The sequence below is a fragment of the Leisingera sp. S2M4 genome, from assembly GCF_055398055.1.
On the sequence record NZ_AP040861.1, the window covers coordinates 1,213,240 to 1,267,525 of the forward strand.

Genomic DNA, 54,286 nt, shown 5'->3' on the forward strand with positions numbered 1-54,286 from the left:
CGACCATGGCACGGTCGAGACGACGGCGCGGGCGGAAAAGCCCGGGCGTATCCACGAACACGATCTGCGCATCCCCTTCCATCGCCACGCCGCGAATGCGGGCGCGAGTGGTCTGCACCTTGTGGGTCACGATCGAGACCTTGGCCCCGACCATACGGTTCAGAAGGGTCGATTTGCCCGCGTTGGGCTCTCCGATCAGGGCAACGAATCCGGCGCGTGTGGTCATGGGTACTGATCCTGTTTGCAGAGCGGATCCCCTACAGGATTTCACCCACAGGGGCCAGAGGTGTTTTCCCCCACGGGGTGCTGCCTACAATCACACAAACTTGCCCCATGTCAAAGACCTGTGGCAGACCCACCGGCACAAGGGCAGCGCCAAGCAACGCCAGCCAGCCAGGTCGCCCATCCTGTCCCAAGCCCAAAGAGGTCCCCCGATGAAGCGCCGCGAATTTCTACTGGGCAGTGCCGCCAGCGCCGGGCTGGTCGGCGCCGCGACCTGGATCAATGCGGCCCCTTCGCAAAAGCGTGAACTGACCATTCAGCCTGCCAGTTTCAGGCTGCGCACCCGGCGCACCATGGATATGGTGAGCCTGTCACCGGATGCACCGCCGCCCGTGCTGCTGGGCCGCCAGGATAAACCCATGCAACTGCGGGTCATCAACGGCACGCAAGATTACACCGCAATGCACTGGCACGGTTTGCGAATTCCGAATGCGATGGATGGGGTGCCCTACCTGACCCAGATGCCAATCGCGGGGGGCGAAAGCTTCGACTATGAATTCACACCGCCCGACGCCGGGACCTATTGGTACCACCCGCATTGCATGACCATGGCGCAGATGGCACACGGGCTGACCGGTGTCATGGTGATAGCCGAAGCCGAGGACCCGGGCTTCGATGCCGATCAGGTGGTGAACTTGCGGGATTTCCGGCTGGATGAAAACGACGCCTTTCTCCCCTACTCCACGGCCCGGGGCGCGGCCCGGAGTGGCACCTTTGGCAATGTGATCACCGCCAACTGGCGGCAGGCCCCTGTTTACGACCAGCCAACAGGCGGGCTGGTCCGGTTGAGGCTGGTCAACAGCGATACCACACGGATCTACAAGCTTTACCTCAGCACCGACACCGCACGAATCATGGCCTGGGATGGGCACCCGGTAGAGGTGCCGGTCGCCCTACCCTCAGCCCAGGCGCCGCTGTTGCTAGGCCCGGGGCAGCGCGTTGACCTGGCCGTGAAGATGCCCGCGCATGAAGGCCAGACGGTAGAGCTGCTGGCCGACCTGCCCGGCCAGCCGGGGCGGGTGATGACCCAGTTGCGCGCGGTCGGGCGTGATCTGGCACGAGATCTGCGCGATCTGAAGCCACTGCCCGCCAATCCTGTTTCACGTCCGGATCTGGCCAAGGCGGAGGTGCATGACTTCGTCTTTGGCTGGACGCCAGAAGGCCGCGCGCCGGATGACGGCTATTGCGGCTCTCTGGGCTATAGCTTCTGGTCGATCAACCGCACCCCCTGGGCCGGAGATGCAGCCCGCAATACCGGCCCGCTTGCCACTTTGGAGCGGGGCAAGAGCTATATCCTGCGGCTTCGCAACGAGTCGCCCAATCTGCATCCCATCCACCTGCACGGGCTGGCCTTCGTGCCGATCCGGTCGAACCGGCGGCAGCTGCCGCCGCTGATGACAGACACGATTCTCCTGCTGAAGGACGAGGTGGTCGAAATCGCGCTGGTCGCCGACAACCCCGGAGACTGGGCCTTTCACTGCCACGTGATCGAGCATCAGAAAACCGGTCTTGCCGGTTTCCTGCGGGTCACCTGAACCAGATTAGTCGAGCTTGCCCAACAGTGCCTTGGCCGCCGCCTGTTCAGCCTGACGCTTGGACCCTGCGGTGGCCTGGGCCTCGTTGCCGTCCTGCAACCGCGCCGCAATGGTGAACACCGGAGCATGATCCGGCCCGCTGCGCGCCACCTCGACATAGGCCGGAGGTTTCTGACCGCGTGCCTGCGCCCATTCCTGCAGGGATGTCTTGGCATCCCGCGCATCCGTGTCGACTTGATGAATCCGCTCGCCCCACAGGCGCAGGATCAGCTCGGCCGCCGCGTCGAACCCGGCATCCTTGTAGACGGCGGCAATCACCGCCTCCATTGCGTCTCCCAACAGCGCCTGCTTGCGCCGCCCGCCGGACATCATTTCCGACCGGCCCAGCTTCAACACCGCGCCGAGGTCGATTTCGCGGGCCACATCGGCACAGGCCTCCTTGCGCACCAGCGCATTGAAACGCGGCGCCAGCTGGCCTTCGGTTGCGGTCTTGTCATGCTCCAGCAGCGCAGTTGCCATCACCAGCCCCAGCACCCGGTCGCCCAGGAACTCCAGTCGCTGGTTGTCCTTGCGGGTGGACGAGGAGACAGACGCATGGGTTACGGCGCGCTGCAGAAGCTCAGGCCGTTTGAAGCGGTAGCCGATCCGCTCCTCGAACGCGCGCAGGTCCTTTGAGAGTTTCACTGGATCCCCTTAAAGAAACGATCGCTGCGCCAGGTCCAGAAGAACAGCATGGAACGCCCGGCCGAGGAGAACATGATCCGATCTGCCCGACCGATCAGGTTTTCAAACGGGACGAAACCAACCCCGCCCGCGGATTGCGGCAGGCGGCTGTCCGAGGAGTTGTCGCGGTTGTCCCCCATGAAGAAGTAATGACCTTCAGGCACTTGGTAGACACCAGTGTGGTCCATCCCCTGGTTGGTGATGTTCAGCACGACGTGTTTGCTGCCCCCCGGCAGGGTTTCGATCTGGCGCGATTTCTTGCAGATGGCGCCCTGCCCCACGGGCGCGTTTTCACACCGCGGCAAGGAGCCTTGCGGCCCCTGGCGCTCCATCACCTCCTCGAACTCGCCCGCGTCTTCCAGCTGAACGGCCGAACCATTGATGAACAGCACGCCATTTTTCATCTGGATCTTGTCCCCGGGCAGGCCGACCAATCGCTTGATGAAATCATTGCCGTTCACCGGGTGGCGAAACACCACCACGTCGCCGCGCTCAGGCTGATCGCCCAGCAGTCGCGTGTTGTCGCCGTCCAGGAAGCCGCAGATATCCTTGGCGTCGATGTTCAGCCCGACCGCGGGAATACGCACGCTGGGGCATGAGGCGTAGGAATACCCGTAGGCCATCTTGTTGACGAAGAGGAAGTCCCCGATCAGCAGGGTTTCCTTCATCGACCCGGAGGGGATCCAGAACGGTTGGAAAAACAGGGTGCGGAAAATACCGGCGATCAGCAGCGCGTAGACGACGGTTTTCACCGTCTCGATAATCGAACTGCTGGCCTTTGTCTTTGCCGTCATCAGGCTCTCCGGGTTGATACAGGGTCCGGGGCTACATGATCCCCCGGCGGGGGCAAGTCAAGTTCTGCCGGGAGAATCGGCGCTTTCGACCAGCGGACGGGCTTCGATCACCACGAAGGCCTGGGCCCAAGGATGATCGTCGGTCAGGGTGACATGAATCACCGCCTCATGGCCCGGGGGCGTCATCTCGCGCAGGCGCTCGGCGGCCCAGCCGGTTACATGCATGACAGGCTGGCCGGTGCGCAGGTTCGACACCGCCATGTCCTTCCACGAGATCCCCATGCGCAGGCCGGTTCCCAGCGCCTTGGAGCAAGCTTCCTTGGCGGCCCAACGTTTGGCGTAGGTGCCCGCCACATCGCGCCGACGCTCGGCCTTGCGCTGCTCGACCTCGGTGAACAGGCGGTTGCGGAAGCGATCTCCGAAGCGGTCCAGCGTACGCTGGATCCGCTCGATGTTGGCAAGATCGGTTCCGACGCCCAGAATCATCCGTACCTCCAGTCGGCCATCACGTCACAGAGCGCCCCGGCCATGTCAGGCCCGCGCGTCATCCATCAGGCGGCGCATCTCCTGCACCGCCGGGGTGAGCCCGCGGAAAATCGCCTCGCCGATCAGGAAGTGGCCAATGTTCAACTCGCGCACCTCGGGGAAAGCGGCAATCGGAGCGACGGTGTCATAGGTGAGGCCATGTCCCGCATGGACCTCCAGCCCCAGGGAATGGGCATAGGCGGACATGTCGCGCAGGGCCTCCAGCTCACGGTCGCGCGCCTCGAAGTTGCCTTCGGCGTGATAGTCGCAATAGGCGCCCGTGTGCAGCTCGATCACCTCGGCACCGATACGGTGGGCCGCCTCGATCTGCTTCTTGTCCGCGGCGATGAAGATCGACACCCGGCAGCCCGCATCCCGCAGCGGCGCAATGAAATGGGCCAGGCGGTTTTCCTCGCGCGCCACTTCCAGACCGCCCTCTGTGGTCCGCTCCTCGCGCTTTTCGGGCACGATACAGACCGCATGCGGCTTGTGCCGCAGCGCGATCTTCTGCATCTCGTCGGTGGCCGCCATCTCGAAATTCAAGGGAACGCTCAGCGCTTCCATCAGCCCATCGATGTCGGCATCCGTGATGTGGCGGCGGTCTTCGCGCAGGTGCGCGGTGATGCCGTCGGCGCCCGCCTCCTCGGCCAGTTTCGCCGCGCGGATCGGATCCGGATAGGCGCCACCACGGGCGTTACGCACGGTGGCGACATGGTCGATGTTCACGCCCAGGCGCAATTGGTTCTGTGTCATGAGAAATCTCTCATCCGTCTAAGTCACAACATTTGCGCAGAGACTAGACGCCCCACCGGCAAGAGCAAGGGCGCAGGCGATAATGGTACAATCCGGCGCGCGCTTCAGCGCTTGGCAGGCAACTCCGCGCGCTGCTTGATGGCGTCGAACTTGGCCTTGATCTTGGCCCTGCGGCGCTGCTGGTAGACCCGGATCACCGGCAGGCTGAGATAGTAGCAGACCGTGGCGCAAATGATGCCGGGGATGATGCCGCCGATCATGTAGGGATAAAACACCTCGTTGTAGAAGAGATGCAACCCCTTCCAGTCGGCGGGTTGATCCATGAACAGCGCAAAGAGGTTGTCTTTCAAGTCACCGCCAGCCGCGAGGAATTTGCCCACAAGAGACTTGTCGACGTCTTCATCGAACTCGGTCCCCAGCAACCAATGACCGGTCTGAAGCGAGGCGACCCCGATCGGAACATAGGTCAGCGGATTGCCGAAAAACGTGCCGCTGAGCGCTGCAAGGATGTTGCCGTTGCACATCCGCGCGATCAGCGCCGCGATCACGAAGTGTATGCCGTAAAAGGGGGTGAACGTGGTAAAGACACCTGCCCAGATACCGCGGGCGATGCGCTCGGGAGAATCGGGCAGACGCCGCACCCTGTGTTTGACATACAGGAACGCCCGGCCCCAGCCGCCGCGCGGCCAGAGAAAATCCGCCAGCGCCCGCAGGGGCGAACGTCTGTCCCGGCGCCTGAATACCAAAGTTGCGCGTCCTTCCCGGTTTCCGGCTCAGAGGGTCAGCGGCTGGTCACGGGATCAGGCGCTCTTCCGGCTTGTCCCGGAACCGCGCCACCGCGGCAACATCGCTTTCCGCCTCGAGCGTCAGCATCAGCGAGTGCAACTGTTCCACATCCCGCAGTTCCACATTGACCATAAGCCGGTAAAAGTCTGGTTTCCTGTCAACAAATTCCAGATCCGAGATATTGGCCTTTTTCTCGCCGATCAATGTGCAAATGCGCCCCAGCACGCCCGCGTCATTGCCGATGGTCAGCTCCAGCGTCACCCCGTAGACGGCAGGGTGCGTACCGCTGTGCCAATGCACGTCCATCCAGCGCTCGGGCTGGTCCTCAAATTCGCTCAGCCGGTCGCAGTCAGCAGCATGCACCACCACGCCGCGGCCACGGTAGGTGATGCCGATGATGCGTTCGCCCGGCAAAGGCTGGCAACAGGTGGCACGCTCGAAGCTCTGCCCCGGCTCCAGCCCGATCACCGCGCGGCGCGGCGAGATTTCGTCGCCGTCGCCGGTGGTCAGCTCAGGGTACACCGACTGCACCACATCATGGGCCGTGATGACGGCTGCCCCCAGGCGGGCCAGCAATTCGTCGACACTGCCGACACGCAGCGCGCGGGCCGCAGTCTCCAGCGCCTTGTCGGTGGCTTTCTTGCCGACATGTTCAAAGGCCGACCGTGCCAGCTCATGGCCCAGTTTCACAAAGCGCGCCCTGTCAGCCTCGCGCAGGGCCCTGCGGATGGCGGTGCGGGCCTTGCCGGTGGTGGCGATTTCCAACCAGCTGGCCTGCGGCATCTGCCCTTCGGCGGTGATCACGTCGACCGACTGGCCGTTGCGCAGCCGGGTCCACAGCGGCACCCGGATGCCGTCCACCTTGGCACCGACACAGGCATGGCCGATGCGTGTGTGGATCGCATAGGCGAAGTCGATCGGCGTCGCCCCCTTGGGCAGCTTGATCACGTCCCCCTTGGGCGTAAAGCAGAACACCTGGTCGGAATACATCTCGAGCTTAACAGCCTCGAGAAACTCGTCATGATCATCCTCAGCGTCGAACTGTTCGGTCAGCGAGGCGATCCATTTGGCCGGGTCCACTGCAAAAGGGTTCTCCGAGCGCACGCCGTCGCGGTAGGACCAATGCGCCGCAACACCCGTCTCCGCCACGTCGTGCATCTGACGGGTGCGGATCTGCACCTCGACCCGTTTGCCATCGCGGCCCGACACCGTCGTATGGATAGAGCGGTAGCCGTTGGACTTGGGCTGGCTGATATAGTCCTTGAAGCGCCCCGGCACGGCCCGCCAGCGCTGGTGGATGGCCCCCAGCGCGCGATAGGCATCTTCCTCGGAGGTGGTGATCACGCGGAAGCCGTAAATATCCGACAGCCGGGAAAACCCCTGATCCTTGGCCTGCATCTTGCGCCAGATCGAATAGGGTTTCTTGGCGCGACCAAACACCTCGGCCTCGATCCCGGCCTTCTCCAGCTCCAGCCGCATGTCGCCGGTGATCCGGTGAATCACATCGCCGGTTTCGCGCTGCAGGGTGACGAAGCGGCGGATGATCGACTGGCGGCCTTCGGGGTTCAGCACCCGGAACGCCAGATCTTCCAGCTCCTCGCGCATCCACTGCATGCCCATGCGGCCTGCCAGTGGCGCGTAGATATCCATCGTCTCGCGCGCCTTCTGGGCCTGCTTCTCGGGCCGCATCGCCTTGATGGTGCGCATGTTGTGCAGGCGGTCGGCGAGCTTGACCAGGATCACCCGCAGATCCTTGGACATTGCCATGAACAGCTTGCGGAAGTTCTCCGCCTGCTTGGTTTCACGGCTGCTGAGTTGCAGGTTGGTCAGCTTGGTGACGCCATCGACCAGCATCGCCACCTCGTCGCCGAAACGGCGCGCGACTTCCTCGTAGGAAGCCTTGGTGTCCTCGATGGTGTCGTGCAGAAGCGCGGTGATGATGGTGGCATCATCCAACCGCTGCTCGGTCAGGATCGCGGCGACCGCGACCGGATGCGTGAAGTAGGGCTCGCCCGAGTGGCGGTACTGCCCGGCATGCATCTCCTCGCCGAACTTGTAGGCTTCGGCGATCCGATCCACATTGGTCTTCGGGTTGTAGTTGCGGACCAGTTCAAGCAGGTCGTCGGAAGAAATCATGTCTGGTCCGCAGCCTCAAGTATGCGAGCGCGTGCCTCAGCCCTGGCCCTGGGCCTCCATCAGCGCACGCAGCAGTTTCTCTTCCGACATGTCATCGTCGGCGGGCTTGTCATTGTCGGCACCCATCAGCAGCGCCATGGAATCATCTTCCGGCTCATCGACCTCGATCTGGGTCTGGTTGCTCTCGATCAGGCGCTCGCGCAGTTCGTCTGCACTCTGGGTCTCTTCCGCGATCTCGCGCAGGGACACGACCGGGTTCTTGTCGTTGTCGCGTTCAACGGTGATCGGGGCACCTGCCGAAATCTCGCGAGCGCGATGCGCTGCCAGCATCACCAGCTCAAAGCGGTTGGGTACCTTGTCGACGCAATCTTCAACCGTCACGCGGGCCATCAGCGACTCTCCATCTCAATCCGGGTCCAGAGGGCAGACATTTACGCCCAAAGCTTTCTCTTGACAAGGGCGGAAAACGCCGCAGTGGGTTGCTAGAGCGGTTGCACTTCGGCCAGCGCATGCTGGGGCAGCTCCGCCAGCAACTGCATCACGGTCTTGCCCAGCACCGGGTGGCACCACTGCGGCGCGATATCCGCGAGCGGAACCAGCACGAAGGCACGATCCTGAATGCGCGGATGCGGCAGGATCAACTGCCCCGGCGCCTCCTGCATCTGCTGCTCCAGAGGCAACCCTTGCCAGCGGGCGAATCCGTCCGCGTCCGGCAGCACCACGCCGCCGCAGTCAATCAGATCGAGGTCCAGCGTGCGCATCCCCCAGCGCTGCTCGCGCACACGGGCAAACTGCGCTTCGACCTCGTGCAGTCTCTGCAACAACGCCTCAGGATCCATGGAACTTTCGACGACAAGCGCCGCGTTCACATAATCGGGACCAGCCCCGGCCGGAAAGCACGGCGTGCGGAAGAAACGGGAGACACTCCGCACCCGAATACCCTCGCCGTTCAACATGCTGACCGCCCGCGAGAGGGTGATCTGCGGTGCCTCTCCGTCGTTCGGCAGATTGCCGCCCAAAGCAAGGAGCGATTTGTTACGATTCTCCGCCACTTTTGACCCTATTTCAGAATGCCCCTATACTTGCGGGACATGACAAATAACTTACATTAAGTCTACCTGTTTCGGCAATTTCACTCACCCACTCACACGCGCCCGAAACGGTCACACTGGAAGGAATTTTTTATGTTTTACAAGGACGAACGGCTTGCGCTGTTCATAGACGGTTCGAATCTGTACGCCGCGGCCAAGGCGCTCGGATTCGATATCGACTATAAGCTGTTGCGGCAGGAATTCATGCGCCGCGGAAAACTGCTGCGGGCCTTTTATTACACCGCCTTGCTCGAAAACGACGAGTATTCCCCGATCCGCCCCCTGGTGGATTGGCTGCACTACAACGGGTTTACCATGGTCACCAAGCCGGCCAAGGAATACACCGACAGCCTCGGACGGCGCAAGGTCAAGGGCAACATGGACATTGAGCTCACCGTTGACGCGATGGAGCTGGCACCGCGGGTGGATCATATCGTGCTGTTCTCCGGCGACGGGGACTTCCGCCCGTTGATCGCGAGCCTGCAGCGGCAGGGTGTGCGGGTTTCCGTGGTCTCGACGATCCGCAGCCAACCGCCGATGATCTCTGACGACCTGCGCCGCCAAGCCGACAATTTCATCGAGCTGGAAGAACTGCGCGACGTGATCGGCCGCCCGCCGCGGGAACAAAGCGAGCCTCGCCCGGCCAGCGCAATCCACGGCTGATTGCCCGACACGCAAAACGCCCTGTTTCGCCGCCAGATGGGGAGGCGGCGACGCGGGGGCATTTGCTATGGGATCACGATCGGGAGCGACGACAGATCGTCGCCCCCTTCCTTTCCGCGACCGGCCGCCGGTCGACCACTGGACCTTGCCCGCGGAAGCGCTTACCTCTGGGCGGCAAGGAGACGCCCATGACCAAGCCACCCCTGACCCTTTACCTCGCTGCGCCGCGCGGTTTCTGCGCCGGTGTCGACCGTGCCATCAAGATTGTCGAAATGGCGATCGAGAAATGGGGCGCCCCCGTCTACGTGCGCCACGAGATCGTGCACAACAAATACGTGGTGGATTCCTTGCGCGACAAAGGCGCCATTTTTGTCGAGGAACTGGATGAATGCCCCGATGACCGCCCGGTGATCTTTTCCGCCCATGGGGTGCCGAAATCGGTGCCGGCCGCGGCCGAAGCGCGCAAGATGGTCTATGTGGACGCCACCTGCCCGCTGGTCTCCAAGGTTCATATCGAAGCCCAGCGCCATGCTGAGGCGGGCCTGCAGATGATCATGATCGGCCACAAGGGCCACCCAGAAACCATCGGCACCATGGGCCAGCTGCCCGAAGGTGAGGTGCTTCTGGTCGAAACGGTCGAGGACGTGGCCACCGTTGAGGTGCGCGATCCCGATCAGCTGGCCTATGTCACCCAAACGACCCTGTCGGTCGATGACACCAACGATATCGTTGCCGCGCTGGAAGCCCGGTTTCCGAATATCATCGGCCCGCACAAGGAAGACATCTGCTATGCCACCACCAACCGTCAGCAAGCGGTGAAATCGGTGGCGCCGAAATCCGATGCGCTGCTGGTGGTGGGCGCGCCGAACTCGTCCAACTCGCGCCGACTGGTCGAGGTTGGCGCCAAGAACGGCTGCGCCTACGCCCAACTGGTGCAGCGCGCCGAAAACATTGACTGGCGCGCTCTGGACGGGATCCGCTCCATCGCCATCACCGCTGGCGCCTCGGCACCGGAACTGCTGGTGAACGAGGTCATCGACGCCTTCCGTGCCCGTTACGATGTGACGGTCGAAGTGGTCGAAACCGCGGTGGAAACTGTTGAGTTCAAGGTGCCACGCGTGCTGCGGATGCCCGCCTGAACCGCACGGCGGGCAAGTACAGGCAGCGACGCTTCATGCAGAATTCGCCGGGCGGATTTGCACTTGCCACGCTCGGCACCCAAGGTTAAGCCCGCCCTCCGGCGCGCAATGAGACCAAAGAATTCGAGGTACGACTGGTGCAATTGATCGAACAGGCAGGATGTCAGCAGGGTAGCCCTTGCCGCTTTACAGGCGCAGTCTTTGCCAGCACTGCCACCTTGCAGATCGTGGTGACCGCCCATGGCTGAGCTCTTTGCCTACACCGATGGCGCCTGCTCCGGCAATCCCGGCCCCGGCGGCTGGGGCGTGCTGCTGCGTGCCATGGATGGTGACACCATCGTCAAGGAAAAGGAACTCAGCGGCGGCGAGCCGGAGACCACCAACAACAGAATGGAACTGCTGGCAGCCATCAACGCGCTGGAAAGCCTTGCACGGCCGTCCACGATCACGGTGGTGACGGACTCCGCCTATGTGAAAAACGGTGTCACGGGCTGGATCCACGGCTGGAAGAGAAACGGCTGGAAGACCTCGGCCAAGAAGCCGGTGAAGAACGTCGAGCTGTGGCAGCGACTCGACGAGGCCCAGCGCCGCCACAAGGTGACCTGGGAATGGGTGAAGGGCCACGCTGGCCACCCCGAAAACGAACGCGCCGATGAGCTGGCCCGCGCTGGCATGGCTCCGTTCAAGAAAAAGAAGCCCGCATGAGCTTTCTGACCCTGCTGGATTACGCCTCGGTGCTGGTTTTTGCTCTGACCGGCGCCCTGGTCGCCAGCCGGGCACAGCTGGATATCGTCGGCTTTGCCTTCGTGGCCTGCCTCACCGCGGTGGGTGGTGGCACCGTGCGCGATTTGCTCCTCAATCGCGATCCGGTCTTCTGGGTGGGCGATCCCAATTACATCCTGCTGGCAACGGCGGCGGCGGTGGCGGTGTTTTTCACCGCGCATCTGGTGGAAAGCCGCATGCGCTGGGTGATCTGGCTGGACAGTTTCGCACTGGCCGTCGCCGTTCCCGCCGGCACCGGGGCCGCGATTGCGCTCGGCAAGGAGCCGGTGATCGTGGTGCTGATGGGCATGGCGACCGGATCTCTTGGCGGGCTGATGCGCGATGTTGTCTGCAACGAGGTTCCCCTGGTCCTGAAACAGGGCGAATTATACATCACCTGCGCCATGGCCGGGGCCTCCTCCGCGGTTCTGGGGATCTGGCTGGGGCTGGAGCTGCGCCACGCGCTTCTGATCTGCGCCGCCGTCTGCTGGAGCCTGCGGGCGGGATCAATCCTGTTCGGCTGGCACTTGCCCGTCTACAAAAGCCGCCCCCCGCGCAGCTGACATCGACAAACGCCCCCAAGCACCTGTCAGCTTAATCGGTGTTCTGCCCCGTCTCCAACCGCTGAAGAAAGGCTTGCCCCTCAGCACTGAGCCGCGCCTTGCGCCCGCGGCGGCGATGCCAGACCTGTGCCGCATCGTGATACTCGCGCAACTTCGCATCCCGTAGCAGCTCCGCCTTGATGGCCAGGGCCGGAGCGAAACCGTCGGCCAGACGACGATCTTCCACTTCGTTGCGATCAAACCTGTGCCAGTAGTCGTGCTCGATCGTGGCCGAGACATGATTGGCGCGACCGCGCGCCCTCTTGAGCAAAAATCCGTCGCGGGAACGGAGTGCATAGTGGTTGAGCTGGGCGACCTCATAGCCGTATTCGCCACCGGCATAGAGCCCCTCCGCAACACCTTCCTCTGTCAGACGGGTGCCATCGGCCAGTTGCCAGTTCACCTGGCCCGCGGGGACGGCGAGAAACGGGCGGTGCACTCCCATGCGCTCAAATTTGCCATTGTTGCGAAACGCGGTCTTGAACGCCCGATAGTCCTCGGCACCGCCGTGGGCCGGTTCAGCGCGGACAAACGCCTGCGGCACCGGGCCGTGATTAACCTCTTGCACACCGGCGTTCCCGAACACCCGCCAGACAAAGGACACGGCGTCGGCTCCGGCAGCTTGCCGTGTGGCCAGCAGCTCCGGCAGGCTGTCGGCACCGTTGTTGATCTGCAGATACTCATCCACATCGATGACCAGCACCCAGTCGGCGGCTGCAACTTTCGGTTCGTACTCCGCCCACATCAGCGCGCTCTTGTGCGGCCCCCGGCGCATCACCCGGTTGAAGCGGTGTTCGACCACTCCGAGGCGGTGCAGACAGCGCAAGATGTGATCGGTCGGGTCCGAGCAGTCATTGGTGAAAACCAGGAAATCCTCGACCCCAAGTGCCTTGTAGTGACAGATCCAATCCAGGATATAGGCGCCCTCGTCCTTCATCGTGGTCACGACCACCACTTTGGGCGCATCTGTCTGGCGAAGGCCTGCTGGCATCTCCAACGTTCCCGTCCTTCCCTTTTCCCTGCCTGCGCAACCGCCTGAAGCGCCGCCGCCCGGGCGGAGGCCGCCGCAGGTGGAGGACAAGCTACCTCATCTGATATCGCTGCCACAGCCAGATAACGGCCAACGCGCCGAGGAAAGCCCCGAAAACACCCGCCAGCACACCGAGCACCGCAAGGACCAGCCGGAGAAGCAGTCCCCCCAGCACCGCGCCAACCATGCCAAGGCAGATCGCCTTCACCATGCTCGTTTGCAGATGCATCATGCGGTGGGCCGCAAAGCCGACCAACGCCCCGATAATCAACAGACCCAGTATCGGCATTGCCCCTCTCGCGGTCGATCCTAGAGGCGGCTCCCCTTTGGAACGGGGAAGCCGCGCAGAAACACATCTGGATCCTGCGCGCTTTTGCCTGCCCGTTGCAAGCGCAGCAGCTGTACCGCGCCCTCGCCGCAGGCCACGGTCAGCGCATCATCCAGCACCTCACCCGGGGTGCCCTGCGCCTGCGCCAGTCGTGATGCCAGCAGTTTCACCCGCTGGCCGCCAATCTCGCACCAGGCACCGGGAAAGGGCGACAGTCCGCGGATCTTGCGGTCGACCTCCGCCGCCGGACGGGACCAGTCGATCTGCGCCTCGCCCTTGTCGATCTTGGCAGCGTAAGTGACGCCGACCTCGGGCTGCACCTCAGATGTCAGCTCCGGCAGGCGCTCCAGCGCCTGGACAATCAGAGCAGCGCCCATCTGCGACAGCCGGTCGTGCAGCTGGGCGGTGGTTTCCTGCTCCTTGATTGCCGTGGTCTCGCGCAGCAGCACCGGGCCAGTGTCCAGCCCCGCCTCCATCTGCATGATGCAGATGCCGGTTTCCGCGTCGCCAGCCATGATCGCCCGGTGGATCGGCGCGGCCCCGCGCCAGCGCGGCAGCAGGCTTGCATGGATGTTCAGACACCCCTTTGCAGGCGCATCCAGCACTGCCTGCGGCAGGATCAGCCCATAGGCCACCACGACTGCCACATCCGCCTGCAGCGCTGCGAAGTCGGCCTGCTCCTGCGCGCCCTTGAGCGACATCGGATGGCGCACCTCCAGCCCCAGCTCGGCAGCGCGGGCGTGCACGGGTGTAGGCCGGTCCTTCTTGCCGCGACCCGCCGGACGCGGCGGCTGGCAGTAAACGGCGGCAATATCATGTCCTGCATCCACCAGCGCATCCAGCACCGGCACCGAAAACTCGGGTGTTCCCATGAAGATAACGCGCATATCGTGCTCCTGCTTCCGTCAATGTCCCGCTGTTGAGCACAAAGAGCTGCGCCGCCCCAAGGGGCGGGTCGGCGCGGCCCGGGCTGCCGGGCGGCTCAGAATATCAGCCGTTCAGTTTCTTTGCCTTGCGGATCAGCATATCGCGCTTCACCTTGCTCAGCCGGTCGAAATACAGCTTGCCGTTCAGATGATCGATCTGGTGCTGCACCGAGGTCGCCTCGATGCCGACGAAATCGCGCTGCTCGGTCTCGCCTTGAGCGTTCAGGAACTGCACGGTGACCGCGCGGGGCCGTTTGATCTTGGCCGACACGCCCGGCAGGTTGGGGCTGGCTTCTTCATGCTCGCGCAGCTCGACCGAAGCATGCAGCACCTCGGGGTTGGCCAGCCGCACAGCGCGGCCGCGCTCGGAGGAGCCGTCGACCACCGCCAGCCGCAGCATCACGCCGATCTGCGGCGCCGCCAGACCGACGCCGGGCATGGCCTCCATCGTGTCGATCATGTCGTCCCAGATGGCGCGGATCTCGTCGGTGATCTCCGTCACCTCCTCGGCGCGGGTGCGCAGGCGCTTGTCAGGCCAGGGCAGGCAGGTGCGAACGGTCATCTGTGGCTCATCCTTCAGGCGCGAGCGCGTTCGCGCTTCAGCTTCTGCATCTTGCGGGTGATCATCTGGCGCTTCAGCGGCTTCAGATAATCGATGAACAGCTTGCCGTTCAGATGGTCGATCTCATGCTGCACACAGGTGGCCCAGAGCCCGTCAAAGGTCTCGCGCTGCGCATTGCCGTCGCGGTCCATCCATTCGACCTCGACCACCTTGGGGCGGGTCACCTCGGCATACTGGTCCGGAATCGACAGGCAGCCTTCCTCGTAGACGTTGGTTTCATCCGACGACGACAGGATCTGGGGGTTGAACATCACCAGGGGACGCGGGTCGCCATCCTCTTCCTTGACGCAATCCAGCACGATCAGCCGTTGCAGGATGCCAATCTGCGGCGCCGCCAGGCCAATGCCGGGCGCGGCGTACATGGTTTCCAGCATGTCATCCGCCAGCGCGCGCAGATCGTCGCTGAGATCGGGCACAGGCACGCAGACCTTTTTCAGGCGGGGATCGGGGTGGATCAGGATCGGTCGTTTCATGAGCTTCATGTAAGCGATCGCCTGCAGCATCGCAACGCCCCTTGCGCGCAGCGCGATAGCCGCTAGCCTCGCTGCAAAAGAAACGGGAGTATTTTCACATGAGCTTTGATGACCTCATCGACCGCCACGGCACCCATTGCTCGAAATGGGACATGATGGAGCCGGTCTATGGCGTGCCCGCCAGCGACGGGCTGGCCATGTGGGTCGCCGACACCGACTTCCGCGCGCCACCGCCGGTGCTTGCCAAGGTTCAGGAGATGGTGGACCACGGCATCTTTGGCTATGTGAACGCAGATACCCCCTACAAGGACGCAATCCGCTGGTGGATGCGCACACGCCACGACTGGGCGGTCGAGGCAGATGCGATCTTTACCACCACCGGACTGGTCAACGGCGTCGGCATGTGCCTTGACACCTTCACCCAGCCGGGGGACGGCATCGTGGTGTTCAGCCCGGTCTACCATGCCTTTGCCAAGGTGATCCGCGCGGCCGGGCGCGAGCTGGTGGAATGCCCGCTGGTCAACAACGACGGCCTCTACGAGATGGATTTTGACGCCTATGACGCGCAGATGACCGGCAAGGAAAAGATGGTGATCCTGTGCTCACCGCACAATCCGGGCGGCCGGGTCTGGACCCGCGCGGAGCTGCAGGCGGTGGCCGATTTTGCCAAGCGCCACGACCTGCTGCTGCTGTCGGACGAGATCCACCATGATCTTGTGTACTCCGGCCATACCCATGTGCCGATGCAGGTGGCAGTGCCGGACATCACCGACCGGCTGCTGATGCTGACGGCCCCGTCCAAGACCTTCAACATCGCCGGGCTGCACACCGGGCAGGTCATCATTCCCGACCCGGAGCTGCGCGGCCGTTTCGCCAAGCGCATGCAGGCGCTGTCGCTGGCGCCCAACTCCATCGGCCAGTTCACCACCGCCGCCGCCTATTCCCCCGAGGGGGCCGAATGGGTCGACGGGCTGCTGGCCTATCTCGAGGGCAACCGCCGGGTGTTCGACGAAGCCATCGCCGCCATTCCGGGGCTGCGGTCAATGCCGCTGCAAGCGACCTATCTTGCCTGGGTCGATTTCTCCGGCACCGGGATGTCGCGGGCGGAGTTCACCAACCGGGTCGAGCAGCAGGCCCGGATCGCGGTCAACCACGGCACCACCTTCGGCACCGGCGGCGAAAACTTCCTGCGCTTCAACCTCGGCACCCAGCGCGCCCGGGTGGAGGACGCCTGCCAGCGTCTGGCGCAGGCCTTCTCGGATCTGCAGTAGCCATGCGGCGGCTGCTGGCGCTGGCGCTTCTGGCGACCCTGGCCTGGGTCGCCTGGCAGGCGCTGGCGCCGCGCCCGCTGCCGCCGCCGGTGGCGGCAGTGGAGCAGATCGATCGCATCCTGATCGAAAAATCCGCCCGTCGGCTGACCGCCAGCCGTGGCGGCGAAACCGTGCTGGAATTCCCCATCGCGCTTGGCTTTCAGCCCATCGGCAACAAACAGCAGGAAGGCGACGGTAAAACGCCCGAGGGCCTTTTCCGTATCGACCGGCGCAACCCGGCCAGCGCCTATCACCTGTCACTTGGCATCGATTATCCCAGGGCTGAGGACCGTGCCCGCGCCCGCGCCGCCGGTGTCAGCCCCGGCGGCGACATCTTCATCCATGGACAGCCAAACGCAGTGGGCAGCCTGATCACCCTGCCCGGCGACTGGACGGCGGGCTGCATCGCGGTCAGCAACGAGCAGATGGAGATCCTGTGGCGGCTGGCAGCGATCGGAACCGAAGTGGAAATCCGCCCCTGAACGCCCCCGCCGACACGCTGCGGATCAGATCTTGCCCAGCGACTGGTCCAACGGGATCAGCCCCGCAGGCGCATCGGGTGACTTGTAGAAATCGAGAGGCGCAGTGTCGGATGCGGGCGTAGAACGCTTGAACTCATAGCGCATCTCGCCGCCCTCCTCTTCGCCAGCGATGATCAGGCACTGCGACAGGTGGCGCGCGCCCTCGTAGATGTCGACCAGTCCGCGCAGCTGGGGCGCGGTTTCGGCATCCACCGAGAAGCCGGTCTTCCACAGCCGCAGCACCGGAACCAGATCCTCACCCGCCATGACCCGCAGGCGGCTTTTCTTGCGCAAACCGCGCAGACGGGCGGAGTCCAGTGCTTCCTGCACGGCCTTGGGTACATAGGTGTTCATCTCTGGCAACCTTCCATTTGCGGGCGGATCTTCACATCCCTCTTTGCAACGGTGCGTCTCAAAGAAATAAAATCAAGTGAACATTTGTGGAAATTTGACGCCACCTCCGAGTTGTTGCCGCTGTGCGGTGATGCAGAGCGCGCGTGCGCGGCACAGGATATTCACCCTGCACGTGCGCCCCTATGTTGCAGTGGTACAGGAATGAAGGAGCGCGACATGGGGCTTTTGATCGACGGCGAATGGCACGACCAGTGGTATGACACGAAATCCACGGGCGGCGCGTTCCAACGCAGCGAATCGCAATTCCGCAACTGGATCACCGCTGATGGCAGTGCCGGCCCCACCGGCGACAGCGGCTTTGCTGCCGAAAGCGGGCGCTATCACCTCTATGTCTCCTTTGCCTGCCCGTGGGCGCATCGCACGCTGATTTTCCGCAAGCTGAAGGGCCTGGAGGAGCACATTTCCGTATCCGCGGTGCATCCCGACATGCTCGGCGAAGGCTGGACCTTTGCAACGGACGATCACGGCGCCACCGGAGATGACCTTTTTGGTTTCACGCATCTGCACCAGATCTATACCCGTGCCGACCCGCAATATTCCGGCCGCGTGACAGTGCCGGTGCTGTGGGACAAGGCCCGCAACACCATCGTGTCGAACGAAAGCGCCGAAATCATCCGCATGTTCAACTCCGCCTTCGACGGCATCACCGGCAACCAGGAAGACTTCTGGCCGGAAGCCCTGCGCGAGCCGATCGAGGCGGTAAACAGCCGCATCTACTCTACCATCAACAACGGCGTCTACAAATGCGGGTTTGCAACATCGCAAGAGGCCTACGACGCCGCAGTCGGGCCGCTGTTCGACAGTCTGGACTGGCTCGAGGATCTGTTGTCGCAACACCGCTACCTGCTGGGAGACCAGCTGACCGAGGCCGATTGGCGCCTGTTCACGACCTTGCTGCGGTTCGACCCCGTCTATCACGGTCATTTCAAATGCAATCGCCGGATGCTGAAGGATTATCCCAACCTCTGGGCCTATACCCGCGAACTGTATCAATGGCCGGGCGTTGCGCAGACGGTGAACATGCCGCATATCACCCGCCACTACTATTACAGCCACGATACGATCAATCCGCATCGCATTGTGCCCGTCGGCCCGGACATCGACTGGACCGAACCGCACCGCCGCGGCTGAGTCGAGCGCTGCGACAGGTCGGTCGGCTCCGGCAGGGGGGATGAGGGACAGCGTTGCTTTCCGGCGGGTCGTGTTTCATACCGGGACAAACGCACGCAGATTCGCATCTCAGAAAAACGGTCGCGATGTCCCAGATCCCAACAGACCAGCCTGCGCTCCAGCGCGACCACGGTGGCAACCTCAGCGCGGCCATCGCCGAGTTCGGCGGCAGCCGCGAGGAGTGGATCGACCTGTCGACGGGGATCAACCCGGTCCCCTACCCCTTGCCTTCCTTCTCGGCTGCCGACTGGGCCGCGCTACCTGATGCCGACGCGCTGGCGGATCTGGATAGCGCCGCGCGGAGTTTCTGGCAGGTTCCCGACGGTGCCGCGGTTCTGGCGGCTCCGGGCGCGTCGGCACTGATCGCCACCCTGCCCGCCGTGGCAGACCCCCGCTGGGTCGAGATCACCACCCCCACCTACAACGAACATGCCGCGGCATTCGAGGCACACGGTTGGGAGGTCCGCCCGAGTGGTCCCACAGAGGCGCGCGTGGTGGTGCATCCAAACAACCCAGATGGCCGTCTGTGGCAAGCGGAAGCGCTGACCGCCCCCCTGACCATCATCGATGAGAGTTTCTGCGACATCTGCCCCGAGCACAGCCTGATCCACCTGGCCGCGCGGCCGGGCACCATTGTCCTGAAAAGCTTTGGCAAATTCTGGGGGCTGGCCGGGTTGCGCCTGGGCTTTGCCATTGGTGACCCTGCCCTGATCGCGCGCCTGTCGACGTGGCAAGGCCCCTGGGCGGTGTCCGGTCCAGCCTTGCGCACCGGCGCGGCGGCCCTTCGCGACACGGCCTGGGCAGAGGCCACCCGCCAAAGGCTTGCCCGGGATGCGGCGCGGCTGGACAGGCTGGCGACGGACCGTGGCGCCGTATTGGCCGGCGGCACCGACCTGTTCCGCCTGTATCACGTGGATGATGCGGCTGCCTGGCAGCGGCGACTGGCCCGAGCGCACATCTGGAGTCGGATCTTTCCCTATTCCGACACCTACTTGCGACTTGGTCTGCCCCCCGAAGAGGGATGGGACCGACTGGCAGCCGCGCTGTGAGTAGCGCCGCCATCCTTGCCGGCGCGCTGCTGCTCGACGCCATCTTTGGTGAGCCGGACTGGCTATGGAAACACCTGCCGCACCCCGCCGTGCTGATGGGCAAACTGGTCGGCCACCTGGACCGAAAGCTCAACCAAGGGTCAAGCCGCCGTGCCAAGGGCGTGCTCGCCGTCTCGGCCTTGGTGCTCTGCGGCCTGGCGAGCGGTGCAGTATTGTCTCTGTTCGGGCCGGTGGTGGAGTGCCTGATCGCCGCCATCCTGATCGCGCAACGCTCACTCTGTGCGCATGTGAATGCGGTAGCGCAGGGGCTGCGCAGCAGCCTCGACGATGGGCGTCGGGCCGTGGCGATGATCGTCAGCCGCGACACCGGCACGATGACCGCACCGCAAGTGGCGCGCTCTGCCATCGAAAGCGGTGCTGAAAATCTCTCGGATGGGGTGATCGCACCTGCCTTATGGTTCCTGCTGGCGGGTTTGCCGGGGCTGATCATCTACAAGATGGTCAACACTGCAGACAGCATGATCGGCTACCGCAACCTGCGTTATCGCGACTTCGGCTGGGCGGCGGCGCGGCTCGATGATCTGCTGAACTTGCTGCCCGCGCGCATCACCGCTCTGCTGATCGCCCTCGCTGGCGGCCAATTGCGGCAGTGGCGCGCGATCGCAGCCGACGCCCGGCAGCACCGCTCCCCCAATGCCGGCTGGCCCGAGGCGGCGATGGCGCGGGCCCTGAACTGCGCCTTGGCCGGGCCGCGGTCCTATGACGGGGAAATGCGCGACTTTCCCTGGGTTCACGCGGCCGGTGCCCGCAGCGCCAGCGCCGAAACCATCACCCGTTCGGTCCACCTGTTGTGGTACAGCTGGGCCCTGGCACTGGGGCTGACGGTTGCCTTTGCGCTGGTTTTCTAGCAAACAAGACCGGGTTCACGCGAAGAAGAACAAGGAGCGTCGAAACCATGCGCCTACTGCCTCTTGCCCTGGCGGCCTGCCTCTTTCCCTCTCTGGCAGCCGCGCAATGCGGCGGCGGTTTTCAACAGTTCGTGTCCCAATTGAAAGACGAGGCTGTCCAAGCCGGGTATGACACCAGCACGGTGAACGCATTCTTTGCAGGCACCCGGCAGGACGAGCGTGTGTTGCGGGCCGACCGGGCCCAAGGGGTGTTTCAGAAGCCCTTCATCGAATTTTCCCGGCGACTGATCTCGCAGGACCGCCTCCGGCGCGGGCTGCAAATGTCGCAGACCCATGACAGCACCTTCCAGCGCATCGAACGCACCTACGGTATCAACCGTGGCGTATTGCTGGCGTTCTGGGCTTTCGAGACCGACTATGGTGGCTATCAGGGCGACTTCAACACCCGCGATGCGTTGGTCACCCTGGCCCATGACTGCCGCCGTCCCGAATTGTTCCGTCCCCAGGTCTTTGCCGCACTGGAACTGTACCAGAAGGGGGACTTTGATCCCAAGCGAACCACCGGTGCCTGGGCGGGGGAGATCGGTATGGTCCAGATGCTGCCGAGCGACATTCTCGAACACGGCGTCGATGCCGATGGGGATGGCAAGGTCAGCCTGAAGACATCGCCCGCCGACGCGCTGATGTCCGGGGCGCGGATGTTGTCGCATCTGGGTTGGCAGCCGAACCAGCCCTGGCTGCAAGAGGTGACGATCCCCGCGGATCTGGACCTGTCAGACAGCGGCACGGGCCGCAAGCGCAGCGTGGCCGAATGGCGCGCTCTGGGCGTGACCGCTCGGCAAGGCGCGCTCGCCGATCCGGACCTGCCCGCCTCGTTGCTGCTGCCGCAGGGGCACAAGGGTCCGGCCTTCCTCGCCTATCCGAATTTCGACGTCTATTTCGAATGGAACCAGAGTTTCACCTACGTGCTGACCGCCGCCTATTTTGCCAATCGTCTCGAGGGCGCGGCGATTTATGATGCAGGCCAGCCCGACGAAGGTCTGAATGACACAGAGATGAAGCAGCTGCAGGAAAAGCTGCAGGCACGGGGTCATGACGTTGGGGCCGTGGATGGCATCCTGGGCGCGCGAACACGCGCTGCCGTGCAAAAGGAACAGCAGCGCCTGGGCCTGCCCGCCGACGCCTGGCCGACAGCCGATTTGCTGCAACGGCTCTGAGGTCTTTTCTCTTCACCGGTTGCAAGCCCCGTCACCGCATTCAGTAATCCGCCTCAGCCGACGAAACGACATGAAAAAGGAGGCATGATCCTGATCATGCCTCCTTCGGGTTCTTTGCCAACGCCGCGGCATCCGTTACCCTCTGGAGACGAGGCGCGCAGCGGCACGGCGGGTGCTTGGGCTTACCAGCCGATGAATTCCTCGAAATCCTGCATGGCACGCGTCCAGATGCTGACCGCCAGCGCAAAGTCGTCCGGGCTCATACCGTCTTCCGCGAGCAGCACATCCATTTCGATACGCGCCGCCCCTTCTTCCGAGACATAACCGCGAACAAAGCGGTTTTCGCTGTTCCACTGGTTGATCTTGGCGAGCCGGACGCTGCCGTCGGTCTGATAGCCCGAGAAAAACTGGACAGCATCACAATTGATGTTGTTGTCACAGCCGTAATAGTAGACCGAAAAATCGTTACCGTAGTATTCAACCTTCAGGTTCGGATCCCCGACGCTGTCGGTAGTTACCTCGACGGTGGCGCCCTCATCTCGGAAGAACGCGGCAACACTTTCGCCGGTCTTTGCGACGATATTCTCGGCGGCCGCGGCCACGGGCATCATCAGCACCACACCGGCGGCAATCGATTTGAGCATATTCATTTCCAACTCCAACAAATTCTTGCGTGATAAAATACAGACCTCGCAATGGCCGCCTGCTCAGGCGACCATTGCCTCGGCCTTTTTCAGATCAACCGAGACCAGCTGGCTCACGCCTTTTTCCTGCATGGTCACACCGAACAGCCGGTCCATCCGCGCCATGGTCACGGCATGGTGGGTGATGATCAGGAACCGCGTATCGGTCTGACGGCACATTTCGTCCAGAAGGTCACAGAAGCGGGTCACGTTGGCGTCATCCAGTGGCGCGTCGACCTCGTCCAGCACACAGATCGGAGCCGGGTTGGAGAGGAACACCGCAAAGATCAACGCCATCGCCGTAAGCGTCTGTTCCCCGCCAGACAGCAACGACAGCGTCGACAGCTTCTTGCCCGGCGGCTGACACATGATTTCCAGCCCCGCATCCAGCGGGTCATCGCTTTCCACCATCACCAGGTTGGCCTCACCACCCCCAAAGAGGTGGGTAAACAGCATGGCAAAGCTGTTGTTCACCTGCTCAAAGGCAGTCAGCAGACGCTCGCGGCCCTCGCGGTTGAGGCTGGCAATGCCGTCACGCAGGGTCTTGACGGCGCCTTCCAGATCCAGCTTTTCAGCGACCAGCGTGTCGTGCTCTTCCTGCACGCTGCGCGCGTCTTCTTCGGCCCGAAGGTTGACGGCACCCAAAGCGTCACGCTGGCGCTTGTATCTGTCGACGTCACTTTCCAGCTGTTCCGACGGCGGCATCTCATCCGGCGAAACACCCAGCTTCTCCAGCAGGGCCTGTGGCGTGATCTGCTGGGCCTCGATAATACGGCCCGCGGCCTGGGTGACCGCGGCCAGGGCCGCGTCGCTTCGCGCCTCAGAGCGCGCCCGCGCCTCACGCGCCTCCGAGGCCAAGCGCTCGCATTCCCGTTCCTTGTGAACCGCCTCACGCAGCTCCGCCTCGGCCGCAATCAGCGCCTCGGTGGCCGCGGATTTGCGCGCCTCGGCTTCGGCAATCGCCTCGTTCAATTCTTCACGTTTCTCGGCGATCTCGGCCGGAACGGCATTGGCTTCCTCAAGCTCTTCCTGCGATGCTTCGCGCCGTTCGACCAGCTCCTGAATCCGGGCCTCTGCACTCTCAAGCCGGTGACGCCAACCAGACAATTCCTTGGTGACTTCCTGTGCACGCTTGGTTCGGGCCTCGCCCTCGCGACGCAGTTCGTCATGGCTGGAGCGATGCGTCAGCATGGTGATGCGCGCGGCCTCCACCGATTGCTTGATGTCCTCGACGGCGGCTCTTGCCTGCTCCAGATCGCCCAGATCGCGAAGTGCTTTTTCGGCCTCTTTCAACTGCAGGCCCGCGTTCAACGCGTCTTCTTCATGGCGCGCCAAAGCGATGCCAAGCGTCTCGAGTTTGCCTGCGGCCAGATTGCGGTCCGCCTCGGCCCGGCTGAGCGCGCGGGCAGCATCGGCCATGCGCTGATCCGCGGCGCGACGCGCCTGGCGGGCGTCCTGATCGGCACGCGTCACCTGTTCCAGCTGTTGCAACAGGTTTTCATGGGCCGCGCGCGCGCCATCCGCAGTGGCGCTGACACGTTCCATCTCCTGTTTCAGCGCTTCCAGCTTGTTCAGCTGCTCCAGCCGCAAAGCCGCGGCACTGGGCGCGTCTTCTGCCCAAGCGCGGTACCCATCCCAACGCCACAGGTCGCCTTCCACGGTGACCAGACGCTGGCCAGGTTTCAGCTGCGCCTGCAAGCCTGCTGCGGCATCGCCGTCCACCAGACCAATCTGCGCCACGCGCCGCGACAGGGCCGCCGGTCCGGAAACGAACATCGCCAAAGGCTGGACCCCCTCGGGCAGCGGGGCATCTTGGTCATAGTCAGGGAGGGTCAGCCAGCCGGTCGGACCATCTGCCCCGGCGAGGGGCGCGCGCAGGTCGTCCGCCAGCGCAGCCCCCAGAGCCTTTTCATAGCCCGGCGCGACTGTCAGCTCGTCCAGCACCTGGCCACCCTCGGCGGTGTCACGCTCGACCAGCTTGGCCAACGTGGTGACCTCGGCCCGAAGCGCGCCCAGCTGACCTTCGGCTTCCGAGCGTTGCGCGCGGGCTTCCGCCTCGCGCCCCTGGGTCTCGGTACGGGCCTCGTCCGCGGCCGCCAGAGCCTCTTCGGCCATTTCGGCGGCCTCGCGCGCCTCTTCCTCGGCGGTCAAGGCGGTGTCAAAACGCTCTGCCGCCAGGTCCAGCGCTTCACGCGCTTCTGCCTGCGCCTCTCGGGCCTGAGCCGCCTCGCCTTCCGAACGGGCCAGCGCACGCTGGCAATCCTCGACAGCGCGGCGGGCCGATTGGTGACGGGCGGCAAGACGGGCGACATCCTCTGTCACCTGCGCAAGATGATCCTCGCGCGCTTGCAGAACGGACGCGGCATCCCGCGCAAGGTCAGCGGCTTCGGCCAGCTTGGCGTCATGGCCATCGCCTGCCTTGGAGAGCTCACGCTGTTCCCATTCCAGCCGCTCAATGGTTTCCCCGGCGTCCTTGTTCAGCCCGGTCTCACGCTCGATATCGTTGCCAAGCTGCACGATCCGGTTGCTCAGCCGCTCTATGGTCTGCCGAGCCTGCGCTTCCTGGTCGCCCAGCGAATCCCGCTGAACCACCAAGCGCTGCAGAACGGCAGCGGCGATCGCTTCTTCTTCGCGCAGCGGAGGCAGCTTTTCCTCGAACGTCGCACGCTGGGCCGCCGCGGCGCGCACCAGCGCCTCAGCCTTGGACGCCTGCTCGACGCGCACACGCAGCTCGTCCTCTGCCGCCAGCCGGGCCTCGTCCGCCTCGCGCCAGCGACGGTACAGCAACATGCCCTCGCTCAGCCGCAAATTCTCGCCGATTTCCCGGTAGCGCTGCGCCTGACGCGCCTGACGCGCCAGCTGGCTCAACTGACCTGCAAGCTGCTCGATGACGTCATCGACACGCAGCAGATTGGCCTCGGTGTTCTTCAGTTTCAGCTCCGCCTCGTGGCGACGCTGGTAGAGACCGGAAATCCCGGCAGCTTCCTCCAGGATGCGGCGGCGGGCCTTGGGTTTGGCGTTGATCAATTCGGCGATCTGCCCCTGCCGCACCAGTGCAGGCGAATGCGCCCCGGTGGAGGCGTCGGCAAACAGCATCTGCACATCGCGCGCCCGCACGTCCTTGCCGTTCGACTTGTAGGCGCTGCCTACGTCCCGGGTAATCCGGCGCACGATCTCGAGGATATCGCTGTCATTGAAGCCCGAAGGCGCCAACCGTTCGGAGTTGTCGATCTGAAGGCTGACCTCGGCAAAGTTGCGGGCGGGACGAGAGGACGTGCCGGCAAAGATCACGTCTTCCATACCGCCGCCGCGCATCGCCTTGGCGCGGGTCTCACCCATCACCCAGCGCAACGCTTCCAGCAGGTTGGATTTGCCGCACCCGTTCGGCCCCACAACCCCGGTCAACCCATCCGCGATAACCAGTTCGGTGGGATCCACAAAGCTTTTGAAGCCATTCAGCCTGAGTTTGGAAAACCGCAAAGCTGCCCCTTCATGATTCCGTATCGAGAAATTTCATCGGGTCTTATCCTGTGAGTCAACGGTCCGCACCCCCAAATCGGGGCAGATTCCCCGCAAACTCCACCATATCTTGTGGATAACCCCGGCTTTCCGGCGATCTCTTGCCACCCGGACGCCTCACGCGGCATACCCCCGGCAGGCATTCGCCTGACGCGGGCACCAACTGTTCCATTTGTCTCGCATCGGCAATATCCGACCAGTCGATGACGTCGAACCGCGTTAGCGTGATCCGCAGCCGAAATCCTGTCACACGGTCCACCAAGCCTACCCCTGTGACGTCCATCGCGGTCGGCTCACCTTGCGAATGCTGCCGCAGCGTGGTCATATGAGTTGACCAATATGTCAGAGACCCGAAATGCCGTTTCAGAAAGTCCAGCCCGAAAAACTGTCAGCCTCAGTGGTGCGCCAGATCGAATTGTTGATCCTGCGCGGCATCCTGTCCCCGGGTGAACGGCTTCCAGCCGAACGGGAACTGGCCGAACGGCTGGGCGTTTCCCGCCCGTCCCTGCGCGACGCGCTTGGGGAGTTGCAGGCGCGCGGCCTGCTGACCTCGCGCGCCGGTGCGGGGGTGTTTGTGGCCGATGTTCTCGGCTCTGCCTTCTCACCGGCGTTGGTCCAATTGTTTGCCAGCCACGATGAAGCGGTGTTCGACTACCTCTCGTTTCGGCGCGACCTTGAAGGCCTGGCGGCGGAACGTGCGGCACGCTTCGGGTCCGATGACGACCTGCGGGTCATTCAGGCGATCTTTGAGAAAATGGAAGCCGCCGGCAACCCGGCAATCTCCGAAGAAGCCGCGCGGCTGGATGCGCAATTCCACTCCGCCATCATGGATGCCAGCCATAACGTCATCATGCTGCACATGATGCGCTCCATGTTCGATCTGCTGCGCGAAGGTGTGTTCTACAACCGGCGGATCATGTTCCAGCAACACACGACCTATGATGCCCTGCTGGAGCAGCATCGTGCCATCAACGCGGCCCTGCAGGCCCGCGCCCCGCAGGCGGCCCGCGCCGCGGTGGAAACGCATCTGGATTACGTGAAACAGGCGCTGACCGACCACCAACGCGCGGAACGCAACGCCGAGATCGCGCGCCAGCGGCTGGAGCACGAAACCGCCAAATCCTGAGCGGGAAAAGCAAAAACCCGGCCGCCTGGGCCGGGTTCTTTTGGTTTCAAGCGTTGTGCAAGCTTAGTGCAGCTTGGCGTCCACGTCAGCAATTGCAGCGTCGATCAGCTTGTTGGCTTCGGCGGCAGTCATCTGCTTCGAGATCACCTCATCCGCAGCCGCGACGGCAATGGTGATCGCCTGGTCACGCACTTCTTTCACGGCCGAAGCTTCTGCCGAAGCGATCTGCTCCTCTGCGGAGGCCAGACGGCGCGCGATCGAAACTTCCAGATCGGCCTTGGCCTGCTCGGCCGCGCGGGCGGCTTCTTCGCGGGCTGCGGTCACGATCTGTTCGGCCTGAGCCTGGACTTCCTGCTGCTTGCGCTCGTAGGACGCCAGAATTGTCTGGGCCTCTTCGCGCAGGGCGCGTGCCTCGTCCAGTTCCTTCTGGATGCCTTCGGCACGGTTGTCCAGTTGCTTGCCCAACATGCTGGGAACCTTGGCTGCCAGCAGGATGCCGACAAACAGCAGGAACGCCAGCAGGACGACAAAGTCGGTGTTGCCCAGCGTAAAGAACGGACCGGACGCGGCCAGCGCCGGGCTGACGGCACCAAAGGTCAGGGCAAGAGCGAGAGTGTAGCGCATGTCCTTATCCCTTCGTCCGTTCGGCAACCGCGGCTGCGATTGCGTCTGCATCTGCGGTACCACCCAGCGCGGTCACCAGCGCCTCCGCGGTATCAGTTGCAACGACCTTCACGCTTTCCAGCGCACCGGCCTTGATTTCAGCGATGGCCTTCTCCGATTCCGCCGCCTTGGCAGCGATCTGAGCGTCGGCCTTGGCGATGGCCTCATCCAGGTCAGCCTGGATTTCGGCGCGGGTTTCGGCGGCAATGCGCTGTGCCTCGGCGCGTGCGTCAGCCAGGGCCTGGTTGTAGGCTGCTTCAGCCTCGCTTGCCTTGGCCTTCAGCTCTTCGGCCGCGGCGATGTCATTGGTGATCGTGCCTTGGCGTTCGGCCAGCACCGCACCAATGCGGGGCAGCGCGACGCGCGACAGGATCAGGTAGATAGCGACCAGAGCGGCCACCAACCAAAAGATCTGGTTGAAGTGAACGGCCAGATCCGGCGTCAGCTGAGGCATGCCCGATGCGCCGCCATGCGCCGCGTCGGCAGCGCCGTGTGCTACATCCTGCGTGTTAGATGCCATGTCGTCCTCCTTGGGAACTTGCCGTTACACCGGGCGGTGCGGGGTTCCGCACCGCCCGGCCGTAAGGAAAAAGGTTCCTAAGGTTCTTAGACAGCGAACATCAGCAGCAGAGCAACCAGGAACGAGAAGATGCCCAGTGCTTCTGCGAATGCGATGCCGATGAACAGAGTTGCGGTCTGGGAAGCAGCCGCGGAGGGGTTGCGCAGTGCGCCTGCCAGGAAGTTGGCAGCAACGTTACCAACACCCAGTGCCGCGATGCCGGTACCCATGCCTGCCAGGCCTGCGCCGATGTATGCGAGATCGCCTTCCATTGTGATATCTCCTTACGATTGGAAGTTGACTGTAGAGGTTCGGACCTTGCAGCCGCCCTTAGTGGGACGGGTGCAGCGCGTCTTTCAGGTAGACACAGGTCAGAATGGTGAACACGTAAGCCTGGATGAAGGCCACGAGAACTTCGAGTGCGTAGACCGCGCTGATGGCGAAGATCGGCAGGAACGCCCCGGCACCCAGGGCACCGGCGAAACCTGCGAACACCTTCAGAACCGCGTGGCCTGCCATCACGTTGCCTGCCAGACGAATGCAGTGGCTGACCGGACGCACGAAGTAGGAAATCACCTCGATGATCGCCAGGATCGGGCGCAGCGCCAGCGGTGCCGAGCTGACCCAGAACAGGCCGAGGAACTTGGGGCCGTTCAGCACGAAGCCGGTCACGGTCACGGTGATGAACACCAGCAGCGCCAGCACCGCGGTCACGGTGAAATGCGAGGTGGTGGTGAAGGACATCGGGATCAGGCCCAAGAAGTTGGCCATCACGATGAACATGAACAGGGTCATGATGTAGGGGAAGAACTTGACGCCGTCCTTGCCGGTCACGTCTTCCACCATCTTGTAGATGAAGCCATAGGCCAGTTCGGCCACCGACTGCGCACGCGACGGCACGATGGCACGGCGGGACGAGCCCAGAACCAGCAGAGCGAACACCGCGGCCACGGCCAGCGCCATCCACAGGGTCACGTTGGTCGGGGTGTACCAGGCCACGTGGTCACCACCGAACAGCGGCTTGATCTGGAACTGATCCATCGGATGGATCGCCAGTTTCGATTCCGCGGGCGCGAAAACCAGGCCCGAGATCAGCACCAGCGCGAGCGCTGCGTAAAAGAAAATTTTGCCCATCAGTCCGCTTCTCCTGTCGCCGGCTGCCGATCCCGTTGGATCAGTCCCGGTCCTGCGCATTCTTGTCGGCCTCATCGGCCAGTTTCTTCTCTTGGATCTCCTGCGCGCTGCGGAGCATTGTCTTCACCCCGGCCGCAAGCCCCAGAAATACAAACAGCACCATAAATACGGGCAGGGTGCCAAACAGCAGGTCCAACCCGTAACCGATGCCAAAACCGATCCCGAGACCGGCCACCAGTTCAATCACCATCCGCCAGGCCAGATTGGCCATCGAATAATGTTCATCCACGCGCGGCTTGGGCTCCTGGGCCTTACGCGCCGCCGCCAGTTTCTCCTCCAGCTGCGCCAAGCGCTGCTTTTGGTCGTCATCTGTCACGGGCGCCATCCTCACGCGAATTCTGACTGGGTTGCTAAGGCCAAGGGGCCGAGGAGTCAATTACAAGGATTGAAGATTCAAAAATCATACAGGATATTGTTTTTGCGCAATTTTTCGCCAAACCCCAAGCGACGCGGCGCTCAGCCGCATGCGCCGAACGCCGCAAAGGCCACACCGCAGCATATTCAACCAAAAGGTTGATCTTAGGCCGAGGGCCGGAACAGCAACCGCCAGCGCACGATCCGACCATCGATCAGCAACAGCCCGAGAAGGATCGCAACCATGCCCCACAGATGCTCCGCAAGAAGCGTCTCCCCCAGGACGGTCGTCCCCAGGAACAGCGCCGACACCGGGGCAATCAGGGTTGGCAGGGTGATGTTCGTGGGCCCCACCTTGGGCAATACCCAGTAGAAGGCGATGAAGGCGGCCGAAGTCAGCACGAAGCCCAGCACCAGAAGCGAGGCCCATGTCTCGGGGCGGGTGATCTGCGGTGTGCCTTCCGACCAGAGCGCCAGCGGCGCGATCACGACGGTGGCCCCGGTCAGCGCAATCGCCACCAGAACCACGGGCTGCATGTCCCGAAAGCCCCTCGCGATGTTCACCGAAAACGCGTAGCACAGCGGCGCGCACAGCGTGATCAATACCGCCCACAGAGCCGAGCTCTGCCCCCCGCCCAACATCGGCAGCGAGAGCAGCACGATCCCGAGAAAGCCGCACAGCACCCCAAGCGACTTGGTGAACGTCGCCCGCTCACCGCCGGGCCAGAAATGCGACACCACCACCGCCAGCGCCGGGGTGGTCGCATTGACGATCCCCGCAACACCGCTGGCGATATGCTGCTGGCCCAGCGCGTAGAAGGCAAACGGCCCGGCATAGCTCAGCGCGCCGAAGCCCAGAAGGGACAGCCAGCGTCGCGGGTCCCGTGTCACCGGCTTGTGCGCCGCCAGCACGTAGATCCAGCACCCCAGCGCACCAAAGCCCACCCGTCCCATGGAAACGGACAACGGCCCCAGTTCACGCAGAAGGATCGCGTTGAACATGAAGGACATACCCCAGCCGATGCCGAGGATGAAAATCACCAGCCAGTACTTCAATGCCATGGCCGTAGCCTCCCCCATGCCCAGAGAGCGCCACAATGGCGCTTCGGCAAAGATTGTCAAACCCCGATGTCGACAGTAGGAAGATCTGTATGAGCGCCACCCTTGACACCGTCTTTGCGGCCTTGGCCGACCCCACCCGCCGCGCGATCCTCACGATGCTGCTGGAGGACGACATGGCCGTGACCGATGTGGCCGAGCCTTTCGAGATGTCGCTGGCGGCAATTTCCAAGCATCTTTCGATCCTGACCCGCGCAGGATTGATCGCGCAGGAAAAACGCGGTCGGGTCAAATGGTGCAAGCTGCAACCCGATGCCATGCGCGAGGCCTCTGTCTGGATGCAGGGGTTCGGACAGTTCGAACCCATTCACCTCGACGCCTTTGAACGCTTTCTCGAGCGAGAGCTTGGCGAGGGGGATCTCGGCTGACAGGCAGCTCGCCGCTCAGGCCTTGGCGGCGCGTTTGCCGGGTTTGGCGTCCCCTTCCAGCAGCATCACCAGCGCCGCGATGGATGCCGCCACCCCGATCAGCACCATTCCCGAAGGCACCCCACGGCCCAGCGCGATCTCCCACAGAATGACCCAGGTCGGGGTCAGGTAGGTGTAGGCCATCACCTTGGCCGAGGGCAGCCGCATTGCCGCATATTGCAGCAGAACGAAGGTCGCCGAGCTGGCGCAGATCGCCAGGTACAACAGCCCAAGCCAGACGATACCGGGCAGGCTCAGCCAATCGGTTGCCAGAATGTCTCGCCAGCCAAAAGCCACAAGCAACAGCGCCCCGGCGATCAGCATGCCAAAGGTGAACACCACCGCGGGCTCGCCCCGGTTCAGCTTGCGTACCATTGGCGTGTAGATCGCATGCAGCACGCAGCCCCAGAAATAGATCATTTCGCCTTCGCCGATCTCGAAGGCCGCCAGCTGCGCCAGATCCCCGCGCACGATCACCCACACCGCGCCAGCCGCGCCGATGGCCAGCGCCAGCGCCATCCAGCGCGAGGTCACTTGCCGCAACAGAAGCCAGCCGAACACCGCACTCATCACCGGCACGAGGGTGAACACCGCGGCCGCACTCACCGGTGCCGCGGTTTGCAGCCCGTAGAACATCAGGACAAAGTAGCCGCCGAACAGCCCACCCAATACGACATAGCGCCAGGGGGCCCGGAAATGCGCCCGACGCAGCCCCTTTGTCGCCAGCGCCGCAGCGCCGATCACCACCGCCGCGATGGCAAAGCGCGCAGCATTCAGCGCCGAGGGTGCGATTTCATTCGCGACCATCACCCCGAGGGAGAACGACCCTGCAACCAGGGCCGAGAAGGTCAGCATTGCCAGATGCCCGCGCAGCGCTTCGCTCACAACTGCCACCCCTTCGCCTGCTCCTTGAGGAACTTCAGAAATGCCTGCACCTTGGTCGTCCGGTGCAGATCGACATGGGTCACCAACCACAAGGCTCCTTCCCACTCCGGCTGCGGGGCCATCATCTCGACCAGGTCAGGCTGCTGCCGCCCCTCCCAGGCGGGCATGAACCCGATCCCGGCGCCCGCATGCACGGCCTGCTGCATCGTGAAACCATTGGTGCAACGGAACGAAATCGCCTCTGCCGGCGCATGGGTCCGCAGCCAGCGCGAAAACGGTGCACGGCTGTTTTCGTCGTCATGCCCCACAAAGCGGTGGTTGGCCAGATCATCAACCCCTTTCAGCATCCCGTATTTCTCGACGTAGCTTTTCGAGGCATAGAGGCCGATCTGCTGCTTCATGAAAGGTTGGACGACATTGTCAGGCTGATCGGGGGCATTGCCCGCGCGCACCGCGACATGGGCCTCGCCGTATTCCAGCCGAAACAGGCGATCACCGGTCAGATAGCGGATGATCAGGTCCGGGTGCATCTCCTGAAACTCCTGCAAGGCGGGCACCATCATCGGCGCAAAAGACGCCAGGGACGTCACCACCAATTCGCCCGAAACATCGTCCCCCTGCCCTTTCAGCCGACCGACAAGCTGGTTGAACTGGTCATCCGTGGCCTGGGCCACGCGCAGCAGATCCTGCCCCGCCTCGGTGGGCGTGTACCCCCTGGCATGGCGCTGGAACAGCTTGACCCCCAACCGCGCTTCGATGGCGTCGATATGGCGGATCACGGTCGCATGGTGCACGCCCAGCACCTCGGCTGCGCCGCTGACCGTGCCCATGCGCGCCACCTGATATGCGGTGCGAACCTCATCCCAATTGTCCATGGCGGCCTCCTTGCCGATCCGCGCACTATGCGCACATACGCACAAATGCTGTGACTTTCTCGGCGTTGCGTTCACAAATGCAATACCCCAGTTTCTGGTCAGCAACAAGCACAGGAACTCTGAAATGACCCGCACCGTTCTGCATATCGACTCCTCGGCCCGCACCGAAGGTTCGGTCACCCGCGACCTCTCCGCTCAGATCGTGGGCCGCCTTGGCGCGGCCGATATCATCCATCGCGACCTTGCCACGCCGCTGCCCCTGCTGGATGGCGCCTGGGTTGGCGCCAACTTCACCCCTGCCGACCAGCGCAGCGAGGAGCAAAAGCAGCTGCTTTCGCTGTCGGACACGTTGATCGAGGAATTGAAACAAGCCGATACCATCGTGGTCGGTGCCCCGATCTACAACTTCTCCGTCCCCTCCACCCTGAAAGCCTGGATTGATCTCGTGGCGCGTGTCGGTGTCACTTTCCGCTACACCGAAACTGGCCCGGTCGGCCTGCTGGAGGGCAAGCGCGCCATCATCGCCGTGGCGTCCGGCGGCACGCAAGCGGGTTCAGACATCGACTTCGCAACCACCTACCTGCGGCACGTGTTGGGCTTCATCGGTATTACCGAGGTTGAGATTGTCGCAGCAGACGCCATGTCGATCGACGCCGAGGGCGCCCTTGCGAAGGCGCAAGACCAGATCAAGGCACTGGCAGCCTGACGCCTGACCACGTTCATGAACAGTCGCCAGCCTATGCCGGGCTGGCGACACGGTCATACTTGCCGGGCTAGACGTATTTGACGTCAACGCCGATCTTTTCAAAAAATGCCAGCAGCGCGTCCCGCGCCATCACCACGGTCCGGTCGTTCACCAGTGGGTGCATGCAGATCACGTCGGCGTCTTGGGCCTGCGCGTCGAGAAAGAAGGTGACCCCCTTCTGCACGCCGTTAATCATGGCCAACGGGCTGACAGCGCCGGGGCGGATGCCGAGGTTCTCCAGCAGCCTTTCGGTGGAGCCGAATGACAAGCCGCCCACCCCGAGCTCCGCGCCCAGCGCCTTGAGATCAATGGCACGATCCTGCTCCAGGGAAACCAGGTAATTGCGCTTCTTGCGATCACGCAGATACAGGTTCTTCAGCCGCAGGGCACGCTCCCCCGGCGCCAGGAACTGATCCTCGACGGCCTTGGCGTCCTCGACCGTGCGCAGCGGCACATGGGTATGCAGCCGGTAGCCGATACCCCATCCGTCCAGCTGCGCCAAAAGCGCGTCAGAGGTAACAGGCAAGCTGTCCTGATAGGCAGATGAGGCGTCCATGTTGTTGCTCCGCAAGCCGTTTCCGAGTTACGGCGCAGATCACAGAAATCACTTGCGAAATGCAAGTCATAACCGCGCCACCTGCCATGCCCCCTGATCACAGGGGGAAGAACCCGATTTAGGCGTCCGCGAAGTCGGCCCGCCGTGCCTCCTCGTAGTGGTCAAAATCCGTGCTGAACCAGCCGGTGCCGCGCGTTGCGCTGGCCAATGTATTGCACAGCTCGTCTTGTGCAGCCATCGGCAGCAAGGTTTCAAACACATCCCAGCCAACGGCCCCATCCTCGGCCTCGAAGCCGAGGATCTGGCCTTTCATTCCGCTGACCACGGGCACCAATCCACCGGTGAAGACCGAGGGCACATGGATCTGCACCCGCATGATCGGTTGCAGCAGCGTCAGCCCCGCCTCGGCCAAGGCCTCCTTGACCGCGTGATTGCCTGCCGTTCGGAAAGCATAGTCGGAGCTGTCCACGGAATGATGCTTGCCATCCTTCAATGTCACGCAGACATCAACCACCGGGTAGCCGTTCGGCCCCCGCGCCAAGGCTTCGCGCGCGCCCGCCTCGACCGACGGGATGTAGTTCTTGGGCACCGCGCCACCCTTCACCGTTTCCTCGAACACGAAACCGCTGCCGCGCGGCAAGGGTCTCACCTCGATCACCACATCGGCAAATTGGCCCGCACCACCGGATTGCTTGCGGTGGCGGTGGTGGATCTGAACCGAGCGGTTGATGGTTTCGCGCAGGGCCGGCGGCACCGGTGTTTCCTCGACCTCGACCCCGAACTCCTGCTGGAGCATCTGTTTCACCCGGCGCAGGTGCAGCGGCCCCTGCAGGTGCAGCAGCGCGTGGCCGCTGGCCTCATCCTGGGAGACCTGCAGCGCAGGGTCGACTTCGGCCAGCCGCTCCAGCGCCCCCGACAATCGGGCATCGTCGCGCTCATGCACGGGGGTAATCACCCTCCGGAAGGTCGAGGGTCGCGGCTGCGCCCATGCGGGCAGCGGCGCCGCGCCCTCGGCAGCATAGGCGAACCCGAGATTCAGATGATCCGACTTCACCGCCTGGCCGACATCGCCTGCCCCCAGCCGTCCACCCTGTCCGCCGATGCTGCTGAGGCTGCCCAGCGTCGCACCGCCGACCGGGCGACCATTGCCGACATCAGCGCCCATCGCGCGCACCAGCACCATCTTGCCCAGGTGCTTCACCAGATCCGCCATGCAGCCCACCGCCAGCACATTCCCCGAAGGCGACAACCGTTCCAGTGCCGCGCCCACGTCCGGGGCCTCGTGCCGCAGCGACTTCATCAGCCGCAGGATGCCATTGCGATGCTCGGCCGACCCCAGCAGCGCCGGGAACAGGTCATTGTGCTGCAGCACCCTGGTGGCCACGTCATAGACTTCCTCGGCCATCACCTGCTGATCCTCGATCAGCTCCTCCAGCAGGGTGTCGTCGAAATCCGCCAGCGCTTCCAGCAACTCGGCCCGCGCTTCCTGCTCGCGGGCGTACATCGTGACCGGCAGCTCGATCAGTGCCGAAGGCTCGCCCTCACGGTATTGCCAGGCGCGCTCCGAGATCAGATCCACAGCGCCCACAACCTGCCCCTCTTCGCGGATCGGCACCTGCCGCAGGATGATGTTGTGGCTGCAATAGGCCTGAAGTGCAGCGACGATATCTGCCACCCGGTCCGCTGCCTGGTCCATCCGGTTGACAAAAATAAAGGCGGGGATCCCCGCCTCCTCCAGCTTGCGCAAATACGGCGCGCTGAGGACCGCAGCCCCGGCATCGGCCGGAACGCAGAGCACCGCCGCATCGCTGGCCGCCAGCGCTGGCCCTGCATGTGCCAGGTTGTCGGCGCCGCCCGCGATGTCGATGGCGGCCCAGTCCTCGCCCATGAATGAAAAAGGCTGCAAGGCCGCGACACCTTCGACCTCGTGTCGCTTCCCCGCGCCCCCGTCCAATTCGGCAAGTGCCGTGGACAGCGTTGTCTTGCCGGATTGCGACGGTCCTAAGATAGTGAAAACGCGCATGTTCCCAGATCCTCCCTTGGCTGATACAGCTGCCCGTCAAAGGGGACCGGCCCCCTGAAACCGCCGGGACCAGCTAACTGCGCCTGTGCCAAAAGACCTGCCTCGATGCGCTGCCTGCCGATGCCGGGCACCAAAAGGGCAGCAGTCTGATGTTGGCCAGCTGCCCCTGCCCCTGTCAAGCGCGCAGAGGGCGTAGCGGCCAGAACCCGCAGCCGACGACTGGTGCCCCGCACGCATAGCCGCCCGCCATCGCGGCCTGCGTCCCCCGACAAAGGTTGACTCCGCCACCGGTTTCGGCGTAACGCCTGCAGCAACACCCGGAAGATCTGAGTCTTCCGGTCCCTGCCCATGTCAGGGATCGCCCTCCACCAGCGTGTTACGCCCGTGGGGGCATTTGCGCATGGACCGCTTGTCCCCTACATACGGGGGCGCCACAGTTTAAACCGGCATCAGGAGGCCGCAGGCATGTTTGAAAATCTATCCGAACGCCTTTCCGGCGTCTTTGACCGGCTCACCAAACAGGGTGCCCTCAACGAAGAGGACGTGAAATCCGCCCTGCGTGAGGTCCGCGTCGCACTGCTGGAAGCCGACGTCTCGCTGCCGGTTGCCCGTGACTTCATCAAGAAAGTGCAGGATCAGGCCACCGGCCAGGCGGTCACCAAGTCGGTGACCCCGGGCCAGCAGGTGGTGAAGATCGTGCATGACGCGCTGGTCGACGTACTGCGCGGCGACGAAGATCCCGGCAAGCTCAAGGTCGACAACCCGCCTGCGCCCGTGCTGATGGTCGGCCTGCAGGGCTCCGGTAAGACCACCACCACCGGTAAGCTGGCGAAACGGCTGAAGGAGAAAGAGGGCAAGAAGGTCCTGATGGCCTCGCTCGACGTCTACCGCCCGGCGGCGATGGACCAGCTGGCGGTGCTCGGCGCGCAGATCGGCGTCGACACCCTGCCGATCGTGCCCGGCCAGAAACCCGTCGACATCGCCAAGCGCGCCAAACAGCAGGCGACGCTCGGCGGCTATGACGTCTACATGCTGGATACCGCCGGCCGCCTGCACATCGACGAGACGCTGATGCAGGAGGTCGAGGACGTCCGCAACGTGGTCTCACCGCGTGAAACGCTCTTGGTCGTCGACGGCCTGACCGGCCAGGTCGCCGTTGAGGTGGCCGAGGAATTCAACGCCAAGATCGGCATCTCCGGCGTGGTGCTGACCCGGATGGACGGCGATGGCCGCGGCGGTGCCGCGCTGTCGATGCGCGCCGTCACCGGCAAGCCGATCCGCTTTGTCGGCCTTGGCGAGAAGATGGACGCGCTGGAGACCTTCGAGGCCGACCGCATCGCGGGCCGTATCCTCGGCATGGGCGACATCGTGGCGCTGGTCGAAAAGGCCCAGGAAACCATCGAGGCCGAACAGGCCGAGAAGATGATGAAGCGCATGATGAAGGGTCAGTTCAACATGAACGACCTGAAGATGCAGCTTGAACAGATGCTCCAGATGGGCGGCATGGAAGGCATGATGGCGATGATGCCCGGCATGGGCAAAATGGCCAAGCAGGTGCAGGACGCAGGCATGGACGACAAGGTGCTGAAGCGCCAGATCGCCATGATCCAGTCGATGACCAAGAAGGAACGCGCCAATCCCGCCATCCTGCAGGCCAGCCGCAAGAAACGCATCGCAGCCGGCTCCGGCGTGCAGGTTTCGGATCTCAACAAGCTTCTGAAGATGCACCGGCAGATGGCCGATGTGATGAAGAAGATGGGCAAGATGGGCAAAGGCAAGATGCTGAAACAGGCCATGAAAGGCATGTTCGGCAAGGGCGGCATGCCGGATATGGGCGGCATGGACCCCAGCCAGATGGACCCCAAGGCACTGGAAGCCGCAGCCAAGGCCATGGGCGGCGGCAAGGGCCTCCCCGGCGGGCTGCCCGGACTGGGCGGCGGCTTGGGCCTGCCCGGCGGCCTCAGCGGATTTGGCAAGAAGAAATAAGCTCGCATGACCGCTTCCTGCCTCCCAATTGCCTCCCTCGCACACTCCCAGCGCGCTTTGCAGCCGTCGGGTGTCGCGGCGGCGCGCGCGCTGACCCGCGCGGGCATCGGGGATGACAAGTGGCAGGGGCGGCCGGGCGCTTGTGGCCCGGCACTTCGGCGCGCCGGGGATCGGCGGGGGGCAAATGGCCGCAAAGGCTTTGTTCAAATTTGCGCCAAAAATACGGCCTCGCAGGCCGTGTCGGCGCCACATTTAACCGAAAATTACGCAGTCTCGAAAATACTCCCTCACCGGATGGGTGAAAATCATGCCGGGCGGCCTTCCGCCCGGTCAGAGGGGTATGGAATGATTGGATTGCACAAACCGTTCCCACGACTGTTGTCCAAGCGGCTGATGCTCATGTCTCCGGCCGATCCGGACTTTGATGCCAACGCGGCCTTCCTGGATGCCGATGCACCAAAGTTCATCGATGCCGCATCGGATCCGGATTCCCTGTGGTGGTCAATCGCGACCATCATCGGTCACTGGCATCTGCACGGCTACGGGCTGTTTGCAGTCATCGAACGCAACACTGGCCAGACTGTCGGTCTGGTTGGTCCCTGGTTCCCTAAGGGCTGGCCGGAGCCGGAATTGTCCTGGCACCTGATGGAACCCGGCCGCGGCAAGGGCTATGCCAGCGAAGCGGCTGAATGCGTCTTGCACTGGCTTTTCACCGAAGCAGGCTGGGACAGCATCGTGTCCTACGTGCCGGAGGAAAACCACGCCTCGGTGGCGCTGGCCCGCCGGGTCGGGGCGCGTCCGGAAAACCCTGTTTCGTTCCGCCTGCAACCCGCACCAAACATCCGGGCCTGGCGTCATGTTTCGCCGCGCGCGCGCCATGCCAAGGCGCCCGCGGGACGGGGGCTGCTTCACTGATGCAGCAGCGCGGGATCATATGTCGGCACCGCCGCGCCCTCCTGTCAGGGGAGGCGCGCTGATGCCCTGTGACATCCCGGTGATCGAGACCCGGCGCTTGCTGCTGCGCGGCCCCGAGGCAAAGGACTATCCCGACTTCAAGGCGACCTTCAGCTCCTACCGCTCGCGCTTCATGGGCGGACCGCTGAACCCCTACGAGGCCTGGATGCTGTATGCCGCGGAGATCGGTCATTGGCAGGTGCGCGGATTCGGCATGTGGATGATCCACGACAAGGCCACCGAAGAAACCTATGGCATGGCCGGTGGCTGGCAGCCCGCAGGCTGGCCGGAGCGCGAAATCGCCTGGATCATCTGGCCCGGTGCCGCAGGCAAGGGCTACGCGCTCGAGGCGGCCCATGCCGCACGCGGGTATTTTTATTCAAATCTGGGCTGGGAGACTGCGGTCAGCTATATCGACCCGAAGAACCTCGACTCGATCCGGCTCGCGGAGCGGCTTGGTGCCCGCAAGGACCACGAGGCCGCAACCATCGACGGAAATGACGCGGTCTATCGTCACCCGGCGCCGGACACGCTGAAGGACAGCCAGATGGCACATGGCATAGACATGGAAATTGCCCATTATGCCGACCCGCTCTTCAAACCCGAGGGCTGGGCCATTGACTGAGATGCACCGCCGACCCACCGCCCCTGCGCGGCCTGATGTTCCTGCAAACCCGATGCGGAGAGCCTTTTGATGACGACCGACACCCAAGATCCCGTCGCCCGCGCAGCGCAGTTGCTGAAGGGCCACCGCGAAAGCATCGACCGTCTGGATGCAATCCTCGTCTATACGCTGGGCGAGCGCTTCAAGCACACCCAGGCAGTGGGCCGCCTCAAGGCTGAACACGACCTTCCCCCGTCCGATCCTGCCCGCGAAGCCGCGCAGATCGCACGGCTCGAAGACTTGGCAAGACAGGCCGATCTGGATCCTGAATTCGCCAAGGCATTTTTGAACTTCATCATTGATGAAGTCATCCGACACCACAAGAAACACCAAGAATAACAACAAACAACAGGACAACCGGGGCATACCCCGGACAACGCCATCAAAGGAGATGTACCCATGGCAATGAAAATTCGTCTGGCCCGCGGCGGCTCGAAAAAGCGTCCCTTCTACCGCATCGTGGCTGCCGACAGCCGCATGCCGCGCGACGGCCGCTTCATCGAGAAGCTGGGCACCTACAACCCGCTGCTGCCGAAAGATTCGGAAGAGCGCGTGAAAATGGACATGGAGCGCGTGCAGTACTGGCTGGACCAGGGCGCCCAGCCGACCGACCGTATCGCACGTATGCTGGAAGCAGCAGGCGTCCGCGAGAAGGCCGAGCGCAACAACCCCAAGAAAGGCACCCCGGGCAAGAAAGCTCAGGAACGCGCCGAAGAAAAAGCTGCCAAGGCTGCTGAAGCTGCCGAAGCCGCTGCCGACGCGGAATAAATCCGTGGAGCTGCGGGATGCCTTTCCCGAGGAGTTCCGCAGCCAGCTTGATCTGCTGATGCGGCTTCGGCGCGATGTGCGCCGGTTCCGCAGCGATCCGGTGGACGAGGCAGTGCTGATGCGCTGCCTCTCTGCCATTCCCCTGGCCCCCTCGGTGGGGCTGAGCGAACCCTGGCGTATTCTGCGCGTCGAGAGCGCCAAAGCCCGTGCCGCGGCGCTGGCGAATTTCGAGAAGGCCAATGCAGAGGCTCTGCAAGGCTATTCGGGCGAGCGTGCCGAGCGCTATGCCGGATTGAAACTCTCGGGCATGCGCGATGCGCCCGTACAGCTCGCGTTCTATTGCGATGACGAAACCGCCCAGGGCCACGGCCTTGGCGCCGCCACCATGCCGGAAATGCGCCGCTATTCCGTGGTCACCGCCATCACCCTGTTCTGGCTCGCCCTGCGCGCGGAAGGGCTGGGGCTTGGCTGGGTTTCGGTGCTGGATCCCGAGAAACTCAACCGTGACCTGGCAGCGCCAGAGAGCTGGAAGCTGATCGGCTATTTCTGCATCGGTTACCCGGAGCGGCTTTCGGACACCCCGGAACTGCAGGAAAGCGGCTGGGAAAGCCGGATGGCAGATCTGCCGCTGGAAACGCGTTGACGCCGCGATGGGACGGTTGATACGGCTTGTGTTTTTCGTTGCGGTGGCTTTTACGGCTGGCATCTTCTTCGAACGCAACAACCAAAGCGAACTCTGCAAACAGACTGGCGGTCAATGGCTGCGTGCAGGGTTCTGTGCAAAGGAATGAAACGATGAGCGATCTTATCTGCGTCGGCGCGCTGGCAGGCGCCTTTGGGGTGCGCGGCGAGGTGCGTCTCAAGAGCTTCTGCGCCATCCCCGAAGAAATCGAAGACTATTCGCCCCTGTGCAGCGAAGACGGCAGCCAGAGTTTCAGCCTGAAGATCACGCGCGCCGTAAAGAACGGTTTTGCGGCCAGGATCGTCGGGGTCGAAACCAAGGAGGACGCCGACGCGCTGAAAGGGCTGCGCCTTTTTGCACGGCGTGACCAGCTGCCGACCTTGCCCGACGATGAATATTACCACGCTGACCTGATCGGGCTGGAGGTCTACGACACCGGCGGCACCCTCTTGGGCACGGTGCGCTCGGTACAGAACCACGGCGCCACGGATCTTCTGGAGGTGCATGGCCCGGGGTTGAAGTCTTCCGTTCTGCTGCCCTTTACGCTGGCCGCCGTGCCGACAGTGGATCTCGCGCAGAAACGTATCGTCGCAGACCCGCCTGACGGGCTGTTCTGATCGCGCCTCGCCCTGCCGCTCAGTCTTGCTCGGTTGCCAGCAGGTGATCGAGCACCTTGACCAGCAACATCAGTTGCCGCTCCCCCTTCGGGCTGACAGCCCGCTCTGTTACGGCCAATCTCTCCCACGCGGCCCAAAGCTTCATGGCGAAGAAGAACTGGAAGACGGGATCATTCGACACAGGCGCGCCATAGCCGGTTTCGAAGGCGTCCCAGTCGGCCTGGGCAATATATCCGTATCCATCCGGGCAGCCAGCCTCCGCCAAGTGGTGCAGCCCGTTGGCCAGGAACAGATTTGCCAGATCACGTTGGGGGACGGTGCCGCGGTGATTGGCGAAATCAATAAGGCTGATCTGATCTTCGGCAATCAGGATGTTGCGCATGTGCAGATCGCCATGCTCCACCGCGCCCTGATAGGTCTGCCCCCTTGCGCGCCTGCCGACCCGGTGCAGATAGGCACATAGACCAACAAACCGCTTGGGCTTCCGGATCGGCAGCTCCCCCGCGCGCACCTTCTGGGCACTCTCGCCGACTCGTCGCAGATACGGTTTCGGCCAAAACCGCTTCACCTCCGTGCGGGAACACTGATGCAGCGCCGCCACGGCATGGCCGATCCGCCGGAGGACGACGCCCCGGTTTTCAAGCCCAAGGCTGCTCATATCGAGCGCTTGGAATGCCGTTGCGCCGGGAGCGAACTCCATCAGCGCAACCTTGTCTTGCGGATCCCGCCATAGAATCTCGGGAACCGACACGCCCCGCGTCTCCCTCAGCCCCTCCGCCGCAGCGTGATGGCGGTCCAGGATGCGCCGGAACGTCTGAAAGCCGCGAGGGGAATAATCTGCACGCAGGACATAGTCTCGGCCATTTGCAGCCTGAATGTGCAACACGCAGCGCAGGTCCGCCCGGCCGCTATTGACCCGCAGCCTGTGAAACCGGGCGGCCTCGGTGGGCAGGCCGACGTTGGCCGCGATGCGCGGCCACAGTGCCTCGGTGCGCTCTTGCACCTCGACCATCGCGTCGAACTGCGCCTGTTCTTGGGAATGCGCCCGTGAATTCATCAAAACCCCAAAGCTTGGTATTGCGCCCCACCGTCACTGGACTAAACACTCAATCCATGAGTGCTGCAAACAAATCCCACGGCCGCAAGGCCATCCGCCCGACCCTGAAACCGCGCGAGCTGATGACGCCGACGCCGGATTTGGCGGGCGTCTGGAAGGCCAAGATCATCACCCTGTTTCCCGATGCCTTCCCCGGCGTGCTGGGCGAAAGCCTGACCGGCAAGGCGCTGCAGCAGGGGTTGTGGCAACTGGAAACCACCGATCTGCGCCAGTTTGGCGTCGGCAAGCACCGCAACGTCGATGACACCCCCGCGGGCGGCGGCGCCGGCATGGTTCTGCGCCCCGACGTTCTTGGCGAGGCGATCGAGCACACGATGGCGGGCACCGGCGGCAACTGGCCGCTGATCTACCTGTCGCCCCGCGGGCGGCGGATGGACCAGCGGATGATGCAGGATTTCGCCCGCTGCGACGGCATCACCCTGCTGTGCGGCCGGTTTGAAGGCGTCGATGAACGGGTGCTGGAGCACTATGGCATCCAGGAAGTCTCGCTGGGGGATTTTGTCATGACGGGCGGCGAGCTGGCAGCCCAGGCGCTGATCGACGCCACCGTGCGGCTGATCCCCGGCGTGCTGGGCAACCACGCCTCGACCGAGGAGGAGAGCTTTTCTTCCGGCCTTCTGGAGCATCCGCAATATACCCGCCCCGCCGAATGGAAGGGCCACGAGATCCCCGAGGTTCTGATGTCCGGCCACCACGGCAAGATCGCCGAATGGCGCCACCAGATGAGCGAGGAGATCACCCGCCAGCGGCGCCCTGACCTTTGGGACGCCCACCAGGCCCGGAAAAACCGCACCTCGTAGACCGCTCCCCTACCGCGAACCTGCCCCAAGCGCATCAAATCATTGCCGGATTGCGCAAGCCGTGTTTATCCTCGGTCATATTCATTGAACTATAGGAGAGATCAGGGTGGCAGGAAAATTCGAACTGTACCGGGACAAGGCCGGTGAGTATCGCTTTCGTCTGAAGGCAGGCAACGGCGAAAACATTCTGGGCAGCGAAGGCTACAAACAGAAAGCCAGCGCGGAAAACGGCATTGCATCGGTCCGCAAGAACGCCGTCGACGACGCGCGTTACGAGCGCAAGGAAACCGCCGCGGGCAAGTTCATGTTCAACCTCAAGGCCAGCAACGGCCAGGTCATCGGCAGCTCGCAAAGCTACACCAGTGCGTCAGGTCGCGACAACGGCATTGAATCCGTTAAGAAAAACGCGCCGGACGCAAAACTGGACGACCAAACCGCCTGACAAGCCGACACGGGCGACGCTCCTCGGCAGGCCGGTTGCGCCCCGGCCCGGCGGGAGCCCCGGTGAAACTCTTGCCGGATAGGCGGCTCGGCACTTGTTTTAGCAGTCTTTCAGCCGTATACAGCGCAGGTCTGGATTCGCTTTTGCGGACCCGGACCGTCGTGCGTTGGATCATGACTTGGAAACTTTCTTCGGTTTCACCATGGGATCCCGCGCCGACACGAAGGAACAGACGACGTGATCTCTGGCGGGCGCCTCGGCGGACCCGGTGAAGACCAGGAGCTCTCATGACGCGAAACCTCTGTGGAGCAAACCACAGGCAGATTTAGGAGAGTTGCGATGGACCTGATCGCACAGCTGGAGGCGGAACAGATCGCCGCCCTGGGGAAAGAGATCCCCGATTTCAAAGCCGGTGACACCATCCGTGTCGGCTACAAGGTGACCGAAGGCTCGCGCACCCGTGTGCAGATGTACGAAGGCGTCTGCATCAGCCGCAAGAACGGCTCGGGCATTGCCGGTTCGTTCACCGTCCGCAAGATTTCGTTTGGCGAAGGCGTGGAGCGTGTGTTCCCGCTGTTCTCGACCAACATCGACTCGATCGAAGTTGTGCGCCGTGGCCGTGTCCGCCGCGCCAAGCTGTACTACCTGCGCTCGCGCCGCGGCAAATCGGCCCGTATCGCAGAAGACGCGAACTACAAGCCCAAGAAAGCCTGAGGAGTGGTATCATGAAAAAAGACACCCATCCCGACTACCACTTCATCGACGTCAAAATGACCGACGGCACCATCATCAAGATGCGCTCCACCTGGGGTGCCGAAGGTGATCAGCTGGCACTGGACATCGACCCGACCGTGCACCCGGCCTGGACCGGTGGCTCCTCGCGTCTGATGGATGCCGGCGGCCGCGTATCCAAGTTCAAGAAGAAATACGAAGGTCTGGGCTTCTAAGCCGCCCGACGTATTTTGTCGAACTCCCGAAGGCTGCCCCGGACGGGCAGCCTTCTTTCTTTTTTCTTCTGACGCTGGGGCCGATGATGCCTCGCGGGAAAGACAGCTCTCCTCGTGAAACACGCCCTGGCAGCCGCCCTGCAAGAACGCGGATATGAAACCCTGACCCAAGTGCAGGAGGCGGTGACCCAGCCGGACGTCGCCGACCGCGATCTCCTGGTGTCAGCGCAAACCGGATCGGGCAAGACGGTGGGCTTCGGCCTCGCCCTCGCCCCCACCCTGCTGGGCGACGCCGAGGAATTCGGTGAAGCCGCCGCCCCTCTGGCGCTGGTGATTGCGCCAACCCGCGAACTGGCAATGCAGGTCAAACACGAACTGGGCTGGCTTTACCGCGGCGCAGGCGCGCGCATTGCCTCCTGTGTTGGTGGCATGGACATGCGCGACGAACGTCGCGCGCTGGAGCGCGGCGCCCATATCGTGGCAGCAACGCCGGGCCGCCTGCGCGACCACATCATGCGCGGCTCCATCGACCTCAGCCAGGTGCGCGGCGTGGTGCTGGACGAAGCCGACGAGATGCTGGACCTGGGCTTCCGCGAGGATCTGGAATTCATCCTGGGCGAAGCCCCGGAAGAGCGCCGCACGCTGCTGTTCTCGGCTACCGTGCCGCCCGCCATTGCCAATCTGGCTGAGACCTTCCAGAAGGACGCGCTGCGGATCAAAACCGCGGGCGAGACCAAGCAGCACAGCGACATCGAATACCGGTTGATGAGCGTGGCGCAAGCCGATGCCGAAAACGCCATCATCAACGTGTTGCGCTACTATGAGGCCCCCAGCTCCATCGTGTTCGCCAACACCCGCGCCGCGGTGAACCGTCTGGCCGCACGGCTGACCAACCGCGGCCTGCCCGTGGTGACCCTGTCGGGCGAGCTGTCCCAGACCGAGCGCAGCCATGCCCTGCAAGCCATGCGCGACGGGCGTGCGCGTGTCTGCGTGGCCACCGACGTCGCCGCCCGCGGCATTGACCTGCCGGGGCTGGAACTGGTGGTCCATGCCGAGCTGCCCTCGAACCACGAAACCCTGCTGCACCGCTCCGGCCGGACCGGCCGCGCGGGGCGCAAGGGCGTCAGCGCGCTGATCGCCCCCCCCAAGGCCCGCAGCAAGGCGCTGCGGCTGCTGAAATGGGCTAAGCTGAACGCCGAACACTGCGAGGCGCCCTCGGCCGACGACATTCTGGCCCGCGACGAAGAGCGCATGCTGGCCGATCCGGTCTGGCAGGAGCCGGTGGCCGAGAACGAACAGGCCGGTGTTCAGACGCTGCTGGACACCTTCACCCCCGAGCAGATCGCGGCGACCTACCTGCGGCTGTTCCGCAGCCGCCATTCGGCGCCGGAAGAGCTGCGCCCGGTCGATGCGCAGGAGCCGCGCAAGGAGCGCAAGGAACGCAAACCTTTCGGCCCCTCGGTCTGGTTCTCTCTGTCCGGCGGCCGCGCCACAGGCGCAGATCCGCGCCGGGTGCTGCCGATGCTGTGCAAGGCGGGCGGTATCGACCGCGACGCCATCGGCGCCATTCGCATCCAGGAAAATGAGACCTTTGCCGAGATCAGCCAGGACGCGGTCGAGGGCTTTCTGAAGGCGCTCGACGGCAAGACCGAGCTGGAGCCCGGCGCGGTGCTGACCCGTCTGGACCAGGCCCCCGACCTGCCGCCGCCACCGCGCCGCGGTCCCGGCGGCCCCAAGGGCGGCTTCAAAGGCGACCGCGCCCCCAAACCGCACCGCGGCAAATCCGACGGCGCAAAGCCATACCACAAGAAGTCGGAAGGCAGCGATGACAGCCGCCCGCCGCGCAAGGACTGGAAGGACAAGCCGCGCCGGGACGACCGGCCGGAACGCTCTGAACGCCCTGATCGCGCCGAACGGCCCGAACGTAGCAAACCGCGTCCGGCGGAACGCCCCCGCAAACCCGCCCCGGCTGTAACTGCCAAACCCAAGGGCGCCTCGGATCCCTCCAAGCGGATGACCCGCCCCGGCAGCCCGGCAGGCAAACCGTCTGGCAAACCGTCTGGCAAACCCGCAGCCAAGCCCTATTCAGCCAAGGGTCCGAAGCCGCCCGTCGGCAAGCCCAACAGCAAGAAGAACAAGGCCCGTGCAGCGGCGGCCAAGGGCGGCGACGCACGCCCCCGGCACACGAGTGGCGGGCCATCCAAACACAGGTGAAACACTAAATTCACCAGCCTGCGCCCGCGGCTTTTCTTGTCCGGTTTCAGAGCCTATACAGGGGCCAATAGGCAAAAACGTGCTCAAAGCACGAACAAAGGGACCGGAAAATGGCGCATATCATTGTCGTCGGCAACGAGAAGGGCGGCGCGGGCAAATCCACCGTCTCCATGCATGTCGCAACCACGCTGGCCCGTCTGGGCCACCGGGTTGCGGCGCTGGACCTTGATCTGCGGCAGCGCTCGATGGGGCGTTACCTGGAAAACCGCAAGGACTTCTGCGCCAAGGCGGGGCTGGATCTGCCGATGGTCGAGATGCACGAGCTGCCGGAAATCGACCCCGCCAGCCTGCAGCCTGGCGAGAACATCTATGATCACCGCTTGTCGGCTGCGGTTTCTGCGCTGGAAAACGGCCACGATTTCATCCTGATCGACTGCCCTGGCTCGCACACACGGCTGAGTCAGGTTGCGCATTCCCTGGCGGATACGCTGATCACCCCTCTGAATGACAGCTTTGTCGATTTCGACCTGCTGGCGCACGTGGACCAGAAGGGCGAAAAGATCACCGGCCCCTCGGTCTACTCCGAGATGGTCTGGAACGCCCGTCAGCTGCGCGCGCAGGCCGGGTTGAAGCCGATCGACTGGATCGTGATCCGCAACCGGGTCGGCACCCAGCGTATGGTCAACAAGGAAAAGATGGAGCGCGCCATCAACATGCTGTCCAAGCGGATCGGCTTCCGCGTCGCCCCCGGCTTCTCCGAGCGGGTGATCTTCCGAGAGCTGTTCCCCCGCGGGCTGACGCTGCTGGACCTCAAGGATATCGGCGTCAAGCAGCTGAACATCTCCAACATCGCGGCGCGTCAGGAACTGCGCGACATGATGAAGGAAGTGAACCTGCCCGGCGTCGAGGTCAGCATCTGACCCCGCGCGCCAAGCGCAAAACCGAATGGCTGCTGCGCCCCGTAAGGGGCGCAACGGCGTCAACTGTTACAGGAACAGTCGCCGCGGTAGATCGTGTAGAGCTCGATTGGTTCTGCCACGCCGCGCAGCATGTACCTCCCCAATGAAACCAGATCGTGGTTGGTGCCCTGCGCCGCCCGTTTCACATCTTCAGACATGATGATGTTCTGCCCGACGGACCGGTGCATCCCGGCGATCCGTGCGGTCTGGTTCACGGTCTGGCCGATCACGGTGAAATCCAGCCGGTTCTTGGCACCGATGTTGCCATAGAGGATGTCGCCGGCGTGCAGCGCCAGGGTGAAGCCGGCCGTCGGCAGCCCTTCGGCCTCGCGCTCGGCATTGAAGCCGCGAATCTTGCCGCAAAGCTCATTGGCCGCGGCCAATGCGGCATGGGCGTCTTCTTCGATGCTGCCGAGGTTGAACATGGTCAACATCCCGTCGCCCATGAACTTCAGAATATTGCCGCCATGGGCCTGGATCGTCTCGACCGCCAGACCGAAATACCCGTTCAGCATGTCGATCAGGTCGGTGCCCGGCAGGCGTTCCGCCAGTTCGGTGAAGCCTTTCAGGTCAAACAGACAAATCACCGCGTCAATCTCCTGCGACGACCCGCGCCGGATCTCGCCAGACAGCACCCGCTGACCGGCATCGCGCCCCAGGTAGACCTGCAGGAGATCCTTGGCGATCTGCCTGTTGGACGAGGATTTCAACGCAAGTCCGAGATGCGGCAGCGTCGTGCGGATCAAATCCAGTTCACGGTTGCTGAAGCCGCCAGCACGGTCAGTCGTCCAGGACACCAGGATGCCCTCACCCGGGCGCCGCGGGTCCACGGGAGCCTCTTCCGGCGGGTGAAAGCGCAGCCCAGCCGCGAAATAATCCGTCGCGCCGACGGCGTGAAACTCCTCGAGCACCGGGAAGTCAAACGGCGGCCCCGCTTCCAGGGACACCCGAAGTTCCTGCTTTTCCTGCTGTAACAGCTGGAAGAACGGGCTGTTGAGCCAGTCGTCACCGGGATTTTCCTGGTATTCGTAATGCTGGCTGGTGATGCTTTCACCACGCAGCCAACGAATGCCGATGCCGCCGAATTCCGGGTGATAGGCCCTCTGGGCCAGCTGGAACCGCATCAACGGCACCCCCGCCTCGGTCAGGCGCTGGCAATACCCATCCAGCAGGTCGTGCTGGCTGGTGCCTTGCAGCCCCTGCTCCATCAACCAGGCGATCAGCGGCCCGGAATTGACATCGATCTGAATCATACATTCACCTTTTGTACCGGCCCCTAATCTGGGTCTTGCCGGGCCAAAAGTCTATGGGGCGATGTCTGCTAATTTGCGCAACATGTTTCGCAAAATTGCAACCTCGCCCGCGCTGAACTGCTGGCACAGCTTCGCGTCATAGGCCACCGCGACCTTGCGCAAATCACGATAGGCCGCCTGCCCCGCCGCAGTCAGCGCGAGATGCTCTGCGCGGCGGTCCTGTTCATCGCGGGTGCGGGTCACGAAACGCTTCTCTGTCAGCTTGGACACGGCGCGGCTGATCTTGGTCTTGTGGATCTTGGCCCGCGTGCCGATGTCCTTGGCCGTCATCTGGCCGTAGTTGCCAAGATGGAACAGCACCCGCCATTCGGTGCGCAGCATTCCGTAACGATCCTTGTAATGGCGCTGAAACCCCAGAGAGCTCTCTTCCGCGGCGCGATTCAGCAGAAAGGGTAGAAAATCCTGCAGGTCGAAATCATCTTTTTCACTCATTGCGGTCTCCCTTCCCTTGTTAGTTACAAAATCAACTAATATCCCGCAAGCAGAGACAGGAGGAACGCGCTAATGACCCGGACCGCAGATTCCCATCAGATGACCCAGGCGCCTTCGCTGGAAGGGCCGAACGCGGGCTACATGCCAGGCTTTGGCAATGACTTTGAAACCGAGGCGCTGCCCGGTGCGCTGCCGCAGGGCATGAACAGCCCGCAGAAATGCAACTACGGCCTTTATGGCGAACAGCTGAGCGGCACCGCCTTTACCGCCGATCCGCCGGAACGCACCTGGACCTACCGGATTCGCCCCTCGGTCAAGCATTCGCACCGCTACGAGAAGATTGACCTGCCCTATTGGAAATCGGCCCCCTGCGTGGATCCGGACGTGGTCTCCCTTGGCCAATACCGCTGGGATCCGGTAGCGCATTCCGATGAGGGTCTGACCTGGCTCACCGGCATGCGGACGATGACGACCGCGGGGGATGTGAACACCCAGATCGGCATGGCGAGCCACATCTACCTGGTGACCGAGTCGATGGTCGACAGCTACTTCTACTCGGCCGATTCCGAATTGCTGGTTGTCCCGCAGGAAGGTCGCCTGCGCTTTGCGACCGAGCTGGGGATCATCGACCTCGCCCCGCAGGAGATCGCAATCATCCCGCGCGGGCTGGTGTACCGGGTCGAGGTGCTCGAAGGCCCCTGCCGCGGCTTCGTCTGCGAGAACTACGGCCAGAAGTTCGAACTGCCAGCTCGCGGCCCGATCGGCGCCAACTGCCTCGCCAATCCGCGCGATTTCAAGGCGCCGGTGGCGGCCTTCGAGGACCGCGAGGTGCCCTCGACCGTGACCATCAAGTGGTGCGGCCAGTTCCACCAGACCCGGATCGGCCACTCGCCGCTGGACGTGGTCGCTTGGCATGGCAACTACGCGCCCTACAAATATGACCTGACCACCTATTGCCCGGTCGGGGCGATTCTGTTCGACCACCCGGATCCGTCGATCTTTACCGTGCTGACGGCACCGTCGGGCGTGCCGGGCACCGCGAACATCGATTTCGTACTGTTCCGCGATCGCTGGATGGTGGCCGAAAACACCTTCCGCCCGCCGTGGTATCACAAGAACATCATGTCGGAGCTGATGGGCAATATCTATGGCCAGTATGATGCCAAACCCCAAGGGTTCGTGCCGGGCGGTATGAGCTTACACAACATGATGCTGCCGCACGGGCCGGACAAGAACGCCTTCGAGGGCGCGTCGAGCTCCAATCTCGGCCCCGAGAAGCTGGAAAACACCATGTCCTTCATGTTCGAGACCCGCTTCCCGCAGCATCTCACGGCATTTGCAGCCAAGGAAGCGCCGTTGCAGGATGATTACATCGACTGCTGGAGCGACATCGAGAAGAAATTCGACGGCACGCCCGGCCTGAAATGATCTTGGTGCGGGGGGCGCTGCCCCCTCTGGACCCCGAGGGGTCCATTCACCCCCGGAGTATTTCCGGAAAGATGAAGAGGATCCGCGGATCCGGAAACTGGAGACACCATGCCTTTGCTGAAATCCTGGGTGGCCTCGGCCAATGATGCGGCCCACCCGTTCCCGCTGAACAACCTGCCCTATGGCGTCTTTTCCATCGACGGCGATGATCCGCGCTGCGGCGTGGCGATCGGCGACCTGATCCTCGACATGCAGTCCGCCGAAGAGGCCGGGCTGGTGCAGCTGGTCGACACGCCGCTGTTCGATGTGCCCTATTGGAATGACCTGATGGAGCAAGGCCCGGCGGTCTGGGCGGCGCTGCGCGAGCGGTTGACCGCCTTGCTGGCCGAAGGGTCGCCGGAGAAGGACAAGGTCAAACCGCATCTGGTGGCGCAAGCCGACGCCGAGCTGCACATGCCCTTCGCAGTGAGCGAATACACCGATTTCTATGCGGGCAAGAACCATGCCTTCAACGTCGGCACCATGTTCCGTGGCCCGGAGAATGCGCTGCCGCCGAACTGGCTGCACATCCCGATCGGTTATAACGGGCGGGCCTCTTCGGTCGTTGTCTCGGGCACCGACATACGCCGCCCCTGGGGCCAGCTGAAAGGGCCGAATGACGACAAGCCGCGGTGGGCGCCCTGTGCGCGCTTCGACATCGAGCTGGAGATGGGCGCAATTGTCGGCACCCCCACGGATGGCCCGATCACCGTGCAGGAGGCAGACGATCACATCTTCGGCTACGTGCTGCTGAACGACTGGTCGGCGCGCGACATCCAGGCCTGGGAATACCAGCCGCTGGGGCCGTTCCAGGCCAAGGCAACCGCGACCTCGATCTCCCCCTGGATTGTCACCAAACCGGCGCTGGAGCCGTTCCGCTGCGACACGCCCGAGCGCGAGGTCGAACTGCTGGACCATCTGAAGGACTGCGGGCCGATGCTTTATGACATCGATCTCGAAGTCACCATGGCACCGGAAGGCAAGGACGCGACCACCATCGCCCGGACCAACTACCGGGAAATGTACTACTCCGCCGCGCAACAGCTGGCGCATCACACCACCTCGGGCTGCCCGATGAACGCCGGCGATCTTCTTGGTTCCGGTACGATCTCCGGTGCCACCAAGGAAAGCCGCGGCTCCCTGCTGGAACTCAGCTGGGGCGGCAAGGAGCCCCTCACGCTGGACAGCGGCGAGGAACGCTCCTTCATCGAGGACGGCGATACGCTCACGCTGAAGGGCGCGGCCAGGGGCGATGGCTATACGATCGGGTTCGGAGATTGCACGGGAACCGTCCTGCCCGCGCTTGAAGACCCCTTCGCAAGATAAGGAAGACCGAAATGGCAAAAGCTTTTGCGTCCCAAGGGGACCTGACCGAAAAGAAGATCACCTTTGATGAGATCGGCGACGGGCTTTATGCCTTCACCGCCGAAGGTGATCCGAACTCCGGAGTCATCATCGGGGACGACTCCGTGATGATCGTCGAGGCGCAGGCCACCCCGCGGCTGGCCAACAAGGTCATCGAGTGCGTGCGCTCCGTCACCGACAAACCGATCACCCACGTGGTGCTGACCCACTATCACGCCGTGCGCGTGCTCGGCGCCTCGGCCTTTGGCGCGCAGAACATCATCATGTCGGACAAGGCGCGCGCCATGGTGGTAGAACGCGGGCAGGAGGACTGGGACAGCGAATTCCAGCGTTTCCCGCGGCTGTTCGAAGGCCATGAAAGCATCCCCGGCCTGACCTGGCCCACCACCACCTTCTCCGATGGCATGACTGTCTACCTCGGCAACCGCCGGGTCGACATCAAGCATCTGGGCCGCGCCCATACCGCCGGTGATGCGGTGATCCATGTGCCGGACCAGAACGTGATGTTCACCGGCGACATCGTGGAATACCACTCGGCCTGCTATTGCGGTGACGGGCATTTCAGCGACTGGGGCCGGACGCTCGACAACATCAAGGCCTATGAGCTGGACGCCATCGCACCGGGTCGGGGCGATGCACTGGTCGGTCAGGAGATGGTCAACGCCGCCATCGAGAACACCCGCGACTTCGTCGAAAGCACCTACCGCCCGGCGGCCAAAGTTGCCGCCCGCAATGGCACCCTGAAAGAGGCCTGGGACGCGGTGCGTGCCGAATGCGATCCCAAGTTCGCCGACTACGCGATCTATGAACACTGCCTGCCCTTCAACGTCGCCCGCGCCTTTGACGAGGCTCGCGGCATCGACACGCCCCGCATCTGGACCGCGCAGCGCGATCTGGAAATGTGGGAGGCTCTGCAAGGCTAGGCGCGCAGACATCACGGCCGGGGCGCAGTGACCAAGATCCTGCCGCCCCGGGCACAGGCATGAGAGGTTGGAGCATCCTTCCGGCAGCCGCCTGCCGGAACGCGGGGATGCTGTGTCTAAAGGCGGCCTCGACCCGGGAGGAAAGCGGATGAACAAGATCTTTGAGGAG

61 protein-coding genes (2 of these 61 running past the window's edge) are annotated in these 54,286 nt (G+C 63.5%); 31 read left to right on the forward strand and 30 right to left on the reverse strand.

The features are described from left to right. Window positions 1-226, reverse strand: partial view of a GTPase Era gene (era, locus tag ACZ52D_RS05980; protein ID WP_222456166.1) — the beginning only. The gene continues 680 nt to the left of window position 1, outside the view; the window shows 226 of its 906 coding nt (coding positions 1-226); its start codon is at window positions 224-226; its stop codon lies beyond the left edge, outside the window. Between the two features lie 208 nt (window positions 227-434). Between era and ACZ52D_RS05985 the strand changes: the two genes are divergently transcribed. Further along, complete coding sequence (locus ACZ52D_RS05985; protein WP_464442838.1) at window positions 435-1,817, forward strand: multicopper oxidase family protein; 1,383 nt, start codon at window positions 435-437, stop codon at window positions 1,815-1,817. A 6-nt stretch (window positions 1,818-1,823) separates the two neighbouring features. On the opposite strand, the gene rnc is transcribed toward ACZ52D_RS05985, so the two are convergent. The 8 genes from rnc to folK form a co-directional block, all read right to left on the reverse strand. Further along, entirely contained in the window at window positions 1,824-2,501 is a 678-nt protein-coding gene (rnc, locus tag ACZ52D_RS05990; RefSeq protein WP_464442839.1) for a ribonuclease III, read from the reverse strand. Then, entirely contained in the window at window positions 2,498-3,334 is an 837-nt protein-coding gene (lepB, locus tag ACZ52D_RS05995) for a signal peptidase I (protein ID WP_222456169.1), read from the reverse strand. The genes rnc and lepB overlap by 4 nt, the downstream gene beginning before the upstream one ends. 57 nt (window positions 3,335-3,391) lie before the next feature. Continuing rightward, complete coding sequence (gene acpS, locus ACZ52D_RS06000) at window positions 3,392-3,820, reverse strand: holo-ACP synthase (protein WP_464442840.1); 429 nt, start codon at window positions 3,818-3,820, stop codon at window positions 3,392-3,394. A gap of 45 nt (window positions 3,821-3,865) precedes the next feature. Next, window positions 3,866-4,612, reverse strand: a complete 747-nt coding sequence (locus ACZ52D_RS06005; RefSeq protein WP_222456171.1) for a pyridoxine 5'-phosphate synthase — start codon at window positions 4,610-4,612, stop codon at window positions 3,866-3,868. A gap of 104 nt (window positions 4,613-4,716) precedes the next feature. Further along, window positions 4,717-5,358, reverse strand: a complete 642-nt coding sequence (locus ACZ52D_RS06010; RefSeq protein WP_369924740.1) for a DUF2062 domain-containing protein — start codon at window positions 5,356-5,358, stop codon at window positions 4,717-4,719. Window positions 5,359-5,404: 46 nt separating this feature from the next. After that, window positions 5,405-7,534: a RelA/SpoT family protein gene (locus ACZ52D_RS06015; protein ID WP_464442841.1), complete on the reverse strand. Its 2,130-nt coding sequence runs from the start codon at window positions 7,532-7,534 to the stop codon at window positions 5,405-5,407. A 36-nt stretch (window positions 7,535-7,570) separates the two neighbouring features. Next, entirely contained in the window at window positions 7,571-7,924 is a 354-nt protein-coding gene (gene rpoZ / locus ACZ52D_RS06020; protein ID WP_222456174.1) for a DNA-directed RNA polymerase subunit omega, read from the reverse strand. A gap of 92 nt (window positions 7,925-8,016) precedes the next feature. Next, window positions 8,017-8,586 carry a 2-amino-4-hydroxy-6-hydroxymethyldihydropteridine diphosphokinase gene (folK, locus tag ACZ52D_RS06025; RefSeq protein WP_369924739.1) on the reverse strand — a complete coding sequence of 190 codons (570 nt, stop codon included), beginning with the start codon at window positions 8,584-8,586 and terminating at the stop codon, window positions 8,017-8,019. A gap of 132 nt (window positions 8,587-8,718) precedes the next feature. Between folK and ACZ52D_RS06030 the strand changes: the two genes are divergently transcribed. The 4 genes from ACZ52D_RS06030 (at window position 8,719) to ACZ52D_RS06045 (ending at window position 11,752) form a co-directional block, all read left to right on the forward strand. Further along, complete coding sequence (locus tag ACZ52D_RS06030; protein ID WP_464442842.1) at window positions 8,719-9,288, forward strand: LabA-like NYN domain-containing protein; 570 nt, start codon at window positions 8,719-8,721, stop codon at window positions 9,286-9,288. 188 nt (window positions 9,289-9,476) lie between these two features. Next, complete coding sequence (gene ispH / locus ACZ52D_RS06035; RefSeq protein ID WP_464442843.1) at window positions 9,477-10,427, forward strand: 4-hydroxy-3-methylbut-2-enyl diphosphate reductase; 951 nt, start codon at window positions 9,477-9,479, stop codon at window positions 10,425-10,427. Between the two features lie 240 nt (window positions 10,428-10,667). After that, entirely contained in the window at window positions 10,668-11,132 is a 465-nt protein-coding gene (gene rnhA, locus ACZ52D_RS06040; protein WP_369924736.1) for a ribonuclease HI, read from the forward strand. Further along, complete coding sequence (locus tag ACZ52D_RS06045; RefSeq protein ID WP_369924735.1) at window positions 11,129-11,752, forward strand: trimeric intracellular cation channel family protein; 624 nt, start codon at window positions 11,129-11,131, stop codon at window positions 11,750-11,752. Before rnhA ends, ACZ52D_RS06045 begins: the two co-directional genes overlap by 4 nt. 31 nt (window positions 11,753-11,783) lie before the next feature. On the opposite strand, the gene ACZ52D_RS06050 is transcribed toward ACZ52D_RS06045, so the two are convergent. From ACZ52D_RS06050 to def (ACZ52D_RS06070), 5 genes are all read right to left on the reverse strand, one after another. Beyond that, the gene (locus tag ACZ52D_RS06050; protein ID WP_464442844.1) at window positions 11,784-12,782 is read right to left on the reverse strand and encodes a glycosyltransferase family 2 protein; all 999 of its coding nucleotides are present in this window, start codon (window positions 12,780-12,782) and stop codon (window positions 11,784-11,786) included. Between the two features lie 91 nt (window positions 12,783-12,873). Then, on the reverse strand, window positions 12,874-13,110 hold the full coding sequence (locus tag ACZ52D_RS06055; RefSeq protein ID WP_464442845.1) for a GlsB/YeaQ/YmgE family stress response membrane protein: 237 nt from the start codon (window positions 13,108-13,110) through the stop codon (window positions 12,874-12,876). A 20-nt stretch (window positions 13,111-13,130) separates the two neighbouring features. After that, window positions 13,131-14,036 (reverse strand): methionyl-tRNA formyltransferase, encoded by a 906-nt coding sequence (gene fmt / locus ACZ52D_RS06060; protein WP_464442846.1) that lies wholly within the window; start codon window positions 14,034-14,036, stop codon window positions 13,131-13,133. A 103-nt stretch (window positions 14,037-14,139) separates the two neighbouring features. Then, window positions 14,140-14,637 (reverse strand): peptide deformylase, encoded by a 498-nt coding sequence (def, locus tag ACZ52D_RS06065; RefSeq protein ID WP_464442847.1) that lies wholly within the window; start codon window positions 14,635-14,637, stop codon window positions 14,140-14,142. A gap of 14 nt (window positions 14,638-14,651) precedes the next feature. Continuing rightward, entirely contained in the window at window positions 14,652-15,170 is a 519-nt protein-coding gene (gene def / locus ACZ52D_RS06070) for a peptide deformylase (protein ID WP_369924762.1), read from the reverse strand. A 98-nt stretch (window positions 15,171-15,268) separates the two neighbouring features. On the opposite strand from def (ACZ52D_RS06070), the gene ACZ52D_RS06075 reads away from it, so the two are divergent. Both ACZ52D_RS06075 and ACZ52D_RS06080 read left to right on the forward strand, forming a co-directional pair. Next, on the forward strand, window positions 15,269-16,441 hold the full coding sequence (locus tag ACZ52D_RS06075) for a MalY/PatB family protein (RefSeq protein ID WP_464442848.1): 1,173 nt from the start codon (window positions 15,269-15,271) through the stop codon (window positions 16,439-16,441). Window positions 16,442-16,443: 2 nt separating this feature from the next. Then, window positions 16,444-16,962 carry a L,D-transpeptidase family protein gene (locus ACZ52D_RS06080; protein ID WP_464442849.1) on the forward strand — a complete coding sequence of 173 codons (519 nt, stop codon included), beginning with the start codon at window positions 16,444-16,446 and terminating at the stop codon, window positions 16,960-16,962. Window positions 16,963-16,986: 24 nt separating this feature from the next. Here the strand turns inward: ACZ52D_RS06080 and ACZ52D_RS06085 are convergent, their stop codons facing one another. Beyond that, the gene (locus ACZ52D_RS06085) at window positions 16,987-17,355 is read right to left on the reverse strand and encodes a hypothetical protein (RefSeq protein ID WP_222456186.1); all 369 of its coding nucleotides are present in this window, start codon (window positions 17,353-17,355) and stop codon (window positions 16,987-16,989) included. A 216-nt stretch (window positions 17,356-17,571) separates the two neighbouring features. Between ACZ52D_RS06085 and ACZ52D_RS06090 the strand changes: the two genes are divergently transcribed. From ACZ52D_RS06090 to ACZ52D_RS06105, 4 genes are all read left to right on the forward strand, one after another. Continuing rightward, window positions 17,572-18,546 (forward strand): glutathione S-transferase family protein, encoded by a 975-nt coding sequence (locus tag ACZ52D_RS06090; protein ID WP_464443118.1) that lies wholly within the window; start codon window positions 17,572-17,574, stop codon window positions 18,544-18,546. 125 nt (window positions 18,547-18,671) lie between these two features. Then, window positions 18,672-19,634 carry a threonine-phosphate decarboxylase CobD gene (gene cobD / locus ACZ52D_RS06095; RefSeq protein WP_464442850.1) on the forward strand — a complete coding sequence of 321 codons (963 nt, stop codon included), beginning with the start codon at window positions 18,672-18,674 and terminating at the stop codon, window positions 19,632-19,634. Beyond that, window positions 19,631-20,542 carry an adenosylcobinamide-phosphate synthase CbiB gene (gene cbiB, locus ACZ52D_RS06100; RefSeq protein ID WP_464442851.1) on the forward strand — a complete coding sequence of 304 codons (912 nt, stop codon included), beginning with the start codon at window positions 19,631-19,633 and terminating at the stop codon, window positions 20,540-20,542. The genes cobD and cbiB overlap by 4 nt, the downstream gene beginning before the upstream one ends. Window positions 20,543-20,589: 47 nt before the next feature. Continuing rightward, complete coding sequence (locus ACZ52D_RS06105) at window positions 20,590-21,759, forward strand: lytic murein transglycosylase (RefSeq protein WP_464442852.1); 1,170 nt, start codon at window positions 20,590-20,592, stop codon at window positions 21,757-21,759. Between the two features lie 182 nt (window positions 21,760-21,941). Here ACZ52D_RS06105 and ACZ52D_RS06110 read toward each other — a convergent pair whose 3' ends face one another. Further along, on the reverse strand, window positions 21,942-22,409 hold the full coding sequence (locus tag ACZ52D_RS06110) for a YbjN domain-containing protein (protein ID WP_222456190.1): 468 nt from the start codon (window positions 22,407-22,409) through the stop codon (window positions 21,942-21,944). Window positions 22,410-22,466: 57 nt separating this feature from the next. Then, complete coding sequence (locus tag ACZ52D_RS06115) at window positions 22,467-25,922, reverse strand: chromosome segregation SMC family protein (protein ID WP_464442853.1); 3,456 nt, start codon at window positions 25,920-25,922, stop codon at window positions 22,467-22,469. 394 nt (window positions 25,923-26,316) lie between these two features. Here ACZ52D_RS06115 and ACZ52D_RS06120 point away from each other — a divergent pair, with 394 nt between their 5' ends. Further along, window positions 26,317-27,087, forward strand: coding sequence for a FadR/GntR family transcriptional regulator (locus ACZ52D_RS06120; protein WP_464442854.1), 771 nt, complete (start codon window positions 26,317-26,319; stop codon window positions 27,085-27,087). A gap of 63 nt (window positions 27,088-27,150) precedes the next feature. Here ACZ52D_RS06120 and ACZ52D_RS06125 read toward each other — a convergent pair whose 3' ends face one another. The 6 genes from ACZ52D_RS06125 to ACZ52D_RS06150 all read right to left on the reverse strand — a co-directional run bounded on the left by ACZ52D_RS06125 (window position 27,151) and on the right by ACZ52D_RS06150 (window position 30,919). Further along, the gene (locus tag ACZ52D_RS06125; protein WP_464442855.1) at window positions 27,151-27,711 is read right to left on the reverse strand and encodes a F0F1 ATP synthase subunit B; all 561 of its coding nucleotides are present in this window, start codon (window positions 27,709-27,711) and stop codon (window positions 27,151-27,153) included. Window positions 27,712-27,715: 4 nt separating this feature from the next. After that, entirely contained in the window at window positions 27,716-28,270 is a 555-nt protein-coding gene (locus tag ACZ52D_RS06130; protein ID WP_222456194.1) for a F0F1 ATP synthase subunit B', read from the reverse strand. Between the two features lie 86 nt (window positions 28,271-28,356). After that, window positions 28,357-28,581, reverse strand: a complete 225-nt coding sequence (locus tag ACZ52D_RS06135) for a F0F1 ATP synthase subunit C (RefSeq protein WP_005636439.1) — start codon at window positions 28,579-28,581, stop codon at window positions 28,357-28,359. A 58-nt stretch (window positions 28,582-28,639) separates the two neighbouring features. Further along, window positions 28,640-29,443 (reverse strand): F0F1 ATP synthase subunit A, encoded by an 804-nt coding sequence (locus ACZ52D_RS06140; RefSeq protein WP_222456195.1) that lies wholly within the window; start codon window positions 29,441-29,443, stop codon window positions 28,640-28,642. A 40-nt stretch (window positions 29,444-29,483) separates the two neighbouring features. Beyond that, the gene (locus tag ACZ52D_RS06145; protein WP_464442856.1) at window positions 29,484-29,828 is read right to left on the reverse strand and encodes an AtpZ/AtpI family protein; all 345 of its coding nucleotides are present in this window, start codon (window positions 29,826-29,828) and stop codon (window positions 29,484-29,486) included. Window positions 29,829-30,022: 194 nt separating this feature from the next. Next, window positions 30,023-30,919, reverse strand: coding sequence for a DMT family transporter (locus tag ACZ52D_RS06150; RefSeq protein ID WP_464442857.1), 897 nt, complete (start codon window positions 30,917-30,919; stop codon window positions 30,023-30,025). A gap of 89 nt (window positions 30,920-31,008) precedes the next feature. Here ACZ52D_RS06150 and ACZ52D_RS06155 point away from each other — a divergent pair, with 89 nt between their 5' ends. Continuing rightward, complete coding sequence (locus tag ACZ52D_RS06155; protein WP_369924721.1) at window positions 31,009-31,344, forward strand: ArsR/SmtB family transcription factor; 336 nt, start codon at window positions 31,009-31,011, stop codon at window positions 31,342-31,344. Window positions 31,345-31,359: 15 nt separating this feature from the next. Here ACZ52D_RS06155 and ACZ52D_RS06160 read toward each other — a convergent pair whose 3' ends face one another. Then, window positions 31,360-32,268: a DMT family transporter gene (locus tag ACZ52D_RS06160; RefSeq protein ID WP_464443119.1), complete on the reverse strand. Its 909-nt coding sequence runs from the start codon at window positions 32,266-32,268 to the stop codon at window positions 31,360-31,362. Further along, entirely contained in the window at window positions 32,265-33,143 is an 879-nt protein-coding gene (locus ACZ52D_RS06165) for a LysR family transcriptional regulator (protein WP_464442858.1), read from the reverse strand. Before ACZ52D_RS06165 ends, ACZ52D_RS06160 begins: the two co-directional genes overlap by 4 nt. Before the next feature lie 124 nt (window positions 33,144-33,267). On the opposite strand from ACZ52D_RS06165, the gene ACZ52D_RS06170 reads away from it, so the two are divergent. Beyond that, a complete protein-coding gene (locus ACZ52D_RS06170; RefSeq protein WP_464442859.1) occupies window positions 33,268-33,849 on the forward strand; it encodes an FMN-dependent NADH-azoreductase in 582 nt (193 codons plus the stop codon). A gap of 67 nt (window positions 33,850-33,916) precedes the next feature. On the opposite strand, the gene ACZ52D_RS06175 is transcribed toward ACZ52D_RS06170, so the two are convergent. Then, a complete protein-coding gene (locus tag ACZ52D_RS06175; RefSeq protein WP_464442860.1) occupies window positions 33,917-34,444 on the reverse strand; it encodes a prolyl-tRNA synthetase associated domain-containing protein in 528 nt (175 codons plus the stop codon). Between the two features lie 118 nt (window positions 34,445-34,562). Further along, window positions 34,563-36,467, reverse strand: a complete 1,905-nt coding sequence (locus ACZ52D_RS06180) for an elongation factor G (protein ID WP_464442861.1) — start codon at window positions 36,465-36,467, stop codon at window positions 34,563-34,565. A gap of 465 nt (window positions 36,468-36,932) precedes the next feature. Between ACZ52D_RS06180 and ffh the strand changes: the two genes are divergently transcribed. From ffh to rimM, 7 genes are all read left to right on the forward strand, one after another. Then, window positions 36,933-38,453: a signal recognition particle protein gene (gene ffh, locus ACZ52D_RS06185; RefSeq protein WP_464442862.1), complete on the forward strand. Its 1,521-nt coding sequence runs from the start codon at window positions 36,933-36,935 to the stop codon at window positions 38,451-38,453. Window positions 38,454-38,798: 345 nt separating this feature from the next. Continuing rightward, window positions 38,799-39,368, forward strand: a complete 570-nt coding sequence (locus ACZ52D_RS06190; protein WP_464442863.1) for a GNAT family N-acetyltransferase — start codon at window positions 38,799-38,801, stop codon at window positions 39,366-39,368. A gap of 61 nt (window positions 39,369-39,429) precedes the next feature. After that, window positions 39,430-40,032 (forward strand): GNAT family N-acetyltransferase, encoded by a 603-nt coding sequence (locus ACZ52D_RS06195; protein ID WP_222456206.1) that lies wholly within the window; start codon window positions 39,430-39,432, stop codon window positions 40,030-40,032. 69 nt (window positions 40,033-40,101) lie between these two features. Beyond that, window positions 40,102-40,410, forward strand: a complete 309-nt coding sequence (locus ACZ52D_RS06200) for a chorismate mutase (protein ID WP_222456207.1) — start codon at window positions 40,102-40,104, stop codon at window positions 40,408-40,410. Window positions 40,411-40,470: 60 nt separating this feature from the next. Further along, on the forward strand, window positions 40,471-40,839 hold the full coding sequence (gene rpsP, locus ACZ52D_RS06205; protein ID WP_222456208.1) for a 30S ribosomal protein S16: 369 nt from the start codon (window positions 40,471-40,473) through the stop codon (window positions 40,837-40,839). Between the two features lie 4 nt (window positions 40,840-40,843). Next, window positions 40,844-41,482, forward strand: a complete 639-nt coding sequence (bluB, locus tag ACZ52D_RS06210) for a 5,6-dimethylbenzimidazole synthase (RefSeq protein ID WP_222456209.1) — start codon at window positions 40,844-40,846, stop codon at window positions 41,480-41,482. Window positions 41,483-41,634: 152 nt separating this feature from the next. Then, complete coding sequence (gene rimM, locus ACZ52D_RS06215) at window positions 41,635-42,138, forward strand: ribosome maturation factor RimM (RefSeq protein WP_222456210.1); 504 nt, start codon at window positions 41,635-41,637, stop codon at window positions 42,136-42,138. A gap of 19 nt (window positions 42,139-42,157) precedes the next feature. Here rimM and ACZ52D_RS06220 read toward each other — a convergent pair whose 3' ends face one another. Continuing rightward, window positions 42,158-43,195, reverse strand: a complete 1,038-nt coding sequence (locus ACZ52D_RS06220) for a phosphotransferase (protein WP_464442864.1) — start codon at window positions 43,193-43,195, stop codon at window positions 42,158-42,160. 56 nt (window positions 43,196-43,251) lie between these two features. Between ACZ52D_RS06220 and trmD the strand changes: the two genes are divergently transcribed. The 6 genes from trmD (at window position 43,252) to ACZ52D_RS06250 (ending at window position 48,578) form a co-directional block, all read left to right on the forward strand. Then, window positions 43,252-44,055, forward strand: a complete 804-nt coding sequence (gene trmD, locus ACZ52D_RS06225; protein ID WP_417475810.1) for a tRNA (guanosine(37)-N1)-methyltransferase TrmD — start codon at window positions 43,252-43,254, stop codon at window positions 44,053-44,055. A gap of 106 nt (window positions 44,056-44,161) precedes the next feature. Next, the gene (locus tag ACZ52D_RS06230) at window positions 44,162-44,497 is read left to right on the forward strand and encodes a YegP family protein (RefSeq protein ID WP_222456212.1); all 336 of its coding nucleotides are present in this window, start codon (window positions 44,162-44,164) and stop codon (window positions 44,495-44,497) included. A gap of 339 nt (window positions 44,498-44,836) precedes the next feature. After that, a complete protein-coding gene (gene rplS, locus ACZ52D_RS06235) occupies window positions 44,837-45,211 on the forward strand; it encodes a 50S ribosomal protein L19 (protein ID WP_222456213.1) in 375 nt (124 codons plus the stop codon). Between the two features lie 11 nt (window positions 45,212-45,222). After that, window positions 45,223-45,444: a 50S ribosomal protein L31 gene (gene rpmE, locus ACZ52D_RS06240; RefSeq protein WP_222456214.1), complete on the forward strand. Its 222-nt coding sequence runs from the start codon at window positions 45,223-45,225 to the stop codon at window positions 45,442-45,444. A gap of 114 nt (window positions 45,445-45,558) precedes the next feature. Next, window positions 45,559-47,658, forward strand: a complete 2,100-nt coding sequence (locus ACZ52D_RS06245) for a DEAD/DEAH box helicase (RefSeq protein WP_464442865.1) — start codon at window positions 45,559-45,561, stop codon at window positions 47,656-47,658. A gap of 110 nt (window positions 47,659-47,768) precedes the next feature. After that, a complete protein-coding gene (locus ACZ52D_RS06250; protein ID WP_464442866.1) occupies window positions 47,769-48,578 on the forward strand; it encodes a division plane positioning ATPase MipZ in 810 nt (269 codons plus the stop codon). 59 nt (window positions 48,579-48,637) lie between these two features. Here the strand turns inward: ACZ52D_RS06250 and ACZ52D_RS06255 are convergent, their stop codons facing one another. Then, entirely contained in the window at window positions 48,638-49,870 is a 1,233-nt protein-coding gene (locus tag ACZ52D_RS06255; RefSeq protein WP_222456217.1) for an adenylate/guanylate cyclase domain-containing protein, read from the reverse strand. A 51-nt stretch (window positions 49,871-49,921) separates the two neighbouring features. Beyond that, a complete protein-coding gene (locus ACZ52D_RS06260) occupies window positions 49,922-50,362 on the reverse strand; it encodes a MarR family winged helix-turn-helix transcriptional regulator (protein WP_222456218.1) in 441 nt (146 codons plus the stop codon). A 72-nt stretch (window positions 50,363-50,434) separates the two neighbouring features. Here ACZ52D_RS06260 and hmgA point away from each other — a divergent pair, with 72 nt between their 5' ends. The 4 genes from hmgA to ACZ52D_RS06280 form a co-directional block, all read left to right on the forward strand. Then, entirely contained in the window at window positions 50,435-51,790 is a 1,356-nt protein-coding gene (hmgA, locus tag ACZ52D_RS06265) for a homogentisate 1,2-dioxygenase (RefSeq protein WP_464442867.1), read from the forward strand. Between the two features lie 108 nt (window positions 51,791-51,898). Continuing rightward, window positions 51,899-53,155 carry a fumarylacetoacetase gene (gene fahA, locus ACZ52D_RS06270; RefSeq protein WP_464442868.1) on the forward strand — a complete coding sequence of 419 codons (1,257 nt, stop codon included), beginning with the start codon at window positions 51,899-51,901 and terminating at the stop codon, window positions 53,153-53,155. Between the two features lie 11 nt (window positions 53,156-53,166). Next, window positions 53,167-54,117, forward strand: coding sequence for an MBL fold metallo-hydrolase (locus ACZ52D_RS06275; RefSeq protein WP_222456220.1), 951 nt, complete (start codon window positions 53,167-53,169; stop codon window positions 54,115-54,117). A gap of 148 nt (window positions 54,118-54,265) precedes the next feature. Then, a protein-coding gene (locus ACZ52D_RS06280) for an FAD-dependent oxidoreductase (RefSeq protein ID WP_464442869.1) crosses the window boundary here: on the forward strand, window positions 54,266-54,286 show its 5' end (the start). Its footprint extends 1,590 nt past the window's final position; only the first 21 of its 1,611 coding nucleotides appear in the window; it begins with the start codon at window positions 54,266-54,268; its stop codon lies off the right edge, out of view.

What these genes read in the sequence shown, in the direction of transcription:
- ACZ52D_RS05985 (WP_464442838.1), top strand. Translation starts at nt 435, where the DNA reads ATGAAGCGCCGCGAATTTCTACTGGGCAGTGCCGCCAGCGCCGGGCTG.
- lepB (WP_222456169.1), bottom strand. Translation starts at nt 3,334, where the DNA reads ATGACGGCAAAGACAAAGGCCAGCAGTTCGATTATCGAGACGGTGAAA.
- acpS (WP_464442840.1), bottom strand. Translation starts at nt 3,820, where the DNA reads ATGATTCTGGGCGTCGGAACCGATCTTGCCAACATCGAGCGGATCCAG.
- ACZ52D_RS06005 (WP_222456171.1), bottom strand. Translation starts at nt 4,612, where the DNA reads ATGACACAGAACCAATTGCGCCTGGGCGTGAACATCGACCATGTCGCC.
- ACZ52D_RS06015 (WP_464442841.1), bottom strand. Translation starts at nt 7,534, where the DNA reads ATGATTTCTTCCGACGACCTGCTTGAACTGGTCCGCAACTACAACCCG.
- rpoZ (WP_222456174.1), bottom strand. Translation starts at nt 7,924, where the DNA reads ATGGCCCGCGTGACGGTTGAAGATTGCGTCGACAAGGTACCCAACCGC.
- ACZ52D_RS06030 (WP_464442842.1), top strand. Translation starts at nt 8,719, where the DNA reads ATGTTTTACAAGGACGAACGGCTTGCGCTGTTCATAGACGGTTCGAAT.
- ispH (WP_464442843.1), top strand. Translation starts at nt 9,477, where the DNA reads ATGACCAAGCCACCCCTGACCCTTTACCTCGCTGCGCCGCGCGGTTTC.
- rnhA (WP_369924736.1), top strand. Translation starts at nt 10,668, where the DNA reads ATGGCTGAGCTCTTTGCCTACACCGATGGCGCCTGCTCCGGCAATCCC.
- ACZ52D_RS06045 (WP_369924735.1), top strand. Translation starts at nt 11,129, where the DNA reads ATGAGCTTTCTGACCCTGCTGGATTACGCCTCGGTGCTGGTTTTTGCT.
- ACZ52D_RS06050 (WP_464442844.1), bottom strand. Translation starts at nt 12,782, where the DNA reads ATGCCAGCAGGCCTTCGCCAGACAGATGCGCCCAAAGTGGTGGTCGTG.
- ACZ52D_RS06055 (WP_464442845.1), bottom strand. Translation starts at nt 13,110, where the DNA reads ATGCCGATACTGGGTCTGTTGATTATCGGGGCGTTGGTCGGCTTTGCG.
- fmt (WP_464442846.1), bottom strand. Translation starts at nt 14,036, where the DNA reads ATGCGCGTTATCTTCATGGGAACACCCGAGTTTTCGGTGCCGGTGCTG.
- def (WP_464442847.1), bottom strand. Translation starts at nt 14,637, where the DNA reads ATGACCGTTCGCACCTGCCTGCCCTGGCCTGACAAGCGCCTGCGCACC.
- def (WP_369924762.1), bottom strand. Translation starts at nt 15,170, where the DNA reads ATGAAACGACCGATCCTGATCCACCCCGATCCCCGCCTGAAAAAGGTC.
- ACZ52D_RS06075 (WP_464442848.1), top strand. Translation starts at nt 15,269, where the DNA reads ATGAGCTTTGATGACCTCATCGACCGCCACGGCACCCATTGCTCGAAA.
- ACZ52D_RS06080 (WP_464442849.1), top strand. Translation starts at nt 16,444, where the DNA reads ATGCGGCGGCTGCTGGCGCTGGCGCTTCTGGCGACCCTGGCCTGGGTC.
- ACZ52D_RS06085 (WP_222456186.1), bottom strand. Translation starts at nt 17,355, where the DNA reads ATGAACACCTATGTACCCAAGGCCGTGCAGGAAGCACTGGACTCCGCC.
- ACZ52D_RS06090 (WP_464443118.1), top strand. Translation starts at nt 17,572, where the DNA reads ATGGGGCTTTTGATCGACGGCGAATGGCACGACCAGTGGTATGACACG.
- cobD (WP_464442850.1), top strand. Translation starts at nt 18,672, where the DNA reads ATGTCCCAGATCCCAACAGACCAGCCTGCGCTCCAGCGCGACCACGGT.
- ACZ52D_RS06105 (WP_464442852.1), top strand. Translation starts at nt 20,590, where the DNA reads ATGCGCCTACTGCCTCTTGCCCTGGCGGCCTGCCTCTTTCCCTCTCTG.
- ACZ52D_RS06110 (WP_222456190.1), bottom strand. Translation starts at nt 22,409, where the DNA reads ATGAATATGCTCAAATCGATTGCCGCCGGTGTGGTGCTGATGATGCCC.
- ACZ52D_RS06120 (WP_464442854.1), top strand. Translation starts at nt 26,317, where the DNA reads ATGCCGTTTCAGAAAGTCCAGCCCGAAAAACTGTCAGCCTCAGTGGTG.
- ACZ52D_RS06125 (WP_464442855.1), bottom strand. Translation starts at nt 27,711, where the DNA reads ATGCGCTACACTCTCGCTCTTGCCCTGACCTTTGGTGCCGTCAGCCCG.
- ACZ52D_RS06130 (WP_222456194.1), bottom strand. Translation starts at nt 28,270, where the DNA reads ATGGCATCTAACACGCAGGATGTAGCACACGGCGCTGCCGACGCGGCG.
- ACZ52D_RS06135 (WP_005636439.1), bottom strand. Translation starts at nt 28,581, where the DNA reads ATGGAAGGCGATCTCGCATACATCGGCGCAGGCCTGGCAGGCATGGGT.
- ACZ52D_RS06140 (WP_222456195.1), bottom strand. Translation starts at nt 29,443, where the DNA reads ATGGGCAAAATTTTCTTTTACGCAGCGCTCGCGCTGGTGCTGATCTCG.
- ACZ52D_RS06145 (WP_464442856.1), bottom strand. Translation starts at nt 29,828, where the DNA reads ATGGCGCCCGTGACAGATGACGACCAAAAGCAGCGCTTGGCGCAGCTG.
- ACZ52D_RS06150 (WP_464442857.1), bottom strand. Translation starts at nt 30,919, where the DNA reads ATGGCATTGAAGTACTGGCTGGTGATTTTCATCCTCGGCATCGGCTGG.
- ACZ52D_RS06155 (WP_369924721.1), top strand. Translation starts at nt 31,009, where the DNA reads ATGAGCGCCACCCTTGACACCGTCTTTGCGGCCTTGGCCGACCCCACC.
- ACZ52D_RS06165 (WP_464442858.1), bottom strand. Translation starts at nt 33,143, where the DNA reads ATGGACAATTGGGATGAGGTTCGCACCGCATATCAGGTGGCGCGCATG.
- ACZ52D_RS06170 (WP_464442859.1), top strand. Translation starts at nt 33,268, where the DNA reads ATGACCCGCACCGTTCTGCATATCGACTCCTCGGCCCGCACCGAAGGT.
- ACZ52D_RS06175 (WP_464442860.1), bottom strand. Translation starts at nt 34,444, where the DNA reads ATGGACGCCTCATCTGCCTATCAGGACAGCTTGCCTGTTACCTCTGAC.
- ACZ52D_RS06180 (WP_464442861.1), bottom strand. Translation starts at nt 36,467, where the DNA reads ATGCGCGTTTTCACTATCTTAGGACCGTCGCAATCCGGCAAGACAACG.
- ffh (WP_464442862.1), top strand. Translation starts at nt 36,933, where the DNA reads ATGTTTGAAAATCTATCCGAACGCCTTTCCGGCGTCTTTGACCGGCTC.
- ACZ52D_RS06190 (WP_464442863.1), top strand. Translation starts at nt 38,799, where the DNA reads ATGATTGGATTGCACAAACCGTTCCCACGACTGTTGTCCAAGCGGCTG.
- ACZ52D_RS06195 (WP_222456206.1), top strand. Translation starts at nt 39,430, where the DNA reads ATGCCCTGTGACATCCCGGTGATCGAGACCCGGCGCTTGCTGCTGCGC.
- ACZ52D_RS06200 (WP_222456207.1), top strand. Translation starts at nt 40,102, where the DNA reads ATGACGACCGACACCCAAGATCCCGTCGCCCGCGCAGCGCAGTTGCTG.
- rpsP (WP_222456208.1), top strand. Translation starts at nt 40,471, where the DNA reads ATGGCAATGAAAATTCGTCTGGCCCGCGGCGGCTCGAAAAAGCGTCCC.
- rimM (WP_222456210.1), top strand. Translation starts at nt 41,635, where the DNA reads ATGAGCGATCTTATCTGCGTCGGCGCGCTGGCAGGCGCCTTTGGGGTG.
- ACZ52D_RS06220 (WP_464442864.1), bottom strand. Translation starts at nt 43,195, where the DNA reads ATGAATTCACGGGCGCATTCCCAAGAACAGGCGCAGTTCGACGCGATG.
- trmD (WP_417475810.1), top strand. Translation starts at nt 43,252, where the DNA reads ATGAGTGCTGCAAACAAATCCCACGGCCGCAAGGCCATCCGCCCGACC.
- rplS (WP_222456213.1), top strand. Translation starts at nt 44,837, where the DNA reads ATGGACCTGATCGCACAGCTGGAGGCGGAACAGATCGCCGCCCTGGGG.
- rpmE (WP_222456214.1), top strand. Translation starts at nt 45,223, where the DNA reads ATGAAAAAAGACACCCATCCCGACTACCACTTCATCGACGTCAAAATG.
- ACZ52D_RS06250 (WP_464442866.1), top strand. Translation starts at nt 47,769, where the DNA reads ATGGCGCATATCATTGTCGTCGGCAACGAGAAGGGCGGCGCGGGCAAA.
- ACZ52D_RS06255 (WP_222456217.1), bottom strand. Translation starts at nt 49,870, where the DNA reads ATGATTCAGATCGATGTCAATTCCGGGCCGCTGATCGCCTGGTTGATG.
- ACZ52D_RS06260 (WP_222456218.1), bottom strand. Translation starts at nt 50,362, where the DNA reads ATGAGTGAAAAAGATGATTTCGACCTGCAGGATTTTCTACCCTTTCTG.
- hmgA (WP_464442867.1), top strand. Translation starts at nt 50,435, where the DNA reads ATGACCCGGACCGCAGATTCCCATCAGATGACCCAGGCGCCTTCGCTG.
- fahA (WP_464442868.1), top strand. Translation starts at nt 51,899, where the DNA reads ATGCCTTTGCTGAAATCCTGGGTGGCCTCGGCCAATGATGCGGCCCAC.
- ACZ52D_RS06275 (WP_222456220.1), top strand. Translation starts at nt 53,167, where the DNA reads ATGGCAAAAGCTTTTGCGTCCCAAGGGGACCTGACCGAAAAGAAGATC.